The organism is Paenibacillus sp. FJAT-27812 (genome assembly GCF_001273905.1).
Taxonomy (GTDB): domain Bacteria; phylum Bacillota; class Bacilli; order Paenibacillales; family Paenibacillaceae; genus Pristimantibacillus.
Genome location: NZ_LIGH01000001.1, coordinates 4,696,908 through 4,754,578, shown reverse-complemented (window position 1 = coordinate 4,754,578; position 57,671 = coordinate 4,696,908). Strand labels below are relative to the sequence as shown.

Sequence of the window (57,671 nt, the reverse complement as noted above, 5' to 3'; positions counted from 1 at the left end):
AATGTAATTTTGAAGACCAACAAATCCTTCCTTGCCTATCAATGTCCAGTCGTGAAAGCTGACGAACAATCCGTAAAAAATCGGAACGATGGAGAAGAGAATAAAGAAAAAGAAATAGGGAGCAAGAAAACCGGTTGCCAGCAATTCGTTGTGCAGCTTTCTTTTTCGCTTGCCGATAGCCATATCCGCCACATTCGGTTCCGTTATCGTTGCCGGATTCATGATTCACCTCCAATCGTGCATCGGCATTACGTCACCGCAATGCCGATGCACGTGCATTTTTTATCGATTCAGAAGCTTTTCCATGCTTTGTACGGCTGAATCCAAACCTTTATCGACCGGTGCTTTGCCGGACCAAATCGTATCGAGCGCTTGGACGAGCTGGTCTTTCGCCGGCCACATCTTCGGAGATCTCGGCAAGTACACGCCATCGTTGGCTGCTTGCAAATAATCTTGGCGATACGGCAAGCTTTTGAACGCTTCCGACTCTATAGCCGTCGTCGAAGGCGGAATATGTCCAGCCTTGGACCACTCGGCCGCATTGTCCGTCACCCATTTGGCAAACGTCATGGATGCCCGCACCTTGTTCTCGTCTTGCCCTTTCTTCTGAATCGGCAGAATAAAGTTATGGGAATCGATCCATGTTGCAGGCTTGTCGTAGATTTGCGGGAATGGAACGGCTCCGAACTCAAGCCCCTCTGTCGCCTCCAGCGTGCTGGTAAACCATACGCCAGTCGGCAAAATGGCACCTTTGCCAGCTTGGAACGTTTCGCCGATTTTTGGAAGGTTGCGCTGGATCAAGCCGCTCTCGAACATGCTGCTGATATATTCTGCAGCCTGCTTGCCCTGCGCGTTGTTAAACGTCACCTTTTGTCCGGCTTCATCGAACATGCCTTCGCCGCCAAGCTGGTTATAAAGCGCCCACCATATCCGGTATGGATCTTCACCCGCGGAGCCGAGAAGCATATTCACGATGCCTTTTGGAGCGCCGTCTTTAATTTTTTGCAGGAAGTTTTTAAATCCATCGGGACCAGGCTCAATCATTGGCTTCTCATTCTCGTCGAGCAAATTCAGCTCGCGCAGAATTTTTTTGTTGTAATACAGGATGAGCGGATGTGCATCAAGCGGCAATGCATACTGCTGTCCGTCGAACACCGTCGCATTCAGCATGTTCTCATTGAATCCGCTTATATCAATCCCCATCGATTCGATATAAGGATTCATAGGCTCAATAATTTTCAGATCCACTAGCTCGCTTAATTTGGACGTGTGGGATATGGCAAGATCAGGCGCATTTCCGCCGGCAACTGCCGTTTGCAGCTTCGTATAAAATTGGCCCCAATCCTGTGTTAATGCCTTCACCTCGATCTTGTCCTTATGTTCATCGTTAAACTTTTTCACGAGGCTGTTCATGATCACGCCGTCTCCGCCGCCGAACATGTTCCAATAGGTGATGGTTACTTTCTCAGCAGGAGCGGTTTCCGGTGCGTTTGAAGCGCTTTCATTTGTTGCCTCCGTAGTTCCTCCATTGCCTCCGTTACCTCCGTTGCCGCCATTTCCTGACGAACAAGCGCTTAGCATCAATGACAAAACAAGCAGCATTCCCAGTACAACTGTATACAGTTTAGTACGTTTCATAGAAATCCCCCTCGAAAAATAATTGGAAACGAACGGTTAAGTTAACGTTAACCCTAACGTTGATTTACACTCTATAAGAGAAAAATTGATTCGTCAACAGTTTTTTCTCGTTTTTTTGATTATTACCGATTTGTTGTAATGAATGAAAAAACCAGTCCATTGCGCTTAAAAAAGAAAGCAAAAAAATAGGCCATCCTATCCAGGACAGCCCATTAAGTTGCAGACAAAATATTCGATTATTCTACATGTTTTGCAATGTTCTTTATGTCGATCTAATCATAGATTCGCTCAGTAGATGATCCGCATAATCAGATCTTGGTTATAATCGCCGAACTGCTTGCCGAATAAATTGATTCCGCCGATATGCTTCGCATCCTGCTTGATTCCGATCCGTAAGCTGATGAACCTATTTTGGCTCAACTGGAGCTCGTCCAGCTTCACTTTGGAAATTTCCACGTCGTCGAGGAAGCTTCCGCCATTATCAACCTTCCACGTTTTTAGCAGCCCGTATTGCGTATGGTTATCGGGTATCCAGTGCGGGTTCAGCTTGCCTCTTCTATCGCCAAAATCACCGGGACAAGTCCATGTTCCGATTTCGATATTATTGATCCATATCGTAATATCCGATGGCCAATTGTGATCGTAATCAGGCGCTTCGGAGCATATCTCCATCGAAAATTGAATGGATTTAATGTCTGCGTCCGTCTCGGGCAGCGGCGGGAATTTATAATCCACGTTTCCCCTGCTAAACCAGAGCAATTGCGCCGAGATTCTGCTCGGATGATAGAAATGTGAAGGCTCGTCCACGGGCTGGATGATTCCCGTTTCTGTGATCAAGCCGCAGGTCGAGTAGATTTCACAGTCCGTGTAACAGCCAACCGGCATCTCAATTTGGTAGACGCTCGATTTGGGACTGTATTCATCGTTTACATTCAATTGCATATGAATGTCGTCAAACGTCCGTGTGCAAACCTTCATCGTGCCGCGGGAAGCAGGCAGCACCTCCGTTGCAATAATGCCCGCGTTCTCAAGCACGCGGATATTCGAAGCGACCGTGGATACGGGCAGGTCCAGTTTATCAGCAAGATCGATAATATTTTCCTGCTTGTAATTCAGCAGCTTTAAAATGTTTATGCGGACATCCGATGCGAGTGCATGTGCAACTTTTCTTAACCGCTCCGGCTCATCGATCGACAACTCCAACATACCGCTATGCACTCCTCTTGGTCAGTTCAATTTACATCATAAATTATCATTAGTATACGCTACTCACCCAGCATTTTGCAGCAGCAGATTTCTTTGCGGAAATCGGGGCTTTTGTCATAACATTATTCGACAATGTCGATTTTTGCGATGCGCGATTTCAATGATTACGAGAGCCTTTCAAAACAAAAAAGCCGATCGAATAGAAGACCAACGGTCTTACATTCGATCGGCTTGCTAATAAATCGATTACGCTTCGTTACTCTGCCAAAGCCGCATCAGTCGGTGCAGGAACATGGCTGTCTCGGCACGCGTGGAAGGATTAAGCGGTTTGATCATTCCTCCGTCACCTTGAATCAATCCCTGTTCGATTAAGCCTGCCATGCTGTATGCCGCATAACCGGACACCTTGTCTGCATCCTTGAAGCGGTCAAGCGTCGCCAAATCCCCCTTAATCTCTTTCCCTTGCGCGGCCTTCAGCGCCCGCGCAGCCATTACAATCATATCCTGGCGAGTAATCTTTGCTTTTGGTGCAAATCGCTCTCCATCGGTGCCGGTAACGATGCCGAATTGTTTAGCTGTCGCTGCAGCCTCGTAATAATAATCTTGCGGCTTTACATCTGCCCATGCCTCGGCAGCCTCTCCTTTCAGATCAAGCGCTCTGACAAGCATTAACACAAAGTCAGCTCTGCTTACTTGCGCGGCTGGACTAAAGGTTGTGGCCGATGTACCTTTCACGATCCCTAAAGCAGCCAGCTGTTCGACCGCTTCTCTTGCCCATCCATACTTGACGAGATCTGCAAATGGTGATGAAGGCTGCTCCGCATATGCCGCATAGGTTCCTGTTCGGTCCGTTTGGAACTTGATTTGCTGCGCGGAATGGGAATATTCCGCGTTCGCAATCGCTGATGCTGCCCCTTGGTCGTTAATGGACAGCATACCGATTTTTGTCGCGGTCTCATTGTCCGAACGCAAATACGGAACAGTGACGGTAATCGGCGCCTTTTCATTCATCCAGCTATAAGCCTTGCCATCCATTTCCGCAGACAGGTCAATGGCCGGTCCCAATAGTGTCCGTCCGTCCTGCTTCAATAATTTCCCGTCCCGCTCGCCTATGATTAAGCGCAGCATTTTGCCTAGATCTGCTGATTTAGGCAGCATCTGACCAGATAACAAGATCGTTGCTTTTGGCAAGCTCACTTCAAGAAGAAGTTTAGGATACTCGGACAACAAAGCTGCGGGAAGATCCAAAGCATATTTCACGGCCTCGCCGTTTTTCTTAACGCTCATGCTTACCTTCTTCATGCCGTTTTGATCTGCCTTCGCTTTCGCAATTGCTTTCAGCAAGTCTTGCTCACTAACGGCACTAATCGCCGTCGTTCCGCTCGAATCGAGCTTTGAGCTGATTTCTGCTTTAACTGAGCCGTCCGATTGGATCTGGAATAAGTCAGGCACGGTGACAACGGAGTTGCCGCCTCCAACGCCGGTTGACGCTCTCTTATACTCAAAAGTCATTTTTTCAGGCTTGCCCATACCGTCTGTCGTTACATATGCCTCATAGACGCCCTCTTTCTCACCCGTAAGCGTAAAGGCGAATTGAAAGCTGCCATCCTTTGTGCTAGTCGTCCGTGCTTCAAAATGATCCTTGCCCTGCGGATCAACCACTCTCAAACTTACCTTTGCAAGGTCACCGTTCATGGCAAGCCCATCGATCGTTACTTTTTTTGTTGCGGCGTCTACGACAGCTTTCATTCCGTCAAGCGCTGGTCCACTCTCGGCTCCCGTAATGCTGTACACCTCAAAGGCATAGAGGGAATAGCCGTAAAAGGTAGCTCTCTCAATCCCTTGAAACTTTATATATCTAGCCTTGATCGGATCAAAATGTACCGTTTCTCTTCCTTCCTTCGCCGTAATGATTCCGTCGTTTTCCTTGCTCACATTTGTCCAATTTTGCTTATCGTCCGAAACGGTTAATCGGTAAGTCTTTGCCCGGGCATATTCCCAGTCGAATCTGACCGTATCTAGCTCCCTCACTTCGCCAAGATCGATCTGGAACGATACATCGTTAATCGTTTCGCTTGACCATCTTGTAGCCGGGAATCCGTCTACCGCTTTTTCGGCTGCATAATTCAGATTGGCAGATTCCACCGAGGATGCTGACACGGCTTTATTCAGCGCCAAATTCCCGATTAAGGAATAGATGCCTTCTTTTAACGTGTTATACGCCCCATCTGCGATCAGTTGATCTTTTTTGAAAAGCTCCAGCTTGGCGTTAAAACCTTTCAAATAACTGGCAGCCTTTGCCTCATCCGATCCTTTGAAGCGAGCCGCCATTTCCAAATAATTGTTCAACGAACGAGCCGCATCCTCATTCTTGAATTGCTTATCTTCGTCAAAACGTTTTACTAACACTTTCATATCGGAAATGCTGGTAGCTGCCTCAATCACATAGCTAGTTTTCTGAGACTTGCCCGCTGCTACCGTAACAGTCAGCTCATGTTTTCCCGGCTTTCCTGCCAGATCAATAACGGTCCCTTGCGTATAAGTCTTGCCGTCGAAGGCAGCGGATACTTTCGTCAATCCGCTCCCATCATCATTTTTGACCTCCCATCCAAACTGAACGGATTCCGTAAACGGAACGACTGCTCCGCTTTGAAGCAATTGTCCGTTCATTTGCACAACTGCCTCTGGCGGGGCAGCGTTGTTCACTTGATAGGTGCCATTCACAAACTGGTACAGCCAATCGTACAAGATGCGCGTTGCAGGATCCGTGCTCACCGCAGTGTCTGTCACCGCATTATTGCCTTGATAGTAGGCTTTAAAGCCTGATTTCATAAGGCCGGTTTCAACGCCGCTGTTCAAATAATCCACAAACCGCTCGCGGAACACGGCATCGTTCACCATCCTGTCGTCAAATTCAAGCTCAAGGCCCATGCCATACCGCTTGGCTATATTGGAAGCGTCTTCAAGACGCTCCATGCCCAATTCCTCGAAGAAATAGTTTGGTTGGAAGGCTACGGCATCTATCCCGACTTCCTTCCACATATGGCTCTTGTACGCCAGAAAATGCGGGATCCAGAACAACTTCAAGCTGCTGTCATGCACTTTCTTGCTAGCCGAACGAAGCAGATCCGGACCAGTCGCGCTCGTACTGATTTGCTCCTCGAGCCAGTACATGCCAGCAAGCTCAAGATTAGTGTAGCTTTCCGCTGCCCATCTTTGTTTCGTTTCATTCAACCACCATTGAACCGCTTTTTCTCGATTGGCAAACGCTGCCTCTTCGCCGATTTGGGAAGCATTGAAGCTTTCCGATATGCCGTCACCGTCTACATCTCCAAAATCATTCAAATATTCCCCCGGGTCTGGAATCATCAAAACAACCTTTACCTTATGGTCCGGCTGGTTCAGCTTGGCGCCCACTTCCATGGCCGCTTCGTTTAGCTGCTGCATATCGCCCGTTTCCGCAAAGGTTTTATCCAAATACCATTTCCAATCCTCCAGGTTGGCGCCTCCGTTATACCCATTTCCCGCCGGTGAGGTTAGCCCCAAGTATAGAACCCCGTCAAACAGCCAGTCTACTGGTTCACCTGTCCGATCTACGTAGCTAATATTAGGAATAATCCTTTCCTTCGACCAATCCCCCTTGCCATTCGCGTATTGCCCGTTATAGAGCAGCCCTAGGTTGCGAATGCCGGCTGTCGCTTCTCCCGGCTCAAGTAACGCAGGCTGTTCAGCGGCAACTTGCTCCGCTCCCCCAACCTTTCCATCTGCGCCCCAGATTTCAACTTCATCAATAAGCGACCAAGCTCGCGTATGCATCGAAAAGGTTACTTTCACATAACGGGCATACGCCATCTCTGCGCCGGAATTGCCGCTTTTGATTCCGTCTCTGCTCCCAACCCAGTCAAAGACCTCTTCCCTTGGCGGTCCATCACCCCAAAGAAGCTTCGTAGATTGATGGGATAACGTTCCCCAATTTACCTTGTCATCTGAGGCATACATCGAGACCGTTAAAGGCACAAGCGAGGAGCCCGTAGGCCAGTCCTGCAGAAAGCGTGCTTTAATGCTCGAGATTGACTTTTTTTCGCCTAGATCAAACACGATCTCGCGTGTCTTCTTATTCACATGCCCTACCCACGCTGGATCCGACATATCCAATTGGCCATATTGTCCGTCCGTTAGCTTATGGTTATCATCTGGGTACTTTGCATCCGGCTCTTCCGACCATTCATAGCTCAGTCCAGCGGCAAGATTGCGCTGCGCTGACTGTCCCTGTCCCTCTTCCGCTTGCGCTAACGGAACCAGTGCGAACATCATGGCCGTAATCAAGGCGATTGCTACCCATCTTTTATTCGAAGTCATAAATGACAGCTCCCTTTCTATTTCTGAGTAAAAATAATTGTAAGCCTCTTGATAGCAAGTTTTCGTTTCAAACACAATTCTCCGCTCATTCCTCCTTCCCATGATTGTACACAGATCGATTTAAAAGCGAATAACGATGTCTGTACTGTAACCATATGAAAAATAGCCGTTGTTTCAAAGAGATAAGTTATTACTTTCATATACATTTATTTACCTGCTCCCGGGAATGATAGATTTCCGCATAAAAAAGCCGCTGCCCTAGGAAAAACCTAACGGCAGCGGTCTATTTTTTTGCGTATAGCCCGGATCTATACTGGCATTGCTTCATTCTCTTGCATATCCGAAAGGTTGACAGCTAGCCCCTCATGCAATCTCGAATGCTCGGCTGCAAATGCCATCAGATGGCTTTGAAGAGATGCCGTTGCGGACGTCAGTCCGTGCGAGGGGTTGCGGTCAAATTGGCAAACATCGCACAGAAACGCGCTCACCATACGCTCATCGCCGCCGCCGTGGCCGTCTCCTTCGACATTGCAGCGAATCTCCAGCTGTTCTCCTGAAGCATAGCGATATAACGTAAAAGCTCCTTTATCCATATCTCCGATAATTTCGCCATGCGTACCCATAATTTGAACCCGGCGGGCACCGCTTTGCGTCAGTCCCGACATGATAAATGATGCGTTCGCTCCATTTGCAAACAACATATTCACTACCTGGTGGTCAACGACATTGTTATCGCAGCGGTACACGCAGCGCCCAAACGGCCCTTCCTTAAGCGCCTTTAAAATTCCCTCTTGCGATAAATCGTTTGTCATATAACGTGCCCAAGGGTGATGCGGCGGCTGCATGTACATTTTCAGTGCCGAGAATGCACAATCCTTCTCGACCGCGCAGCCGTCGATGCAGCGATCCGCCGACCCTTCGGGCGCATGCTCCGCTTTGAAATGAAGCAAGGAGCCGTATGAGCTTACGCTCGTACAAGGCTGATTCATCAGCCAGGAGATGATGTCGAGATCATGGCAGGATTTTGCCAAAATCATCGGGCTCGTCTCCTCCGCATTGCGCCAATTGCCGCGTACGTAGCTATGCGTCATGTGGCGATAACCTACGTTCTCGGTTAATTGAATCGTCCCCACCGTCCCGAGCTCTCCATCCTCCATACATTTTTTGATTCCCGACCAGAAAGGAGAATATCGAAGAACATGCGTAACGGCAAGCAGCCGCTTATAGCGAAGTGACGCCTGCTCCAGCTGGATGCATTCCTCCATCGAAGGGGACATTGGCTTTTCAAGCATGACGTGGTAACCCAGCTCCATCGCTTTCATCGCAGGCATATAATGCATCCGATCGAGCGTGCAGATGATCATGACATCTGCCATTCGGCCTTGCTCAAATGCTTTTTCCCAAGTATCGTATACAAACTCCGGCTTAATTTGATGAATTTCTGCGAACCGGCTTCTGCGCTCATCGTCTGGCTCGGCTACTGCAATGATTTTAAGCTCATTCGGAAATTTTTCTGCATAGGGTCCATAAATGTATCGCCCTCTGCTGCCAGCGCCTAATAGCACAGCTGTTAATGTTTTCAACCCTTTTCCTCCTCTAGTACGCCTTCTATACTTCAATTGTATAGGGACCTTACGAGAGGCAAAAGAGATCGTTTCTTACCTTTCATATACATTTATTGACCTTCGTTTTGTCTTTGGTAGCGCGCCATGCGGAAATCCTGCGGCGTCGTTTCGTTCTGCTTCTTAAAAAAGCGAATAAAGGCGAGCGCCGAATTATACCCCAGCGCAGCCGCGATCTCATTTACTTTCATTGAAGTTTTCAGAAGCATGTCTTTGGCCATCACATTTCTGTAATCATTCATATATTTCGATAATCCGATACCTGTAATTTGCTTATAGAGTCTGGATAAATATGATGGATTGAGGCTCACGTAATCCGCTAGTGCCGTCAAAGAAATATCGGTTGCGACATGCTCCTCGATATAGCGATGCACTTTGTTAACTACTTCCGTCGGCAATTGGGTGCCCTGCAATGTTTTCCATTCAAAAAAACAGTCCGCCAAATGCCTGTAATAGGGAATCAGCTCCGGCCAAGGCGTCGAATCGCCGTGACGAAATAGGCGGTCGAGGTCTAATTGGGTGTTTACGTAATCGCAAACCTCCCGGTTTTTATGAATGTAGAATAGAAAAACCGCCGATAACGAGTGGTACAATTCGATCTTCCGTACATGAGGGGTATAGGGATCATTCCATGCTGCCGTAAGCTCTCCATACAGCTTGTTGAATTGCTCCCGATGATTATTCTCAAGGCAGCTCATGAGCAATTGAACCCGGGCATGATAAAAGCCGTCGTGACAGCTTCCAGATTTATCGTGAGCCTCATCCTTCTGAATGTCTTTATCGGTCATAATGACCTCATTGAATAAACCGTTGCCTTGCACCAAGCCATATTTGATGGTATGAAAACGGTCCGATAAATGGTTCCAGCCGGTCGTCTCGCTGCCTAGAAGAAACAACACCGACAATCCAAGCAGCTTTTTGCATGTCCCTTGAACGTTTTCCAAAATGCCGCTAGCATAACGATGGGCTCTGACCCACTCCACGCCGCTGGAGTCGGCGGTAAGCTCATCCGACGCTTTGGGCTGGATCATCCAAACGATTTTGGACAGCTCGAAAACGACCGAATAGCTTCTTACTTGCGCCGACAAAAACTCTTCGCAAATGTTTTGCAGCGCGTAGGCAAGCAGTGCTTTGTCCGGCGCAGTAAAGGTCTCTCTCCACGCGTCTATCCTGCCAATGAGCAAGTAAACGGGCATGGAAGCATCGAGCGGAATATCAATTTCGCTGAAAATTTGACCAAGCTGCTCCTCCGTCGCTTGTTTCCCTTGAATAAGACCCCACATATACTCTTTTTGCAGCGAGGGCAATGCCAATCTCATTTTGGACTGCGTTCTTGCAATTATCTGCGCCTGATCCTGCTCTTCTTCTATTTTCTCGATGGCTCGTTCCACCGACTGAACGATTTTCTCGTCGCTTTCCACCTTCAAAATATAATCGAAACCGCCGTAAGTAATCGCGTTTCTAGCATATTGGAAATCATTATAGCCGGTTAGAAAAATAACTTTGCAGGCTGGCCACTGAGATTTGATTTCCTGCAGCAGCTCGATTCCTTCAATGCCAGGCATCTTAATGTCGGAAAGCACAATATCGATACGATGATGATACAAAACCTCCAAAGCTTGTTCGCCAGAATAAGCTTTCATCACCTCGAGCTGCAAATGCTCCGTCTGCTCAAATAACTCAAGGAGACCATCGACGATAATGGGCAAATCATCCACGACAAGCAGTCTGTACATGCTGTTTCCCCCTCTAGCTAGCGTTCAAATTCATTCTGACCTGCAACCCGCCTAATTCGGACCGTGACAGCACAATGCCATATTTCTCTCCGTAACGCAGCTGAATTCTGCGATGCACATTCATCATTCCCGTCGTTGCCTCGAGCCAGTTCGCAGAATGGCGCAGCTTCTTTCGAAGAAGCTCGATTTGTTCATCCGTCACGCTTTGGCCGTTATCCTCAACAATAATGGAAAATACATCACCCTTTTGCTCCGTATGAACCCATAGCTCGCCAGGCTGAAGCATATTTCCTAAAGCATGCTTATAAGCATTTTCTATAATGGGCTGCAGAATCAACCTCGGCACACGAATGGCAGGAAAGTCACCTTCGAACAATGCTTGTATGCGTTCCCCGTAACAGATCGATTGCATTTCTACATAAGTGCGGGAATGCTCTGCTTCAAGCTCTAGCGGAATGTCATCCTCATCGTTGCGGGTTATGAATTGAAAGTATTGTCCAATATACAAACAAAATTGATAAGCCTTTTCCTTCTGGCTCTCTGATTTAATTAATCGGCACAGCACAAAAAAACAATTATATAAAAAATGAGGATTAATCTGCGATTGCAGCCGTTTAAGCTCCGAACGCTGATTCCGAATTTGCTGCTCGTAATTTTCCTCAATTAATTTTTTCAGAGATCGCACCGTTTCATTAAAGGCTTGATACAAATAACCGAACTCATCGGCCCCTCGGTCGATGACGATCGGCTCCAGCCTGTTCTGCTGTACCCGGCGGAATGAATAGACCAGCTTCATAAGCGGCCTATAAATAAAACGCAATAAAAAATAAGTAAAGAACAGCACGATGCATACCGAGAGTCCGCAAGCCCACCAGAATAAGGACTGGTACATCTGCAAGGAACCAAGCACCTTCTCTTCGGGTATGCAGGTAATGGAATGGGAGTTCCATAGACTAGAATACTTGTAGACGGTAAGTAAACGCTTACCATTATAAATAATCGTTTCGTAGCCTTCATCTGATTTTGCTTCCCGCTTCTCTAACGCGAAAGCTTTCATTTGATCCAGCAATGCTGGGTCCGTGCCGCTTTCAATGACCCAGCCGCGTTCCAAATTAAGCAGCACGCTCTGTCCGCCCCGCGCACCGCCAATTTGAGACAGCGTTTCTTTAATCTTAGAGGTAGACAACTCCACGCCTACAATATACAACGGCTTTTTAACGGTCGTTAGCGGATATTGCATCGTAATAAATAACCGGTCCTGCCAGTACAGGAATGGCTCTTCATACAACTTCGCATTATGCTGCATCGCAATAAATTCAGGCTCATCCAAGTAGGTTTCATAATTATTGCTCAAAATTGTACGTTCGATTAGCGGGATATAGGCTTTTGCTTCCTTTATAAACGGGCTTGAATTTTTCATAAGCTCCAGCCGCCTCTGAATATCCAAAATTTTGCGCGACCGCTCATACGAACTTATATCCTGGCCTGTTGTTGCAATTTCCATCAAATCTTTGTCCATCACATAGTTGGGCAAATAACGGCTGATCCGGTCCGCTTCCTTGTCCAGCGAATCCATATAATACTTCGTCGTATTGAGGACAGACTCCGAGATTTCGCTGCGAATGTGGTCCGAGCCTTGCTCAATGATCATCCAGGTAATCGCCATCAGCGGCAGCAAGGCAGCCAGAAAAGCTCCCATCATTTTTTTGAATATGGAGGAATCATGCAAATAGAATAAGCTTTTCATCGTCTATTCTCCTATATCCAGCACACCGAAACTATTCTTTTACGCTTCCCACTACTATTCCTTTTATGAAAAATCTCTGCAAGAAAGGATAAACAATAAGAATCGGAAATGCTGCTACGAAAATTTGTGCCGCTCTGCTAGTTCGATCGGAAAGCTTCAGTATCAATTCGGCATTCTCCGCTTTAATAAAGCGGAAATCCATCTTAATAATGACCGTCTGTAAAAACGTTTGCAGCGGATAATTCTCAGTATGATTCATATACAGCATACCGTCAAACCAACTATTCCAATGCCCCACTATCGTAAAAAGTCCCGTCGTTGCCAAAGCCGGCAGCGATAGCGGCACATATATTTTCCATAATGTAGTGAAGTAGCCTGCCCCGTCCATACGGGAGGATTCCTCAAGCTCTTTAGGCAAATTCCGGTAGAAATTAAGCAATAGGATGACATTGAATACCGGAATGGCGGTTGGCAATACCAAGGCCCACAGCGTGTCTATTAAGCCAAGCGATTTGACGGTCAGATAATTCGGAATCAGGCCGCCGCTGAATAAAATCGTAAATACGAATAACCACGCATAGAACGTTCTCAACCGAAATTGACGAGAATCTTTGGATAACGGAAATGCCGTTATGATCATCAGCGCCATACTAAGCGTTGTTCCGAGCACAACACGCTGTATCGATACCCAGAACGCACGTAAATATTCTTGTTTTCCGAACACATTATCATAAGCAGCCGTTGTGAAATCAATCGGCCACAGCCCTACCTTGCCTGCTGCCGCCGCTGCGCCGGAGCTGAATGAGATCGCCAAAATATGAATAATAGGCATTAGGCATAAGAAGGATATAAGCAGCAGGAAAATATAATTGCCGCCTATAAATATGTTTCTGCCAAGTGATCTGGTTGTAATCACGGTATGTCTCCCTTCTGAATGACGAATTGGATCTTTAGAAAATGCGGTAATTAGCAAGACGGTAAGCCAAGACATAAGAAAGAGAAATGAATATAAACGATACGATCGATTTTAGTAGGCCAACTGCCGTGGCGAAGCCGAACTGCGCCTGCTGCACACCCATTCGATAAACAAAGGTGTCGATAATATCCGCGCTTTCATAGACCGGAGGGCTGTACAGGTTAAAGATTTGGTCAAATCCTGCGTTGAGCACATTCCCGATGTTCAGCGTAAGCATTAGCACGATGATCGGCATCATGCCGGGCAGCGTTACGTGAAAGGTTTGTTTGAGCCGCCCTGCGCCATCTATTTCCGCTGCTTCATAAAGCGACGGATTGATGCCGGTTAACGCAGCCAAATAAACAATCGTCCCAAATCCAAACTCCTTCCATACGTCCGAAGCGACCATCACATAAGGAAACCATTCATTGCTTCCCAAGAAAAAAACAGGTTTAATTCCGAATAAACCTAGCAGTTGATTGACGACGCCGGAGGACGGTGACAATACATCAACTAAAATCCCGCTCAGCAGCACCCAAGACATAAAGTGCGGCAAGTAAACGAGCGTCTGGAACATCCGCTTGATCCATTCCCTCCGCAGCTCATTCAGCAGTATCGCAATCGTGATCGGTATCAGCAGGCCCGCTGCGATTTTCATCACGGCAATATAAACCGTATTGAAGAAAATGCGTCCGTTATCGGGATAATCCATTAATAATTGAAAGTTTTTCAGCCCGATAAAGGGTGAGCCGAACAGCCCTTTGTTCGGTATATATTTCTGGAAAGCCATGATGATGCCGGCCATCGGGACGTAGCTGAAAATCAATACCAGCAGTATTCCCGGAAGCAGCATCAGATGAAGCGGCCATTCTCTTTTCCACATCCGTGTTAGCACATTCATACCATTCACCTCGCTGTTTAACTAAAGAGCTGCACCAAAATGGTTAATAAAAAAGAGGGATTGTTTCATCCAATCCCTCTTCTTATCCGCGCCGCAATTATTTGTGCGTTGCGTACCACTCGTTCACTTCTTTTGTAATTTCATCGCCGCCGAGCTTTTTCCATTCTTCTACGAATTTATCGAATTCATCAACGGATACCTGATTCATAATGATTTTGAAATAGACTTCATCCCGCTTCTTGAGCAAAATTTCCTGTCTTTCCACCATCGTTGGCGTAGGTGCGCCGTAAAATTTATTTTGCAAATACTGTTCGTTCTTCTGGATGTCTGGAACTAGGGAATACACGCCCTTCGGACCTGAAATCAGATATTCCCACCACATGCTCGTATCGCCGTCTACGTATTTCATGGCACGCTCATAGCGCGTCCGATGGTCCTTTGTCTGCAAAATGCTGGTGTCCTTATTTTCAATCGCTTTTGGCAGCACTTCGCCGTTGTTATCCAATTGCTTGCCTACGCGAAGCGGGCTAAGCAGCCAGTAATTGTTGCCTTTCTCTACGCGGTCTTTACCGAATTCATATACCTTTTGCTCATCTGTCGGGTGATTGTCGACAGCTATCCATTGGTTCAGCAATTTAATGACCCCTTCTGGATGCTTCGCTTTCTTGGAGATGACATAATACTCGTCAACGCCGAGTCCGATCTGTGACAAAGCCGGCTTGCTATCCACTGTCGGAATCGGGAATGCTCCCCACTCCTGTACCACTTTCCCGTCCTTCACAGCGCCTTTCACGAGCTGAGCAGGTGTCCAGGATGCTCCATAGACCATGCCAATGCTATTGTCATAGATAAGCTCAGCAGCTTTCTCTACGTCTTTTACCGCGAATTCAGGATCAAGCAGCCCTTTTTTGAACATTTCCTGCAAGGACGCAAGCGCATCCTTAACTTGCGGCTGTATATCGCTATTCATCAAGCCGCCCTTGCCGTCATCGATCCAAATATTTTCATACGCATGATAGCCATTGAGGAATGGGCGCAGTCCCGTTACTCCCGTCTCCAAGCTGAATGGATTTTTGCTTACGGCAAGACCATACGATGTGCCTGTGCCGCCAAGGCTTTTCGTTTTAAAAGCCTCGGCAATCGCCATGAAATCTGCCATCGTTTTCGGTTCCGGTAAATTCAGCTCCTTCAGCCAGTCCGTGCGCACATATAAAAATTGATAGCTGTACGGATTGTATGAGCTGGGAATGCCCATCAGCTTATTGCCGAACATCGCTGTTTTCATTTGCATGCCGCCATCCATCGTCAAAAACTTTTTCGTTTCCTCTGTGGCATTCTGTTCATACACATCCGTCAGATCCATGATCATATCCGCTTCGGTCAGCTCTTTCAATTGCGTCGCGTTAACCAAGAGGAAGTCCGGAAGATCATCCGATGCGATCGTGATTTTTACCTTTTCCTTGAATTGGCTCGTATCGGCTACCCATTTGTTCGTAATCTTAACGCCGATATCTTTCTCGTAGGCATCATAAACTGCGTTTTTCTCGAAGCTTTCGCCTTCATCGAACTTCAGGTACTGGTCGCTTGGGGAAACCGTCGATACCTCGATCACTTCGTTTGCTTTTTCGCTTGGTTGCTCGTTCGTTTGTTCTTTTGGCGTGTTCGTCTGTTTTTCAGGCGCTTCGTTTTTGCTGTTGCTGCATGCGGTAATAGCCAAGCACACAATCAATGCGACAATCCAGAGTGCCTTCCTTTTCTTCTTCATGCTACCCCTCCATATGTTCTTTATTGTGCTGCTCCATTGGTGCAGCTTCCCTTCATAGCTCTAGTATAGAAAGGAGAATGATCTGGATCTATATACTTGTATTTACTTTCGTATACACCTCTTGACTAAAGGGGCTTAGCCCTATTTATCGGGCGAAAATGAGCTTGACGATAACAAATCGAATGGTTACCATGGGCATTGGACAGAGGCTTATATGGAAAATTTGTAGCGATAGGAGCAACCATTTCTATTAAAATGGCAGGATGTCCTTTTTGCAATGGGTTGATTTTATTTTCCAATTATAGCAAGGAGGATGAGTATGGCTAGGCAAAATGACATTTTCCCCAAAAGAGGCTTAATCGTGTCGTGCCAGGCGCTTGAGCATGAGCCTCTTCACGGAGGCGACACGATGGCCAAGATGGCAAAAGCAGCCGTTATGACCGGTGCAATCGGCATCCGTACGAACGGCGCGTTCGATATTGCTGCTATTAAACTAGCTGTTCATGTACCGGTTATTGGGTTGATCAAACGGGATATTCCAGGCTCGGACATTTTTATTACACCGACGCTGGAAGAGGTGAAGGCGATCATCTCCGCAGGGGCAGACATCGTCGCGCTTGATGTGACGGATCGCGAGGGGCGGCTGGAAGCGGTCAAGCCGCTCATCGACTATGCGCATCAGAATGGCGCTGCCGTCATGGCTGATATTTCTACATTCGAGGAAGGGCTTGCGGCGGCTCGGCTTGGCGTAGATTTCATCGGAACGACCCTCTCCGGCTACACGCCATACAGCCCGCAGCAGGAGAAGCCTGATTTTGAATTGATCGAACGTCTATCGGAAGCGGTGCAGGTACCCGTTATTGCGGAGGGCCGTATCTGGACACCTGAGGAAGCTGTAAGGGCGATGAACGCGGGCGCTGCCCACGTCGTCGTAGGCAGCGCCATTACGCGACCGCAGCTTATAACCGCCCGTTATATTCAAGCTCTGAGCAAGATGAACGAATAAAGAACGGAGTGCCAACCATGACAAAAGAGCGATTTGATCCTTCGTCATCATTTGCGATTGGCGTGGATATCGGAGGAACAAAAATCAATTCGGGCATCGTCACAAAGGAAGGGGAAGTGCTGCTGTCCTTTAGCCTCAGCACATTGGCTGGGCAAGCGAACACGGTCGATCGCGTGCAGGAAGCGGTCGAAGGGCTTCTAGCTAAAGCACGGCTACAGCAGCCGGGCATCCGATTTAAAGGGATCGGTGTCGGGAGCGCAGGTCAGGTGGATTGGAAAGAAGGCAGCATTCGGCATGCCTCGGAGCTCATTGCCGGATACACCGGAACGAAGCTAAAGCGTATATTGCAAAATCGTTTCCTGCTCCCGGTCTGGGTGGACAATGACGTCAACGTGCTTGCGCTGACGGAAATGCGGCTCGGAGCCGGTCAAGGCGTGAGCAATCTGATCTGCCTCGCGCTCGGAACCGGAGTTGGCGGAGCCATTGTCGTCGACGGCCGTCTGATGCACGGCAATTGGGGCGGGGCTGGAGAGCTCGGTCACCTGTCCGTTGACTTCAAAGGCATACCCTGCGTTTGCGGTGCACGGGGATGCTTGGAGCAGTATGCGTCTGGAACGAGCATTGCGCGGCGAATGCGTGAGAAGCTGGCAGCGAGCAGCATGCTGGATGAGCAGTTGGACACGCGCGAGGTGATATACCGCTGGCAGGCCGGAGATCCGATAGCAGTGGACGTGATGGACGAAACGATCGCTGCGCTTGGCACGGCTATTGCATCGCTGATCCATACGTTTAACCCAGAGCTGATCATCGTTGGCGGCGGCGTAGCGGAAACCGGCAAGCCGCTGCTGGAGCGGCTTCGCGCAGAGGTACGGCTCCGTTCCATGCCGTCGCTCGCGGCTGGCGTCCGGATAGAAGCGGCATACCGCGGCAATTGGAGCGGCATGATCGGTGCTGCGCTGCAAGTATGGGAGTATGAGGATTTATAGTAAAGAGGTTTGCATATAGGGTCGCTTTCTTATGCGGCCTTCCTGTTTGCTTCCTGATTGTTCAATTTATAGAATCGGCCATTGATAGGTTTGAGAGACCGTTCGTATAATTTCTCCGATTAAGGCTTCCTCTTGCGGCTTACCCGGTTCAGCATTGGTCATGACGACTATTCCGGATTTAAGACGCGGGTAGGCGGCAAGCATGCACTGATAGCCTATCCCCCAACCTTTGGAGAGCATGCATGATTCTCCGCTCGCTTCAGATAAAAAGACCCCTAATCCGGCAAAGGGCGCACACCCGTATCCCGTGAGCATCTTCTGAGCCGAATGCTGTGTTAGGAACGATGTAACGCCGCCACTCCAAGCTTTAAAGACTTCGATCGCGATTAAAGCCATCTCGGATGATGTTGTCCACAAGCCTGCGCCAGACAAATTCGGGTAATGTGCTCTCGTTCCGATCACCACATTCCCGTGCTTATCATGCCCTGCCGTTAGGCTGGCTTCCTCAGAACCGTCCGGTTTCGTGAGGCCATTCCAAAAAAATGTCGACTTTAAACCCAATGGCGCAAATACAAGATTGTCCATGGCCGAGCTGAAAGACTCTCCCCTCACCTCCTCGATAATAAGCTCCAAAATCGTGTAGCCCGTATCCGAGTAGTGAAACTCACTGCCAGGTTCATATTTGACCTCCGCAGCCTCTGAATTGTATTTTGTTGTCCCCAATAGCAGTTCCTTAGGCGTGGGAAACGGAGAATGCTGCCCGCATATGTCATAGCTGCCCTCTACGTCTATGAACCCTGACTGATGGGCTAACAAGCTGCTAATCGTTACTTTGTTTGCATTCGTGTATTGGTTTTCTGGAACACGCCAACTTTTCAAATAAGCGTTCGCCTCTTCTTGCAAATCTATCTTGCCTTCTTGAACTAGCTTAAGTATGCCGATAGCAGTGACCATTTTACTCATGGAGCACGCGTGAAAGAGACTTTCTGAAGTTACTTTCCTAGGTTTGCCCGCCTCTTCAACCCCAAGGCTAATCGTGCTTGCGAGCTGGTTCTCCTGGAAGATCGTTATGCCCGCTCCTGGAACGCCAAATAGGCTCATACGCTCTTGCAGCTTCTCTTTTAAGTGACAATTATCTATTTCCATATACAGCCTCCCTATAAATAACAGAACATTTGTTCCTGCTTGTATTACACCATAATTATCCATAGGCAGCAAGCGTTTGTTAGGATTGCGATGTTCAACGCACAAAAAAGGCAGCGGCCGCTTGGACGGTAAAAATAAAGTCCCAAACGGCCGCTGCCTTTTTTTTAAACTTACGATTCTTATTCTATTTCTTATTCCTTTGCTAATTCCGCTATCCGCCCTTGCATCCCAGGCATATCAGGGAATACGTTGCCTTTAAGGTTTAAACTTATTTTATCCCCTTCAAATTGAAGCAGCATTGTAAACGCAAACGGCGTTTCGATATACCTCATCGTCAGTTGGAGCGTATCCTTCTCCCACGTAAAGCTGGAAGCAACACGTTTATCCTCATCCTGAAGCAGACGTGTGGTAGCTTCCTCCCAATCCCCCCGGCCAAAGATAATCCGATTTTCTTGATCCATCTTGCTCAGGACGGCTACTGCTTGATTGTCCTCAAAGGTCAGGGAAATGCTTTGCCATTGCTGCTCATTGTCCTCAAGCATATATTTGTTGCCGGAGATCCCTGCTTCCAAGGGTGAGTCCGGCTGCAGGCGCGGTATTTGAAGCGCCAGACCCTTCAGCCGATCCGCAAGCTGCGCTTCCGCATCCAGATCCGCGGCAAGCGGTGACGATTCCATTGCCGGGAGCAAGTGATCCCATACGGCATTCATGATCCCCTGCATATCGTTCGAGCCGCTTGTTATAGCCAGCACCGCATCCTGCTCCGGCATCACGATACAAAATTGACCGAACGCGCCGTCTCCCCGGTACAAGCCGTGCCTGCACCGCCAGAACTGGTAGCCATACCCTTGAGCCCAATCGTTTTCTCCGCCGTCTCCATTGGAGATTTGTTTGGACGTAGCTTCCTCTACCCACCCCTCCGGCAAGAGACGCCGGTCATGCCACACGCCTTTCTGCAGATAAAGCTGCCCGAACTTAGCGATATCCTCCGTCGTGACGTTCAAACCCCAGCCGCCGACGTTTATCCCCTTGGGACAGCTCTCCCAAATCGCTCCTTTTATGCCAAGCGGCTCAAACAAACGGGGCTGCAAATAGTCAAGCAGCGTTTGGCCGGTTACTTTCTGAAGAATGGCTGACAGCATATATGTAGCACCGCTGTTGTAGACAAAATGAGTACCAGGTTCGTGCAAGACAGATAGATGGAGAAATGCTTTTGCCCAATTTCCATCTTCGCTTTGGGTCATCTTATTCGTTGTATCTTCGTCATGGCCCGTTCCCATCATCAGCAAATGACGAATGCGCATAGCCGATAAATGGGGTTCTATTTCCTCCGGGGCATCCTCCGGGAAAAACGATACGACCGTATCGTCCAACGACAGCTTCCCTTCCGAAGCTGCTAGACCGATGGCGGTTGAGGTAAAGCTTTTGCTAAGCGAGAACAGCATATGAGTGATGTCGGAAGCATAAGGAGCCCACCAGCCCTCCGCTACTACATGGCCGTGCCTGAGCAGCATAACGCTATGCAGCTCCAATTGACGTTCTTGTACAGCGTTTAAAAAAGCATTTACAGCTGAAGAGGGAATTCCTTGTAATTCTGGCTGACTTCTGGACAAATGCAGATTAGTCTGTTCCATCATTTCATTCCTCCTTTATACTACTAACTTACTGCAACCGCAGAGGGCTGGCAAGCGTTTTTGTGAGCGCTATCATATGCGAATAAATAATCGAACGAAGAGTAGCATTACCAGCCTTTATTCACCCAGTCCCGCTGCCGTTCCTCCCGAAATCTTTGCACCCACTGCTCCGCAGCAGCATCCGCTAGCCGATCCAGAGACGGCGGGGCGATGATCACATTTTCCGAAGAAATATTTAAGTACGCCAGCACGTTCAGGACGGTTCCCTCGTAGTCCAGAATAAAATCCTCATAGACGATCGTCAGCGGCACGATCTTCTCCTCTGAGAAAAATTGCTCCATGGCCGCTTCACGCATCGAGCATTCTATATACAAATGATTAATCGCATCGAAATTATATTTATCTTCTATATCATGCTCCTGCGGCTTTTCGCCATGCTTTCTATGCCACTCTCCAGATACGATTGCGCGCCACCATGAAACAGCCAGCCGCACTTTGTTTCTGCGCGTCATCCAAATATGCTTGTTGCAATTAGGAAAAGCGGCGCGCCATACCTCAGCCTGAGTCGCGGTTTCAGGCAATTCAAAAAGCTTTCTAAATCCGTTAATCCACTCCCGATTGAGCGAGGTTTTTACCCCAAACACCCCGTTTGAAGTGGTGCCACCCTTCCACATGGCTTCAACTTCCTCTTTGCTAATGGTATGCGGGTCTCTAGCGTGCATCCATTCACAAGGATTCCCGGCTACTCCCGTCGAAGAAAGCGCATCGTTTAAGAGAGTGCTTCCCGTACGCTGTGAAAACCAAGTCGTATAGCTTTGCTTAGGTTCTATCATCCAGCTTCCTCCTTTTGCGCCCTCTCGGCGTAACATTCCGCTTCTAACAATTAGTTTATTCGCTTACCCCGCGATATTCGAGGTAATATTTACTTATAATGAAAGATTACCCAGCAACAAAAAAAAACGCCGCGGCTGGAATAGCCGGGCGATCTTTCATTTAGCCTACTGCGGATCAGCTTGTTTAATCCCGCCTGCTGCACCGCCATAGGGCAAATAATAAGCGCTTGCTTGATATTGGCCGTCAGGCGATTTGATCGGATTCACAAATATGGTTGCATGATTAGGATCTTTGAATTGATAAAAGTACCTATTATAGCCGATTAACAACAAAAGGCTGATTAGCAAAAGCAATAACAAGATGTACCTTTTTTTCATCCAAGCTTCCTGTATGTCTTTTTTTTATCGCAAAGAGCGCAGCCCGTCCTTGTTTGTCTTACAAAAAAAAGCTGATCGGCAAACGATCACCAACCAGCCTTTTTCCTGATGCTTATTTTTCCCGAATGACTAATAACACGCCGATAAAGATGAATAGCGTTCCTAACCAAAAAGAAAGACCAATTTGTTCACCTAGCAATAACCAGCCTAAAAAAGTACCAACTATAGGCTGAAAGAAGAAAAACAACCCTCCGCTTGACGCATTGAGCATATGAAGTCCGCGGTTCCATAACAAGAAAGCACATGCTGTCGATACGACGCCCAAGTATAAAAGACCGCTCCACACAGATGGCTGCAGCATCGCTTGAAAATCGAACTCAGCTAATCGGCCAACTGTAAAAGGTGTCAGCAACACGATCGCCACTAGAATAGCATAGCTAGTTACGACTATCTGTGAATATTGCCCCGGTACACGCTTAACTAGAACAGACATGAGCGACCATGTCAGCGCTGCAAGAAGGAGCGATGCGCCGCCAAGCTGATTCGTTGAATCAATATGGGCATTTCCAACAATTATGCAGACACCCGCAGTTGCCAAAAGAATAGAAATGGCTTTCTTTAACGTCAATTTTTCTTTTAAGAGGATACGGGCAAACACGACCATGAATGCAGGCGTCGTTGAAGTGATAATGGCACCCATCTGCGCACTGGAAAGCATCGTCCCCACTTCTTGGGATACAATGGAAATCGTATTTCCAATAAGGCCAATCAACGATATGAGTAGCCAGTCACGTTTTGCAACGCGCCAAGATTGTTTTGTGGCAACGCCTATAATGAGCAATGCAACAAGTGCAATGACATAGCGAAACCATACCAATTCAAGCGGCGGCACAACATCGACCACCACTTTTACGACAACATACATCCCGCCCCAAATACTGGCAGCGATTGATAAATATAAAGAACCTAATAAGGTGTTTTTCATTTTGTACCCTCCGTTTTTTTAGACAATTCCTGTCCTTAACGGAGTTGTAGTTATTCCACCGTTAAGGGAGAATAATTACAGGTACATCATTTTCAAATAGCGGTGAATACATCATCGACTTTCAGCTCACTCTCAAGAGAATTATTTTATTATACATTAGTTCTGTTGTATAAGCATAAACATTGCAACAAAATTTCCCTTCTCCATCTCGTTCTTGCGGTTAAAACAGAGAATAGAATAGGGTGAAAACAGCTTCATCAAGGGAGGAATCTGATGTCACTTTTGCCATACCGTCCATACAAAATGGTTACTCGTTCATCGATTATTCGCGAAGATATCCCTTCGGGTCTTAGTTATGAAGCTCTTGTGGCGGCATTCGAGCATGAACTGGGGCGGTGGGATCCAGCAGTCGAAACAGCGCTCAGGAGACCAACGAATGATGGGGAATGGTTGATCACGTTTTGCAGTGCAAATGAAATAAATCAGGGAGAAGCAACGCTGATCAACGATCTGAAGCCGGTATTTAATTATTTCGAGGAAAATATTTTGTTCTTCTCTGCTATGCTCTCCAATAAAAGGACATCCGTATTCCGGGAGCGCCTGTTGACATTCGTGTCTGCTAACGTGAAAGAGAAGCTCGATAGGCAGGAGAGCAAGCCTTCCATAGACAATGAACTGAACGCCCAATTTATGGCATCGGCTTTCGTCGGCATCTTGGAATGGTGGATTCAGCATAAAATGCCTCATCCCCCAGCGTATATGGCGGACCAACTATCGAGATTATTTGAGAGGAATGAAATTAATTCCGCTTAGAAAAAGTAATCCTGCAAAAGGAATTTCATTAGAAGATGTAAGTCACATTTCAGCGGATCTTGTACTCCTTTAAAGCAGCAACTTTTTAACCATCTTGAAATTCACTAATTCCACGCCACTGCGTTCCACAACCTGCCTCTGAATGACTTCGTAACCTTGACGTTCAAAAAAAGGTTTCGCCGTAATGCTTGCTTCTGTATCAACTTCAACAAGACCTAGCTTACTCGCCTCAAATTCAAGCGTGCCTACCAATGCCGAAGCGATTCCTTGTCCTTGAAAATCCTTATGAACGTAAAGCCTGTCTAAGTGACCCTTCGTAGTCATGTCAGCAAAACCGACTATACTACGGCTGATTTCAGCAACATATGTGATGTTCTGGCTCATCGATTCTTTCCAAGCTTTCACCCTGAGCATTTTTTCGTCTTTGGGAGCCCATGCCGCAAGCTGCTCTTCGGAATAATCCCGTTTGTTTACAGATTGTACGGTTTCATAGAACAAGGAGACAATCTGATTAATATCGATCGCTATGAATTTTCTTATCTCCATTGCTTGTTCCTCCTTACGTGCATTGCATGAAGCGAGCTTGCTCAAATAAATTTATTTCGGGACGCTGTTCATAAACCGTTCCGCATCTTTTTTAAAACCATACTGTTCGTACAAGCTGTGGGCATCGAGAGTGCGCAGTATGCCGCTTATTCCTTCGTATTCTTTCGTAATTAATTCCACTAGCTTCTTCCCTAACCCTTTACCTCTAAATTCTTCATCGATAAAAACATCACACAAATAATAAATCGTTGCCCCGTCCGTTACGATTCGCGCGAATCCAACCTGTCTTCTACTTTCATAGATGCCAAAACAAATTGAATGATGGATTGATTTAATAATGGTTTCCGCTGATCTTTTATTTGCCCAGTGACTTCTAGATAAAAATTTACAAACGATGTCTACATCAATCAGTGACTTATCATCGCTAATTAGAAATTCGTTATACATGTGATTCAATATGATTCCTCGCTCCACACCGTATTTTAATAAATGATAAATTATTTAACCATTCCTATTACGAACCCATCATACCCCTTACTTCCAACGGTTTGAAGGGCAGTTGCCTTAATATTAGGTTCCTCTGCTAACAGATCATAAAATTCCCTACGAAATACAATTTCAATTAGTACTCGCAAAAACGAACCATTGTCTGCTTCCGCCCTGAACCTGATTCAAATGATTCGTTTGGAAATGGGATGATCCGCTTTCATCTCCAGCAAATCCCATAGGTTCCCGTGTAGATCCTTAAATACGGCAACCATCCCGTACGATTGAGCTTTTGGCTCCCTCACAAACTCCACTCCCCTTGAGAGCATTTCATTATAATCTCTCCAAAAATCATCCGTGTTTAAAAATAGAAATACTCTGCCGCCTGTTTGGTTGCCTACAAACGGCTCTTGTTCCGGCTTAGATGCTCTCGCAAGCAAAATTGTCGTGCCGACCGAACCAGGCGGCGCAACGACTACCCACCGTTTATCTTGCTCCGGCTGATAAATATCTTCAACTAAAGTGAAATTCAGCTTCTTCGTATAGAAGTCTATTGCCTCATCATAATCTTTTACAACAAGTGCGATATGTACGATTGATTGAACCATGTTTAACGCCTCCAGATTTTAGGCTATCCCCATACAATATTTTTATCTTGCCCGATTTAATATAGCTGTGGTCTTCGGAACGTTTGATAATTAACGCTGCGCAAGGACACATCGAATGGCAGACTCTCGTCCGTTTCTACCAGCTCATACATCGCGTATCGCTCCCTAATGGCAGTATACAATTATTTGTGAGCATAGAGTAATTTATTGCAATGCACCATTCGAATGATCGTTTTCAGGACATAGTAAAACCCAGTCCGCATCGAACCGGGTTACTCCACCACCGTAATAGTTGTATACACTTCCCCCTTGTAATGGCTATCCACCACTTCCTGCGTAAGTGAAAAATTACAGCTTGCAGCAATGAGATACGTCCCTGGTGGTAGCAGCAGGTCTTTTTCTGAATAAAACTTTTTCCAAAAATCGGCATCAGGGTCCTTAGAGCCATACCCCCCGCTCTTAGAGAAAGGGAACTCAAGTGTTTCCCCGCGAATTAACTTAGTCGACATCAACTCCATGGTGCTCGCACCGTCCATCCGTAACTTCTTGCCATCAGTCAGATAAAAGCCAATATAAGTCTCCGGTCCCCATATTGTGAAGGACTTTTGCTCTCCAATATAGGTGAGCGAAGTTGAATAAACGATTGGTTCATCGACTTTAAATGTTGTCTTGGTTATGTTTAGTTTCATTTCAAATAGATCGTCCTTCTGGACAAGCTTTGGTTCACTCATCTTCTTCGTAATCTCTGGGTCTATTGTTAAAGGCTGCTGACCAGATAATTCTCCATTTCCATGACCACAAGCACAAAGCAAAACAATCAACGCAAAACAAAGAAAGCTCAGATTCAATATTTGTTTCAAATGTTACTCCCACCTCCTCTTATATTAAAACGCAATCGTTACCCAAATTGTTCCAAGGCTAAATCAATTAATTCAGCGATTACGGTTGCTTTATCCTTACCGTTAGGTTGAGAAAAGGCTGCCGATTTTGATCGGCAGCCTTTCCTTGTCATCTACTCAACATTTACAAATCATCAATAAGTTCCCGTCTGGATCTTTAAAATTAAACCAATGGCCATTCTCTATTTCGGTAACCAGCTCAACGCCATGGTCTTTCATGAATTGATAAGCCTCATGTATGTCGTCCGTATTAAAATGGAAGGTTGGATTTCTAAAGCGGGAATCCTCGTTATAGATCTTGCTGTCTAAAACCAGATTCAAACCGTTATTGTCCAGCGGTATACAGCAGAGATGGTCTGAGATAATATCAAAAACAGGCTCTAGTTCAAGAATGGAGCAATACCATTCCCGCGCTTCTCTAATGTCGCTTACCGGAACAAAAATCGCTCCTGCTTTACTCGAAATGACATTCATCCTGTTCACTCCAATGTTTTTATAAGGTGATTGGAAAACGGATATTTTCATCCATTTATTTACTGCAATCAGGGAAATATCAACCTATCTTATCGCTATTCTCCCGTTAATATTTTGGAATTATTCTTTGTGTAAGTTGAGATCAAAGTGGATTGAATCGAAATAAGGATTGAAATTACGATTAGCCTTAGCTTCTCCTCTTCAGGAATCAATAAAGCAAATAAAAAGTACATTGTCGCTATCGTTACCAGATGATTACGAATAAAAATACCAGCACGCAGCAAGCCTTTAAAATCCCCATCGATTTTCAACACAACCCTCCCCCCAACTCCAACATCATTTTGTTCAATTTTAATATTAATTCCACATTTTCTCAAAAAATCCTGCCATGAATCAGCTACGACCAATATGGTTCATGCTTTTAATGAAAAATTATCAATTAGATTATATTCCTTCTACGATTTTTAAAGCACGGGCAGCTACTTGTTCAAACAATTCATCTTCGTCGATCGTTAGCAACTTCCGATTTTTCATCAGCACTTTGCCGTTTACAATCGTCGTATCAACGTCCGCTCCATTTACACTATATGCTAGCAGTGATTCTACATGATGGACGGGCTGTAAATGTGGTTTTTTCATGTCAATAAGAATGATATCTGCTTTTTTTCCGATTTCGAGCGTTCCTGTTTGATCCTCGATATTTAACAATTTCGCACCATTGATCGTCGCCATTTGCAGCGTTATGCGAGCGGAGAGCACAGTAGGATCGCCGTAATCTAACTTTTGGAGCCATGTTGCTGCCTTGATCTCCTCGAACATATCGACCGTTGCTGCACTTCCCGCCCCGTCCGTGCCAAGCCCTACGACAATGCCCTGGTTAATCATTTCAATTACAGGCGCAATCCCGCAGCCTAACTTCAAATTGCTTACCGGGTTATGAGATACTCCGCCACGAATCCCTCTTAAAAATCCAATATCCCGGCGAGTTAGATGTACGCTATGCGCTAACAGGACACGCGCTCTCTCAAAGAGACCCAAATGGTACAAATATTCGGTGGGGGTCTGATTGTATTTTTCTCGAATTTTTATGACCTCCTCCTTCGTTTCCGCCAAATGAATATGAACGGGAATACTCATCTGCTCCGCCATTTTTATAATATCTATTAAAGGTTCAGGGGGACATGTGTACGGAGCATGCGGTCCCAACATAGTTGTGATCCTACCATCTGCTCGTCCATTCCATCGTTCAATCAACTCCAGCGCTTCCGCTATCCGCTTGCCTCCGTCGTCCTCAAGGAATACGAGACCTCTAGTCAATGAAGCACGCATGCCAACTTCAGACACCGCTGCAGCAATTTCATTCATATGGATATACATATCGGCAAAAGCTGTAGTCCCTGATTTAATCATTTCGGCCATCGAAAGCTTAGCTCCCCAGTAGATATCCTCTGGTGTCATTTTTGCTTCGGCAGGCAGCATTTTTTGAGTGAGCCAATCCATTAACTTCAAATCATCCGAAAAACCTTTCAACAAGCTCATAGGAGTATGTTGATGCGCATTGATAAGACCAGGCATAGCAACCATGCCTTGCCCTTGAATAACCTCGTCTGCCTCATCAAAAAGCTGCTTCCCCACTTGCTTGATTTTATCGCCTTCAATAAGGATGTCTCCTTTTATCGGCTGATCATCTCCTGCCATGGACAGGATCACTACGTCTTTAATTAAAATTTTCATAAAAAATCACTCCTATATCATTTGATATGTGGAGGATAAACGATGACGTAAGGTAAAAGTCAACCTCGATAGGTAAGCGCCCATCGCAAAAAACCTCTTTACAGTAAATGCATTCACTGTAAAGAGGTTTGCTTTTTCTTTCTTGCACGTTCATTTATTTTTGCGCATTATCATTGCCTTGCTCCGGCGCTTCCTCTGCTTGCAGATCAGCGTTCACATATTCGTCCTGATCACTGCCCCAAACATAGTCGTAATTCATAATTGTTGGCTTGTCATCTGCCTTCGTGTTGTCTTTATTATTTTCCATAACCTCACTCCTTTTTGTTAGTATGTGTTGTCGTGTTGGAGAATAATCGTTTCCTTCTGAATTGCTTTTCAAGCTCTTCCAGCCTGCATAATGAAAAAAAACAGACGTACTTAGCGCCTGCTCATCCACGTGATATTCAACTATATTCACTTTCTAAAATCGAGTATTGATGGGAGTCTAGCCATTTCTCATTATGCCGTTTATGTTCCCTTATATGCCCTTCATAAGACATGCCTATTTTTTGCAGTACTTTGGCGGAACCTAAGTTATCCGGGCGGCAAGTCGCAAATATTCGATGGAGGCCGAGCTCGCGGAAACCAAATTCAAGCAAGGCTTTAGCCGCTTCGGTTGCAAAACCTTTTGACCCTATCTCCCCAAATATAATGTTCAGAGCTGTGTTTGTTCATTTTCATATCCATAAAGCTCCTTTATCCGCATATCTATAAAAAAAGCAGCCTGTTGAACTATCTCAACAGGCTGCAGCCTTTAATCATTTTTATATTTTGCTTAGGCCGCTTTCGAAGCTTGGTTTTGCTTCTCTTTACTGCCTGATAGGAACCAACCTGTTACCGCGATGAGCAGAAGCACTACGTAAAATGTTACTTTCCAGCCTGCCGATTCCGCAAAATCATGCGGGATAACGTGCAATGATGGATGTGCAAGCGTATGGACCGCTAGCTTAACGCCAACCCAGCCGACGATGCAGAATGCGGCAACTTCCAGAGCAGGTCTGCTCTCGAGCAGCTTCACGAACATATTCGCTGCAAAACGCATAATGATAAGACCGATAAATCCACCTAGGAAAATGACGATAAAGTGACCGCCATCCATGCCTCCGATTTTCGGCAAGGTCGTTGCCGGCAATGCAACGGCAAGCGCTACCGCTGCCAGAATCGAATCGATCGCAAATGCGATATCCGCCACTTCAACCTTGAGGACAGTCATCCAGAAACCGCTTTTCTTGGGTTCCTTCCCTGCACTCTTGGCTGCGGAATCCTCGCCTTTTTTTACGATGACCTTACGCAATATGTGGTTGAGCGCAATGAACAGGAGATAAAGTGCGCCGATGGCTTGCACCTGCCAGACATCCACCAAAAACGATATCGCAAACAACGAACCAAAGCGGAAAACAAACGCGCCCGCCAAACCATAGAACAAGGCCTTCTTACGTTCCGCTTCAGGCAAATGCTTGACCATAATCGCCAGTACGAGCGCGTTGTCCGCTGCGAGCAGACCCTCAAGCGCAATTAGTACAAGCAGTACCCAGCCATACTCCAATAATAATCCAAAATCCATTGTAAATCCTCCCAAGTTAGAATGATAGGCTTGCAATCTAGTTCCCCCAAAACAAAAGACCTTTGCCTTGTTAGGCAAAGGTCTCGCTAACAGTGCCTATCGGCAATGCCAATAAAGCCGGAGAACTTTCATTCTCGTACTGACGACTTTATTGTAGCAGCTACTCCCCTTTTGCGTTTGGGTAAACTATTCAATTACCGTAAAACGTTCTTGCGTAAAGCGTCTAATAAAATGTGATACGGGAAGCGGACAACATTGGTTTCATGATTCATAGATTTATTTTTTGGCATTTCAGTTTCCCAATATTTTCAATGCGTAATTCAATTCAATATCTTGCCCATCTACATACTTCTGAATAAACGTTTGTTCATCAAGCGGTATTCGTACATCCGGAGCCACTCCGCCTTTCCTTGCAGCATCGCCATCCCCTTGAATCCTTTTATTTGCATTAAGCGACCTGCCGTCGGGGAACCTAATCACATACCCTTCCGGCATCCTCATCTCTATCGGCCTGCTTACTATTCCAAACGAACCCGCCGTCGCCGTAAATCCGATGATTTTCACATTAGGCAGCCCCTTCAAAACGAGCGGCATGCCTTCGCCGGAGCTTCCCGTTCTGCTATTAATTAAGATTGCGATAGATCCGTCATAGTAAACCTTTTGAGGCTTTACGGTTAAGACTTCATTGTGATTTATTTCAAATCTCCCCGTGTTTCTATTGTAATAACTGACATATTCATAGTGCTTCTTCTCACTTACAAAAAAGCCTGCCATTGCAGCCGCAAGCGAATCTTCGCCCCCCGGATTATCCCTCAGGTCGATAACCAAACCTTTTACCTTATCCTTTTGAAACTGCTTCAACTGCTGCGCCAATGATTGGTCTGGAGCGGGGAACGTGGATTGCGCGAGAAAATGTTTGATTTTCACATAGCCGTACCCATCGCCGATTATGCTCCCTTCGACAGGAGAAGCATCTAAATCTTTTTGCGTTATTTGAACCTTCGTTTCCTTGAGCGTCTCATACTGATCGTCATAAGCCTTAAGCGTCGCCTCATTGATCGCCTTTTCTTCCAAATTCCGATAGGCCACTTTAACTTCTTGACCGATTGGCGCTCTAGCCATCAATCTTCCTTGAAAATAAGCCTTTACCTCGTCCGTAGCGTAGAAGCTCTCACTCCAGCTGGTCTCTTCGAACGCATCTTTGCCCGATTTTCCGTTCCAGCTTACAATCTCGGCACCTAGCCTTATACCGTTCTTATATGCTGGGCTCCCTTCTAAGACCAAGCTAACCCGTACCTTGCCATTGTCCAATTGAACGGTGCTGATTCCAAAACCGCCGCCAACCTCTTCTTTGAACACGTTATCGTCTTCATAGATGTTGTGGTTCATCAGCTTAATATGCCCATCACCGATGGAGCTAAGATAATCTCTTAACAATTTGTAATATAATTCCTTATCTTTATTCTTCTCCGCATGTTCGAATAGGGGACTATATTGGACTTGCAGTTCATCCCACTTCAACCCCTTCCAGCTCCCGAAAGGATACTCCCTCGACAATCTTTCGTTCATTTTCACAAAAGCGCCCTCATAGCTCATTTCGCTTAAATCGCTAGCCGGGTTATAACGGAGAACGCCGGCATTCAAGGTAGCGACTGCAATAGAAATGATTCCAATCACACAAATAGCAGGCCTGACGATCCGAATAAGCTTATTCTCCTTGCCTTTAAGTAGAGGGTTGAACCTTAATATTCTCTTTACCGTGCATAGGAATACGATAACCGTAATCGAGTAAAACAACATCGCAAGCAGCGTCCTATCTCCATACCATAAACTTGCAATGACGATAACCATACCGAGTGAGGGCAAATAGTCGAGCCATCTTGGAGAGCGATGCGCCTGCGGCAGCCCATGCCTGACTAACAAGACCAAATTCAACACGCACAATAACATTTCAAACGGCGTTAACCATTTTACCGAATCCAACAAACCATAGATACCCATACCATTATTCCTCCAATGCGCTTCATATATCTTCATAGAAAAGCGTATGGGAGAAATATGAACGGAGCGTGAACGGTCGCAAAAAAACAGGCTCCAGAATCATGAACCCGTCCTATTTCCGTTTATTCCGCAGGAAGGTTTATCGTCACGGCCGTGCCTTGCCCGATTATGCTACTGACCTCAATCGTTCCCCCGTGGAGATCTACGATTTTTTTCGCGATAGCAAGTCCAAGTCCATTCCCCTCGTTGCTGCGATTTCTAGACCGGTCAGCTTTGTAAAACCTTTCGAATATACGTGCTTGCTGCTCCTCTGAAATCCCGCATCCTGAATCGTGTACGGTTACCGTAACGAGATGATTGTTCCCAGCCATCTCAATTCGGACTTTTCCGCCTTCTGGCGTGAATTTAATGCTGTTTCCGATTAGGTTTACCCATACTTGGTGAAGTTGGTCATAATCCGCCGAAATAGGCAGTGCGGCAGACAGCGCCAAGTCCATGTCTATGCGCTTGCTTGACCACAAAGGCTCGCATGCGACGACGACTTGCCGGATCTGTTCATCAAGGTTGAACCTCGCTGCTTTAAAAGGATGATGCTCCGATTCCAGGGACGCCAGCTGAAGCAAATTATCGCTAAGCCTGGACAATCTCTTGCTCTCAGAGACGATATAACCCAAATATTTGACCCGATCATGACCGAGGATGAGCTTATCGTTCATCAACACCTTCGCGAACCCGGATATTGCGGTTAACGGCGATTGAATTTCATGCGATACATTGGATACGAAGTCCTGCCGCATCTGCTCCAGCTGCTTGAGCTCTATAGCCATTTCGTTGATGCTTTGGGCTAATATTCCGAGCTCATCCTTGCGTTTCAACGTGAGCTCCACGTCAAAATTCCCCTTTGCTAACCTCTTCGTAGCTGTTGTCATCGTTTTAAGAGGCTTGACAATATAGCGGGCAGAAATAAGAATCCCCAGACATCCCAAAACAAGAACCAATAGCAGAATAGTAAATAACAAGCGAAAAATGGTTGATTCATTTTTAGAGGATGATTGCACGAATAACGCATATCGTTTTCCTCCGCTATCAAGCGGAACGCCAATGAACGTGTCATCCTCATTTTTGGACGATCGATAGAGCTTGCCTTCGAGCACCATCCGTATCGATTCCGGCCTTATCGTGACAGCTGCCTCGCGGTTGTCGAAGCCATATAGTTCCATTACTCCGGTTTCATCCACCAATTGAAAAGGATAAGAAGTAAGCCTAGTCATGCTCTCCATAAATAGTTTGCGGTCAACTAGCTTGTCCCTTGCAATAAGGCGGGCGATTTCCTTACCCGCGGCAACCATGTCATTTTGCCCTGTTTGGTTTAAATCCTTTTGGAACAGAACTAACCCGATAAGAAGGGACGAGACTAGACCAACGATAATAATCGCCAGAAATACAAGCACGATGCGAATATATAAGCTCTTAATCATTCGTTTACCTCTAGCCGATAACCAAGGCTGCGGACGGTTTCGATACGGAAATGCTCCGCATCGCTGGCAAACCGTTCCCGAATCCGTTTAACATGAACGTCGACGGTTCGGTCATCCCCTTCGTAATCTTTTCCCCATATCTGTACAATAAGCTGTTCGCGGGTTAAAATTTGCCCTGGGTGGCTTGCCAGCATAAATAGCAGCTCGAACTCTTTGCGTGGAAGATTAAGAACCTCGTCTCTTCGATAAACCTTCAGGCTGCGTTGGTTTAGCAAAATATCGCCCATTTGTATGAGCTGCGCAGCGGCTATCCGGTAACGCTTCAAAAGCGCTTTTACTCTCATGACAAGCTCCATCGGTTCAAACGGCTTCGTCAAATAATCGTCCGTTCCGAGCAGAAAGCCCTTCACTCTCTGGCTCGGCTCCCCCTTCGCCGTGACCATCAACAGGGGTATATCCGAACTTCTGTTACGGATTTCCCTGCACAAATCCCAGCCATCCAAATGCGGCATCATAATATCGAGGATAACGAGATCGATATCCGATTCCTCTACGATTGCCAGCGCCTTTTTGCCGTCCTCCGCTTCCACCGTAACAAATCCTTCATTTTGCAAATATATGCTTATTAGCTCGCGAACGAGTGAATCGTCATCCACGATTAGTATTTTGACCATGTCGGTTATACTCTCCTTTGCATGAATGCCAGTACTCGTAATAAGCATAGTATGCCGTGCGTTTGGATTTATTGTCCAGCGGTTTGGAGCAAACGTTCAGCAAAATCTAAACAAAAAAACGGCATCTCTGCCGTTCTTATTTAGCCGCTTTATAGTCACCTGAAATGATATTAATCGTTTTATAAGCTTCTTCTGCTATCGCATGATTCGTATGTTTATGAGCATCGTAGGTAATTAAGGCCTTCCATAACGCCCATCCCCTTGCTCTGTTCCAAGTTTCTTCATTCATATTTAATACGTTTTTAAATATCCTTCTGCTATTGTCATCAAAAAAAGTCCATGCCATTGCGGCATCGCAAGATGGGTCACCTACGCCCAGTATTCCGAAATCAATGACGGCGCAAAGCTTCCCTTCATTAATTAGAATATTTCCTGGCGCTATATCGCCGTGTACCCAGACTGGCTCTAATGCCCATTTTGAATCTAATGCCAGCTCCCATATTTCTTTCAGTAGCTGTTCATTAAATGTATCCGCATGATTCGCAATCGCAATTCTAGACTCTTCGTCATATACAGCTATAGCTCCGCCTCTATAAAAATTATGCTTCCCAGCCAAAGGACCTGCGCTCGCGTCAATGGATTGCAATGCAATTAAAAATGTCCCTAATTCTTTCGCAAATTGATCTAAACCATCAATATTCCCTTTCGTTAGTGTCTCGCCCTCCAACCACTTGTTAATAGACCAAGGATACGGATATTCTTCATTTGGCTTTCCTTTTGCTAAAGGAGTAGAAATCGGAATAGAAAGTTTTTTTGATAAAATGGGCAGCCACAGTTGTTCTTTTTCCACTTGAGGGACGTAATGTGCCGCACTTGGCAGTCTCACACTCATACGTTCACCTAGATGAAAGGTGCGATTATCATGACCGCTTACTTTTACAGGTTTAATCTCCAAATCAGACCATTGTGGAAATTGTTCTTTAATTAATCGCACAACCAGATCGGCGGATATATTCATCAAGCACCCCTTCTATTAATATGGAATTTTTAAACGTAGTTCTTGTGTAAAACTTTTCAACATTCGTGTCCCATTCGTTGAGCTATGATTCATTTACTAGCATGTATCGATAACCATTGGGGAAGAGCTGCCAAAGGGTTTGATTGCCAGTTCATGTAATATTTTACCTTAATATTGTCTTTTGCGGATGTTATAAAACGACTATAGGCAATCTCCCCCCAAAAAGTTCTAGTGTATTAAAATAAGCAGGTCGCCAAAGCGCCTGCTCATCCCTGTGTGATTCAACTATCCCCGAAATATACAAAAGCGCTCACTCGAAGACTCTGTTTTACCCGTTACTCAAAAGCCGCAATGGGAAGCCAAAATAAGAAAACCATTGTTATTTAGTCCAAATGAAAGACTTGGTACAGTTTGCGGTATTCACCGGGCGTCAGCATCGTTAGCCGCTTGAACAAGCGGATGAAGTAGTTATTGTCCGAGAGACCGCACATCGCTCCAATTTCCTTTAACGGCAAATCTGAATGAACCAACAGCCGTTTGGCCTTCTCGACCTGCAAATGATGGCGGTATTGCATGGGGCTCATCCCCGTAAATTGCTTCAAGCACCGCGCCAAATAGTCGAAATGATAATGCAGCTCATGCTCCATCATCCCGGAATCGAACGGTTCCTCCAACCGCCCCTCCAAATAGGATGCGACTTTCTCGCCGAGAAAATAGGAACGGGCCTGCAGACTGTTCGAAATGATCCCGTTTTGCAAATGCACGAATAGTTCCCCAAGCAGCACATGCAGCTCAAAGGATCGCTTTCGCGTAAGCATGTTATGCAGCTCAATCATACGCTTCAGCAAAGGCACGACCGTGCGCAAATCTACGGCAGCGAATTTCGGGATATGTATCGTTGCCGGATGTGGGACGATATCTTGGTCCGTTCGCTGAAGCAGGGGCTGCTGCCAGCTGTTTTTCTCAACCAGAATAGGCTGCGATGGCAGCGGGAAATCAAAATGGATCCAATACACTTCTGTCTCCGTATCCGTAGGCCGGTATCCGCGATGGTTTTTCCCGGGCTCAAGCACTAGCATCATCCCTTGCGAAACCTCGTAGCTTATACCATCCTCCTCCATATATAACGCTCCCCTGGCGCAAACGACAAGATCAAACACTTTGAATTGACGCTGCGCGTGTACCACTCCCGGCTGCCAAAAAGCATAACCGACCGCCGCTAGCAAAGGAAATGGGGGAACCTGAAATTCAAGCACAAGCATCTGCAAGACCTCCGATTATAAAATGTAGAAATCGTACTATAGAAAGTCGTAATTGTTAGCTGTATACATACATCATATCCATTAGAGTGGTAGATATAATCTTATCACATTAGCTAAATAATAGGAGGACAACATTATGAATTTCCGTCAGGTTCATCTCGATTTCCATACTTCCGAAGCGATCGATGGCATTGGCAACGCTTTTTCCAAACGTCAATTCCAAGACATGCTCAAAACCGGACATGTAGACTCCATCACCGTTTTCTCCAAATGCCATCATGGCTGGGCATATCACCCTAGCGATGTCAATGAAATGCATCCCCATCTCTCCTTCGATTTGCTGGGAGCACAAATAGAAGCCGCTCACGAAATAGGCGTCAAAACGCCCGTTTATTTATCGGCTGGGCTGGATGAGAAGATTGCCCGCCGCCACCCCAATTGGCTGATTCGCACCAAGCAAGAAGCGACCGATTGGACAGATGATTTCCTGACACCCGGCTATCATCAATTTTGCATGAATACGCCTTACGTTGACGTACTCGCCGATCAAGTTCGTGAGGTAGTGGAACGCTATGACGCGGATGGCATCTTCCTCGATATCGTTGGCGTTCGCGAGTGCTATTGCCAGTATTGCATCGCTTCGATCCGCGAACGCGGCTTCGACCCGCGGAATCAGGAAGCCATGATGCAAATGTGGGAGGAAACGTACTTCAACTATGCGACAAAAATGAACGAGGCCGTTCACGCCGTTAAGCCCGGTCTTCCGGTATTTCACAACAGCAGCCATGTCGCTCGGGGACGCCGCGATCTCGTGCATTTAAACACGCATTTGGAGCTTGAATCGCTTCCGACGGGCGGCTGGGGCTACGACCATTTCCCGCTCTCGGCGCGTTATGCGCAAACACTAGGCGTGGACTACCTTGGCATGACCGGAAAATTCCACACCTCATGGGGCGAGTTCGGCGGCTATAAGCATCCTAACGCCCTAAGGTATGAAGCAGCTTTAAGTCTAGCGAACGGCGCTCGCTGCTCGATTGGCGACCAGCTCCATCCATCCGGGTTTATGGACCCTGCAACCTACGCGCTGATCGGCGAAGCGTACCGGGAGGTGGAAGCCAAGGAGGAGTGGTGCAAGGGAGCGACAGCCGTTGCCGACATCGCGCTGTTATCCGTCGAAGCCGCGTCCGCTGAAGTCGGAGGAAGCCCCATCAACGACCAAAACAAACATGCCGATACCGGCGCGGTAAGAATTTTGCTGGAAGGGCATTATTTGTTCGACGTCATTGATACCCAAGCTGATTTGTCGGGCTATAAGGTAGTCATTTTGCCTGACGACATCTTGATGACCGAGCAAATCAAAAGCAAACTGGCGGCCTTCCTAGCGCTTGGCGGCAAAGTGCTGGCAACCGGACGCTCGGGATTGTCGCCCGACGGGACGAAATTCGAATTGAACTTAGGGGTGCAGTGGTTAGGAATTGCTGCCACGAAGCCTTCCTATTTCAAGCCATCCTTCGAGCTGCCGTCGCTCCAAAACGCTTCGTACGTTGTTTATGCCGAAGGTCAGGAGGTTGCTCTGACCCAGGACGGCGAGTCGCTTGGAAGCAGGGAAAATGCTTATTTCAATCGGGATATATTCACCTTCTGTTCCCACCAGCATACTCCGTCTGACCAGCAAGGCGCAGGTCCCGGCATGGCGGAAGGGCCAGACGGCATTTATGTGGCGTGGAATATGTTCGAGGATTACGCGGTCAAAGGCAGCCTGCCTGTCAAAGAAATCATCGTTTACGCGCTTGATCGACTGCTGGCAAGCAAACGCCTGCGCACAAACCTTCCGGCGCAAGGCGTGACAACACTGCAGGCCCAGACAGCATCCAATCGCTGGATCCATCATTTATTGTACGCTTCTCCGGTCCGCAGAGGACAAAACGTTGAGGTGATCGAGGATTTGCTCCCGCTTCTTGACACGGAAGTTGCGGTAGCCGTATCCGAGCCGGTTCGGGAAGTCTATTTAGCGCCGCAAAAAAGCCCGCTTCCTTTCACGCAGGAGAACGGAGTCGTCCGCTACACGATCCCTAAATGGTCATGCCATCAAATGGTCGTCATGCAGTTTTAAAATCAGCAAGCCGTTTCCCGTGCTTCGCTCATCGGATAATCCAACTTTCGCTGAATAATCACACGAGGAGCAGCTGCAATTGCAGCTGCTCCTCTTTGTTAACCGAAAGCCTTCCGTTAGCTTAAGCAAAACTCGACCTATTCCTGGCAGCAGCCGCTCTCATGTAGACATGAATCTGCACTCGGGCAGTTTGTTTTTATTAGAATAGCAAAGCGCATGCCAATGCTGGCATGCGCTTCAAAGGCTGCGGAAGTTCTTTTATTCTACTTTAGCTGTTTCCGCATATTTTTTGAAATTATTTAAGATGGCCTGCCATCCGGCTTGCTGCATCTCGATGGCATTGGTCTCCTCCGCGTCGAACGATTCGATGATTTGCGTGTCGTTGTCTTGACGGATAAAAGCAATCTTCACTTTTCTGCCGTCAGCCATCGTATAGGAGATGCTCTCATTAATGCTCACCTCGTCGTATACGCCTCCGAAATCAAATCCGAAGCTGCCGTCTTTGGCTTCCATTCTCGACAGGAATTTACCGCCGACCGTCAAATCATTCTCGGCAAACGGCGTGTGCCAGTCATCGGAAGCCTTGCTCCATTGCGTGATATGCTTCGGATCGTTCCAAAATTTCCATACGTTTTCGACGGGAGAATGAACGATCGTTTCTACTGTAATCGTTACCGGATTACCTGTTCCCATATCAAAACCTCCTTATGAATCTATTATTCTCAAATCATACCATGACCATTCGCTGTTAGTCGATATATCTCCATTATCCACGTTATCCCCCTTATAACCATCCCTGCCTCCGCCATACGTATGCCTTTTAATGTCGCAGCAGAGCCCCAGCCAATTTTATTTTTGAAATGGGATTTTATTCAAGGTATAATGGAATGGATCGACAGTTCTGAATTTATCTGCCTATAAAAACAATGGCTGGTGCATGCCATTTCGAGATAGATTTAACGTACGGACATTCTATATGAAATGGTTAAGAGGTGTTTAAGCATGCATGACGATCAGCAAAAGCGGGAGATTATTAATAGGCGTCATTTTTCGTTTCGGTTGAATTTATTTTTCTTTATTACCTTTGCATTGTTTAGCGTTTTGATCGTGCGACTTGCTATCCTTCAGTTCGTCGAGGGGCCAACGCTTAGCGCGGTAGGTCTGGACAAAGGCACTCGCAGCGTTAAGCTTCCGCCGATACGAGGCAATATTTACGATTCTACGAATTACCCAATCGCATATTCTACTTCAACCCAATCCTTGTATTTCAGTATCCAGCCTGAGCCTAAGCTGGCGGTTGCCAAGGAAAACGCGAGGAAAATGGCTGCAAAATTGTTAGAGGTGTTTAATGATTTCGGAGACCCTGCTAAGAAAATGACTGTGGATGATATTATTCGTCAAATGGATCTTGATTTCAGTCGGAATATTATATCAACCCCAAGGCGGATTAAATCCGGTCTAACCAATAATGAGATCGCCTACTTCATGGAAAATCGGTCGTCCTTCAAAGGGATCGATATTATGGAGGAGAGCGTTCGTAACTATGATACAAATTCGATTGCCGTACAGCTCGTCGGATATTTAAAAAAATATAAAGGCGTTCGCGAAACGGTTGATTTTTACAAGGAAAAAACGAAGGAAGAAGATGCTACCCTTCAATATTTAGCGGAAGAAGATGTGGGCATGGACGGTCTTGAGTTCATGTACCAGGACATTTTGCGCGGCAAAAACGGCTTAAAAACTTACCCGGTCAACAATGCAGAGCGCATTATTGGTCCCATGCAAATTACGACTCCCGAGAAGGGATCTGACATTTATCTAAGCATTAATAAAAACGTGCAATTATCCACAGAAACTGCCATTATGGATCAGTTGAAAAAAATAACGAAATCTACGAACAAATATGAACGTGCCGTCTATGCGCAAACAGGATTTGCGGTTGCGATGGAAGTCGATACGGGCAAAGTCGTGGCGATGGCAAGCATGCCGGATTATGATCCTAATATTTGGTCAGGCGGAAGCATAAGCCAAGAGGATTATGAGAACTTTTCAAACATTTTGTCTAACGGGACGATCCGAACGGTTTACGGAAAGTACTCGGAGAAGGAACGAAGCGAGCACCCTTCTTCCATTGTGCCGCTCGGCTCTACGATGAAGCCCCTCTCCGTACTCATCGGACTGAATGAGAAGCTGTTTACCACTACAGAAGTGTACCCGGATACAGGGGTGTTCACATTCGGTAAAGCAGGCTACGAACGCAAAATTAAAAACTCGCAAAATAAAATATATGGAAACATAGACGGCGCACAAGCGATTGAACATTCTTCAAACCCATTTATGGCTGCTATGGTGGGCAATAGGCTTGTTTCTCGCGGAAGCGTGAAAGGCAAGAGCAGCGTTGAAATTTGGGACGATTACATGAAGCAGTTCGGACTAGGCGTTCTAACCGGAAGCGGCCTTCCAAATGAATTAAAAGGCGTTATCGATTACTTCGATTCCGCTAAACGGTTTAGTTCGCAATCTGCGCTTATATTTGCCTCATTTGGACAACAAGGACGTTATACGACACTGCAGCTTGCCCAGTACACGGCAATGCTTGCCAATCACGGCAAACGGATGAAGCCGCAATTTGTTAATCAAATCAAAGACTCAGACGGAAATGTCGTTCAAGCCTATACGCCAGTTGTTTTGAATGAGGTGAAATTCAAGGACGAATATTGGAAGGAAATCGAAACGGGCATGTCCAAAGTAAGCTCGCAAGGCTTTGAAGGCGTTGATTACAGCTATCGACGGAAGACAGGGACATCAGAGCAAGATGTAGCTAAGCGTACCGCAGAGAATGCGGTGTTTATCGCTTATGCCCCTGCGGATAAACCTAAGCTTGCAGTAGCGGTCGTTGTTCCCGATGGCGGCTTCGGCAGTTATGGCGCCTCACCAATCGCTCGCAAGATTTTTGACGCCTATGATCAAGAAATTGGTTTATATGGCGTCCCTAAGAAGAAGACCACGGACAATGCGAATGCGAATGGAGCAAAGTAAACAGACTCTGACGAAATCGATAAACGAATGAGTGGCCAAACACAGGCGGGAGCTTAGCTCCCGCCTGTGTCATGTCGTTAGAGCGAAGTTACGTTTAAAAAAACGAGTAAAGCCCATTTTCAAAGTATGTAAATTCATTCTCCGTTATCATCCGATTTCCGTATCCTTCAAAAAAAACATCCACCTCCGCTTCGATTTCAAACGCGCTGGGCTTCGGGCGAATGGCTAAAGAAACATCGTATCTCGGATCGCCAAATGCACCGCCACTCCAATCAATGATACTTGTTATTTTCCCATCACGAACTAACACATTATCGATTGTGAAATCACCATGAATTAACGTATTTTTTATTTCTTGAGGTTTGTTGCTCATCAATGATTCTAGCAATTCCGCCGTTCCATCGACCGAGTAATGTTTAAGGTTAAATTCCGCATGTCGCAACATTTCATCCAACCAAATGGATTCTCCTATTAATTCTTGGGGACATGGAGTGGAGTGAATTTGTGATAAGGCGGCACCAAAATGATGGATCATCTCATGTTTCTTATCGCTATTTTTCTCATTCAATAAGGCTTGCCTTAACGTTTCCCCTTCAAAAAAAGACAGCAACGCCCAAGACTGATTCTCCTTTTGTTGCTCCACTAACCGATAAACCTTAGGAATAGGTAACATGGTGTTCTGCAAACGATTCAAAACATACACCTCTTTGGATAACCAGGAACAATATTGCTCGCCTTTTGTTCTTTTGACAACATAGCAGCCTCGTGTGCTATCTATTATGGCTACATCGGACGTATGACCCTGCCTTGGGAATTTGATTTCTTTAATCGTACCTAAAAAATCAATCAGTTCATGTGGCACTTCATGTACGTTTATTGGAGTCAAAGAAAAACACCTCTCTATTTTCGCCTTATTATGATATCGTCTTGCTCCTTCTTATGTATAACAAAAAAAGAGCCACCCAAAAAAGGCAGCTCCAACGAAGCCAGATAAGCTGGCTCACAAGTAAATCAAGAGATAATTGCAGCAGCGCTTAAATCAGCTTATGCTTATACCATTTGTCCCCTCTGAAGCGCCACAGGAATACTGCGCCGCGCACGCCCCATTCACAGTTCATAGCTAGCCATACGCCGAATATGCCCATGCCCAGCGTAACGCCAAGGACATAACCGAGGATGACCCGGAACAGCCACATGCTGAGCATCGAGGAAATCGACGTAAAGCGGGCATCCCCCGCAGCCCTAAGCGCAGAAGGCAAAATAAAACTGATCGACCAGAGCGGAATCTGTACAATTACGGTCATTAAGAGCACCCAAAATATATCGTCGACAATTTCGGCCGGCGGGGAGAATAAACCAACCAGCAAGCTGAAAAACGGCATCAGAATTAAACCGATAGCAGTCAAAAACAAGGCGCCGAGCCAAAGAAATGATTTCATGAACTTCCGCGCATCCGCGACATTTCCACGTCCGATGCATTGGCCGACTACCGTAACCACCATTATGGATAAAGCAGCTGCAGGAATTTGGAACACACCGGCGAGCGAAGATGCGATGGCGTTGGTTGCGATCGCGTACGTGCCCATGCTGACGATAAACACTTGCGTTAACAGCTTGCCCCCGTTGAAAAACATCTGCTCCGCCGCAAATGGCAGCCCGATGAACAAAATTTTCTTCAGCATGGAAATAGGAATATGGAACAGATCATGGATGCGGATATGCAGCGTCGCATCCATTTTGAACAGGTAGTACAGCGCGCAGGCTGCTCCCGCAAACCGGGCGATATTAATCGCAATCGTCATTCCCAGCACACCCATGTGCAGGTAGTTGATGAACAAGATATTCAGAAGTACGTACAAAACATTCATGATTAGCGATAGGAACAGCGATGCTCTGCTCTTTCCGATACCCCTCAGCGCACCGCAAACCGCTTGGACGATCGCAATGCCGAGGAAAGAGATGCTGCTGCCGATCAAATAAGTTCTGGCGCTATCCAGCACCTCCGGCGTGGCGGAGCCGAACAACAGCTGAAGCAACGGATTGTGGAACGCTATAATCAGCAGTCCGATGCCGAGGGCAATCATCGACACAGAAGTAATGCTGCCGGCCGTAGCGCGGGACACCATCTGGTTGTTCCCGTTTCCTTTGTATTGCGCAACGACTACTGTTCCCCCCGTAGCAACGGCGACAAACACGTTGATCAGAAAAATATTTAAGGAATCAACCATGTTTACCGCACTGACCGCCCCCACACCCGAAGAGCTGATCATCGCCGTATTGACCAGATTAAGCCCGACAATGAAAGCCTGGTCGATCAGGATCGGGAAGAACAGGGCAAGTATTTGCCGGTAGTCCATTGATTCTCCGGAAAAATATTTGTCCAGGTAAAACTGCGTTTTTGTTCGTATTCGAGACTGCCTCAATACCATCACATTCTTTTCATTGAAATGGAAAAAACCCTTCTTGCGAAGAGCTTTTACACTAGCTTTCTCTGTTAAAGATCAAACTTTCCCGAACCATCGTTAGGCTTAAATCTGCGAAAGCGCTTAATTGGACATTATCACTGGAACCGGATTCTGTCAATCAAGCTTGCACCGAAATATGCGAGAACGAATCAAACGCGAACAGACCGGCGTCCGTGAGTTTGAGATGGGGAATGACCGGCAGCGTCAAAAACGATAAAGTTAAAAACGGATCAAAATGGGCCGGCGCTCCGATTTGAGCTAAAGCCGCGTCCAAGCTTTTGAGATTGTCATAAACCTCGCCGTAGCTCCGATCCGACATTAAACCCGCGATCGGCAGCGGCAAGGCGGCCAGCACCTTTTGTCCCGAAACGACGACCATGCCTCCTTGATGCTGAACCAGATGCTGCAGCGCAATCCGCATATCCTCATCGGACGTGCCCGCGATCACAATATTATGCGAATCATGGGAGACGGTGGTGGCGATTGCCCCTTTCTTCAGCTTTAAGCCCTTCACAATGCCTAACCCTACATTCCCAGTCGCGTGATGCCGTTCGACAACCGCCAGCTTCAATTGATCCTTATCCGTCGAGGGGCAAAACTCACCTTCCTTCACCGTAACCTCTTCGATGATGCCGTTTGTAACAAGCTGATTCGGAATAATCTCAATCATGCGGCATTGATCGTTACTTAACGGAAGCGCAAACGACGTCAAAGCCGCGTCCTTCACATTTATCTTCGTCAAGGAAGTCGGCAGTACATCGGCTGCTTCGCCTTCGTTTGAAAAATAACGCTCCTGCAGCACGCCCTGCTTTACGATGCATACGCCTTTTTTGTAAACCTCGTGAATCGCGAAGCTTTCCAAGTCGTCCAGCAATACAAAGTCGGCTGCGTAACCCGGAGCTAGTGCTCCTCGGTTCTTAAGACCAAAGCATTCCGCCGTATTGATCGTTGCCATCTGGATCGCGGTGATCGGGTCAAGTCCTTTCTCCACGGCTCGCCTTACGATATGGTCGACGCTTCCTTCCTCGATCAAATCGTCCAACAATTTGTCATCGGTCACGAATAGGCATCTTTTTGCGTTTTTTGGCGTAACGACAGGCAGCAGCGCATCCAGGTTTTTGGCGACCGTCCCTTCCCGAATCATCAAATACATGCCCAAATCCAGACGGTCTTTGGCTTCCTGCTCATTCACGCATTCGTGATCCGTACGAATGCCGGCGGCCATGTAGACGTTCAGACCCTCCCGTTCGACCCCCGCCGCATGTCCGTCTATATGGAAGTTTTGGGCGTCAGCCAGCTTATTCACCATAGGCGCTTCCGCATGGAATACGGATGGATAATCCATCACTTCCGCAAGCCCCAGCACGTTAGGATGCGAATAATAGGGAAGCAGATGCTCTGCTTCCAGTCTTGCCCCGCTATTCTCGAAGGACGTCACCGGTACGCAGGATGGAAGATTGACGAATATATCGAGCGGGAGCTCCTCGGCGCTTTTGAGCATATAATCCAGTCCTTCCGTGCCCGCCACGTTTGCAATTTCATGCGGATCGGTCACGACGGCAGTAACTCCGTGCTGAAGCAGCACTTTTGCAAACTCGCGGGGAACCAGCATGCTGCTCTCGATATGCACATGTCCGTCGATAAGGCCAGGCGCCATATATCGGCCTCCCGCATCGATCGTTTCCTTCCCTTCATAAGAGCCGATCCCGACAATGATCCCATCGGCAATCGCCACATCACCATCCATAAGCTCACCTGTAAACACATTGACGATTCTCACATTTTTCACGACTAGGTCTGCCGGCATTTGCTTTGCCGCTGCCTTGATCCTTCTTATTAGCGACTTGTTATCATTTCCCATTTCCATTTTCGCCCTTCCTCCTTTTACATTTAACATCCATGCCAACGCAAAAAAATCCCGATTACAAAAAAAGCGCGGCATGCACTTTTTAAGTAATCAGGATTTTACGGATTCCTGGTAGAGACCCTCAAACCATATTATTGAGGTTATACTTTATGAAGTTGGTACTTATCATAATAGGTTCATCCGTAGATGTCAAACGAGGCAGAGATCCTCCTCATGCTGACAAGTCGATATCGTCTTTGGCATCCTTGGCATGAAGCCTGTCATGCTCCTTCTTCTCGATCCAGCCGCCAACCCGGATAAAGAAAAAGGCGGTAACGATCGTGAATATGACGATGCCATAGAAGCCTGCCCCGATGCCAATCCCGACCCCACCGGCGAATAAAATCATCGCTGCAGACGTCAGCCCCTTCACCTCGAAACCGGTTTTCATAATGAGTCCCGCCCCGAGAAAACCGAGACCGGATACAATTTGAGCGGTCAAGCGCATAGGGTCCATCATCGTCCGTTCATTCATATGGCCGTATCTCGCCACGCTTTCAATCGACACGATTGTGATAAGCGCGGATGCAACCGTCACGAACGTGTACGTCTTCACGCCCGCGGGTTTGTTCTTGTGCGTTCGATCGAATCCGATCAACAGCCCTAGGAACGCGCTAATAAAAATTCGAAAATACATTTCAAACTGGGTGAAAAAATCTCCGATAAATGAAATAAAATGTGTCATCCTACCGCCTCATTTACTTAGGTACACTCTCGTTTCAACCGATGACCGGCGAACAAGAGCTTCGTTCAATAATTTTACTGCTTACAATACAGTTGTCCGGGTAATCGCCTTCAAGCACGCCGAGCTTATGCATAAGCTGTTTGACTGCTTGCGCCCCTAGCTCCGAAGGCTGCAGGTCCATGCCCGTGAGGGATGGCGTTACTTGATGCATCATCGACAAATCGCCGCAAATCACGAATAATGAAATATTTTCCGGCACACTGAGGCCTAGCTCATTAATGGCATTCATCGCGCTGAAAGCCGTTCGGTCATCGTCAGCGATGATGGCGGTTACCGTCTCTTTGCGCTCTCCCAAAATGCGAATGGTCTCGTCGTAGCCATACGTCATATACTTCTCGGAGTGAATGCCCGGTTTATAATGTACCATATGCGGCTGAAGCTCGATCTGATGCTCCTGAAGCGCTTGCACGAAAGCTTTCGTTCTTTCGATGGATACCGTCATATGCCTCCCGGCGTTTAGGAACATGATATTGCGATGCCCAAACCCGATCAGGTAGCTGCAAATATCCAGGATAATCTGGATGTTATCGTTATTTACCGTTGTCGCGTCAGACAAGCCTTCATTCATAATTTTGCCAACGGTGACGAACGGAACCTGATTTTGATGCAGCAGATTGATCCGCTTATCCTCCTCCGTCGGGCCGAGGACGATGGCGCCATCGATTGGATAGCTAGCCAGCGACGGGGTTTTGACCTCTTCGACGGGAATCGTGTCCAGCAGCACGCGATAGCCGTAGATGGAAGCCTCCAGCACAACGCCATTAATAAATTGATTATGAAATGCGCTGAAAAAGAAGTTCCCATGCGGTATCGTAAGCCCGATCGCCATCGTTTTTTTGGTGACCAAGCTGCGTGCAATATGGTTCGGAACGTAATTCAATTCCCGGGATACCCGCAGCACCTTTTCAGTTACGGTTTTACTGGTGGGCCTTTTCTGGCTGAATACATTGGAAACCGTACCTTTTGAGACGCCCGCAAGACGAGCGACATCATCGATTTTTGCCATCTTTGCATAAACATCCTCTCACAGCATGCTAAACCTGGTCCCCTTAGGCCGATAGCATCAAGCTTCGTTTGCGAGCTCGTTGTGAACGCCTTTCAGCTTTAATTCCTCCGCGTAATGACAGGCTGTGAAATGATTATAGCCTACTTCGCGCAGCTCGGGAACTTCTTTCACGCATTTTTCAGTGCGATATGCGCATCTTGGATGAAAATGGCAGCCGCTAGGCGGATTAGCCGGATTCGGAACCTCGCCCTCCAATAAAATCCGATCCTTCTTCATCTCCGGATCGGGCTGGGGCACGGCGGACATCAGAGCTTCCGTATAAGGATGCTTCGGCTGGCCGAACAGCGACTCGCTCGTAGCCAGCTCCACGATTCTGCCTAAATGCATAACCGCTACCCGGTCCGATATGTTCTGCACGATGGATAGATCATGCGAGATAAAAATGTACGTAATGCGGAATTGCTCCTGCAAATCCTTGAGCAGATTAATGATTTGCGCCTGAATCGATACGTCGAGAGCGGATACCGCCTCATCGCATACGATAAGTCTCGGCTGGGTTATAAGCGCCCTGGCGATAGCAATCCGCTGCCTTTGCCCGCCGGAGAACGCATGCGGATAACGTCTTAAGTAGCTCACGTTCAAGCCCGTTTTCTCTGCAATTTGCGTAACCTTCTCTTCAACCTCCGCTTTGCTTAGCTTAAAGTTGGCGATAAGCGGCTCGGAAATGATGTCAAAGACGCTCATTCGCGGGCTTAGCGAGGAATACGGATCTTGGAAAATCATTTGAATTTCTCTTCTGTATGTTTTGGAGCCTTTTCCCTTCAGCTTCAAAAAATCGATTTGCTGCCCGTCTTCGGTATGATAGATGACTTGGCCGGAGGAGGCTTCCATCCCCCTCACGATGCAGCGGCCGAGCGTCGTCTTTCCGCAGCCGGATTCGCCGACGATGCTGAGCGTCTCTCCCTCTACGAGCTCAAAGGAGATATGATTAAGCACCCGCACAGGCGCAGGCTTTCGAAATAACGTTGTTTTGGATTTCACTTGGAAATCCTTGTTCATATCGACGATATCCAGAATAGGCTTAGGCTTGGTCATTGCGATTCTCCTTCACGCTGGTCCGAGTACAGGAAGCACCTGACGGAATGCTGGTCCGAAATCCGTGTCTTCGGTACAGCATTCATATTGCAAACGCCTTCAATTCGATCCTTGCAGCGGTCATAAAATCCGCACATCGGCGGCATGTTGATCGGAATCGGAACCGAGCCCTCGATGGAATCCAGCCGCTTCGTCTTGTCGCCGCCGAGTCGCGGCATCGATTTCAGCAGCCCCTTCGTATACGGATGCTTCGGATTCGCGAAAATCTCCTTTACAGGCGCCTGCTCAACGATTTTGCCCAAATACATGACGGCAACCTCGTCGCACATTTGAGCGATGATGCCCAAATCATGCGTGACGAGCAGAATCGCCATGCCAAACTCGGACTGCAGCTTCTTCATCAGCTCCAGCACTTGCGCCTGGATGGTTACGTCAAGCGCAGTCGTCGGCTCGTCGGCAATCAGAATTTCAGGATTGCAGGATAAGGCCATCGAGATCATCGCCCGCTGCCGCATCCCGCCGGAAAACTCATGCGGATATTGATCGAAGCGCTTCTCTTGATCGGAAATGCCGACTTTCGCGAGCATTTCCAGCGCAATTTTTTTCGCTTCTTTTTTGTTTTTCGTGCGATGGATTCGGATCGCTTCCATCAGTTGGTTCCCGATTGTGTACATCGGCGAGAACGCGGTCATCGGCTCTTGGAAGATCATTGCGATTTTCCGTCCGCGAATCGAACGGATTTGCTTGCCGTTTGGATTAAGCGACAGCAGATTCAACCGATTGAGCGAAGCTTCCGACTCGGAGTGATATACGATGTTCCCGGTCGTTTCGCATTCTTTCGGATTGATGCTTATAATCGCCCGGCTCGTAAGGCTTTTGCCGCAGCCCGATTCTCCTACCAAGCCTAACGTTTTTCCTTTATGAATCTCGAAGTCGACCCCGTCTACCGCGTTCATGATCCCATTGTCCATCTTAATCTGAATATTAAGGTTTTGTACGGACAATAAAGGTTGCTCGGTCTGAGCAGCTTGAGCCGTCATGCTATCCCCTCGCTTGCCATTTATTTAATCGATTATTTCTTGTAGGGATCGGCGGCATCGCGCAATCCGTCGCCAAGGAAATTGTAGGTTAGTACCGTTAAAATGACGATTCCCAGCGGGAACAGCTTCCATGGGTACAATGCGACATTTTCGATCTTCTGGGCTTCCTGCAGCAGTACGCCCCAGCTCGTTGCCGGAGAGCGGATACCGAGTCCAAGGAAGCTCATTGCCGTCTCGGCAAGGATCATGCCGGGAATGGCAAGCGTCGTCGCCACTACGAGATAGCTGATAAAGCCGGGCAGCAAATGCTTAATGATAATTTTTGTACTGCCGACGCCTGCAATTTTTGCCGCGACAACATAGTCTTCATTTTTAAGCGAGATGAATTTGCCCCTGACTACCCTCGCCAGATCGGTCCAGCCAATAAAGGCGAAGATGATGACAATATACAAATACATCGTTACGACGGGTATTCGCGGCGGTATGGCGGCAGATAAAGCCATCCATAGCGGAAGCGTCGGAAAGGAGCGGATAATTTCGATAATCCGCTGGATAAGCGAATCAAGCCAACCGCCGAAATAGCCGGAAATGCCTCCGATGATCAGGCCGATTACCAAGCTGATGCCTACGCCGACGAGCGGGATGCTAAGCGAGATTTGGCTGCCTAATATAATGCGGGAAAACAAATCCCTTCCCATGCCGTCCGTGCCTAGCAGGAATACGCGCCCCGGCTCCTTCACGCCAAGCAAATGGGTTGATGTCTTGATCAAGCCAAGAAACTTATATTCCTCACCCTTGACAAAAAACTGCAGCGAATGCCGCTTTTCCGTATCCGGTACGAATACTTTCCGCATCGTTTCCGGGTCGCGCGTCGATTTCAACTCATAGACGAATGGCTTAATATGAAACTTGCCGTCCGCATCAACGAATCTAAAGCCCATTGGAGGCACGTTCACATATTTGCTGTCGTAGCTTTGCAGCCCATAAGGGGCGATGAACTGCGCAAACAGCGCTATCGTATAAAGAAAGGCTAATATAAATAAACTGATTCGCGCCAATTTATGCTTTTTGAATCTGAGATACATGAGCAGCCACTGCGAGCTGTAATTCGTATCTTTGGTTTTAACGGGACGAATGGTTTCCGACTTTTGTCTTCTGAATGCAGGTATTGTTCTCATCGTATTAATTTCCCCTGAATTCTGTACGAATTTTTGGATCCAGCCAAGCGAGTAAAATATCAGAGATTAACGTTCCGAGTACGGTAAGCAGCGCCATGAACAGCAGCCAAGAGCCTGCAAGATACATATCCTGACCGAGCAAAGCGTTGTACATGACCGGCCCTTGAATCGGCAGGTTCAGCACGATTGCCGTAATGGTAGAGCCTGTAAAGATCGAGGACAACGACCAGCCGAACGTACTGACAATCGGGTTCAATGCGGCGCGCGTCGGGTACTTGAGCAAAATCCGGGTTTCGGACATCCCTTTCGCTCTGGCTGTCACCACGTTCGGCTTGTTCAGTTCATCCAGCATTTGGCCCCTCATGACCCGGATCAGGTCGGCGGTGCTCGCAAGGCCGATTACGATGACAGGAATGACCAAATGCTTCATCAAATCAATCGCCTTGTCCATCGACCACGGCGCGTTCACGTACTCATTGGAGAATAGGCCAAGCAGCGGGTCTCCAAACCAGGTGTAGGATAAAAACATTAAAATGATGGCCAACAGGAAGTTAGGCGTTGCCATACCGATAAAGCTGATGCCGGAGAAAAAATAATCTCCTGCCGTATATTGCTTGACCGCCGTATAAATCCCGATTGGAATCGCGACCACGTAATGAAAAACCATCGTGACCATTGAAACGACTAAGGTTAGACCCATGTATTGCTTCACGACTGCCAGCACCGGCTTATTGTAGTTAAACGAGAAGCCGAAGTCTCCGTGCAGTACGATTTTTTTCACCCATACAAAATACTGTTCGTACACCGGACGGTCCAAACCTAAATTCGATCTCATTTCATCCATTTCCGCCTGCGTCATCACGTCGCCGGCAGCCGACATTTTTGCGGAATAACTGGAAACATAATCGCCGGGCGGAAGCTGAATGATGTAAAATACGACAAAGGAAATAAACATAACAACGGGTATGACCAACAGAATTCGCCTTATTATATATTGAAGCATCTCATATCCGTTCCTCTCCGCTACAAGCTGAATCTTAGTGCGGCAAGGGCAGAGAAGCAGCTTCTCCGCCATTGCCGCCGTCATGGCTGCAACTTATTGTTTAATGAAAAATTGCGATGGATGACCTTGACCCAAAGAACGATACTCATCTGCCCAAATCATGTCGCTAGGAATGTTGTGGATGTTGTTTGATGCGGTAATCAGCATTGGCGTAGGGCCGGCATAGCCGATAACCCATTGGTTTTTCATGTGCAGCTTGATGATTTCATTGCTGTATTTCTCGATTTCCTCTTGTGTTTTGCTCGCTTTGATTTTATCCCAATACTCAAGAATCAAGGCTACGTCGCCTTCCGGCTTCACGCCTTCTTTGCCGCCCGATTGAGTATACAGTCCGTAATGGCCGAACCATGGTGTAATGACACGAAGAGGTACAAGCGCATCCGGACGGAATGCCACGTTCGCCACCGAAATATTTTCTGTCGTTATCGGAATTTGGTTCGCGTATTTCATATCGAAATGCGTACCGCCGTCTACGACCTTCAAATTCGTTTTCAAGCCCATGTCTTCAAAGTACTTTTTCAATAGCTCCAAAAATGCAGCGGTATCTGTGCTTGATTCAATGATCGTCAACGTTAGTTCAGAGCCATCCGCATTCATGCGGAAGTTGTCCTTGTCGCGTTTCGTCAGGCCAAGCTCATCCAAAATTTGATTCGCACGCTCCTGATTAAATTCGGTCCATTGATCTTTCCAGCCTTCTTGATAGCCCATTACGCCTTCCGGTACGGACGCTTGAATAGGCTCGCCCAATCCATTGGTTACGATTTCGGAGATTTCAACGCGGTTAACGCCAATGGACAACGCTTCTCTGAAGCGGATATCCTGGAACAGCTTCCGCAGGTTCGGATCCGGCGTCGTTTGGTTCAATTGAATGCCTGCGCTGCTCCAAGCCGGCTGCGTCCAAGGAATAATGCGGTAGTCGCCTTTTTTCTCGTTTTCCTTCAAAACAGTGAAGTCATTGGCGCCAAAGACAACCAGATTATAGTCGCCTGCCAACGTGCCGAGCACTTTTTGGCTTGGATCTTGAATTTTCGTCGCTACGATGCGGTCGATGTAAGGAAGCTGCTTGCCATCGGCATCCGTCTTCCAGAAGTAAGGGTTGCGCTCCATGACGAACTGATCGCTGTTCGGATCGGTTGTTGGCATCCATGCTCTGAGCGTCGGTACTTCCTTGTGCAGCCAATCATAGTAGCCTGTTTCGACCAGGAATACTTTCGGATCCTCGTAGCCCCAAGCTTTCGTAATTTCCAGCGTTTTTGCATCGCCTACGAGCTCTGGAAGAATCGTTTCGTGGAAATGCTTAGGCGCGAAAAACCATTTATTATCGATGGCCACACGCTCTAGGAACTGTACGCTTGGATATTTGTGCGTAACGGTGAAGGTGTAGTCATCAACCTTTTTCACTTCGGCCAATGCTCTGTCGCCAGTTACCGGATCGACCGAGTAATAAGCGTCATAAACTTTTTTGCCGAACGTTTCTTTCTTCAGCATGTGCTCCCAATAGAAGATAACGTCCTCCGTTGTGAATGGCACGCCGTCCGACCATTTCATGCCTTCCCTTAGGTGAATTGTGAATACGGTCGAGTCTGCGTTCACTTCATAACCTTTGGCTACGTTTGGCTCCACTTTATTGCCCTCTTTGTTGAAACGGAAGAGGGCTTCCTCCGTCGGTTGACCTATGCCCCATTTGTCGGAGGGGCCGTTCCAAGGCATTTTCCATTCGCCGCCGTATTGGCCGATTTCATCCACGACCTCTTCGATCTTAATGTCAGCGGCTACCGGCATACGTTCTTCCAATTTCGGCAATTTGCCATCTTTCACGAGTGCGGCGAGTGCTGGGGCTTCTTTAGCTCCTGCCTGCGCATTGTCTACCGGCACTACCGTTTCCGTCGGCTTTTCCTTCGTTTCGTTCGTTGCTTTCGGACCTGAATTGTTGTTTGTGCATCCTGCGGCAATAATGGCGATCATAACGAGTAATACCAACATCATCTTGCTTCGCTTCAAATTAACCCCTCCATAAATTGATTAGTCATTTTTGAATCTTGCAAAGCCTCTGTCTCTAGTGCATGAGTTAAACCGGTTTAAAAAGGGGATTCGCTGAATCCTTGTTATGTAAGGTTTTTCGTTTCGTGTTGGTTAAACCGGTTTAATATACCCGTAAAAATGTAAGCGCTTAATGAAAACGCTTTATTTGTATAATACATTGGATAATTTATGTAAGCAAGAGGTAATGTTAAGATTTTGTAAATTTTTTTATTTCGCCGGCTCTCCGCAGCTGACTGTCTGCTGCCCTACCGAGGCAGCAGAGGATCCAGCAGCTTCGTATGCATGATGAAGGGCAAGCTTTGCTAAACGCTAATCAAGAACAACATCATTCGTTAAAGCGCCTTTCTCTTGGGGACCCGTAGGTCCTCCTGCCAGCAGCGGCTGACCGAAATATGAGCCTTGTGCAGGGTTTTCGAAGCGGTATACCGCATTGCTATTTGGATTCGTATAATCTTTGTCCAGCCATGTCGGCCAAGGATTTCCAAGCCCATTGCCTGTCGACAAATGCGGGTAATATTGGAATGCTTGAACATTGTTCCATGTATCCCATGCCGTTCCTTGGTTCGTAACGTCCGTCAACTGAGTGACGACCAGCTCCTGATACACATGAGTGCCCGGGTCTTTCCACATGCCGTGCGAGCCAAACGCCGTATAGCCGACCGGATGGGTCTGATTCACTTTCGTCACCTCATCCCAGCTGTAAGCCGTTCCGAAAGAATGTGCCCCATAAAATACTTGAACCGGCTTCAGGTAGTTCGTGTTGTTGTCGACAAATTTGGCGAAACGAACCGTAATCCGTTCCCAGTCGCCGACATGGTCGCCTACCTCGTTGCCGAATACCGTTTTTCCGAGATCATAAGGACTGAACTGGAAGAACACCATGTCCACGTTGTTGTAATCCTTCTCTACCCAGAAAGCGTAGATCGGCGCATTAGCCAAATCTCCCGAGAAATAAGGAAGCTTGAGCGTGTACGGATCCAGCGTCGTCTTCGTCTTGATCTCATATTTGCCGGAGCTGGAATTCAAGTAGCGGTCTACATGCGGGAATGTAAATTCAACGGATGACGGGAAATAGGCTTCGCCCTGCGCCATCCAAATTCTCGGAGCGAACGTTTCGAGCAATTGGCGCTTAGAAGCATCGCTATAGGCGTTGTTAGGGACGGCAACGCTTGTTGCATCCAGCGGTGAGATCGCTTCCACTTTCAGGCTCGATACATCATCGTTAAAGTCGCCGACGTAGATCGCATCCGCCGTCAATACTTTGGTGCCGCCGGAGAAATTCGCATTCTGATACAGCGTAACCTTGTAGCCCGGAGCAATCCGAATGGAGGAGATCGAATCGTTGCCTACTCCGCCTTGAAGCTCCGCCCAATCATGATCGCCCACTCCGAAGGCTTGCTCTAAACCGCCGTAAGGCGAATTCGAGTACGCCGTTACCGGCATGCGGACCGCCCCGATCCATTCGACCTTCATACTTGATGTTTCATCGTTGAGATCATCCACCCATGCGGTGTCCGCATAAAGCACTTTATAGGAGCCGGAGAAATTGGAGTCCTTATACAGCGTTACCCGGTAGCCCGGCGCGATTTTTATCGAGGAAATTTTGTCATTGCCGACGGTGCTTAGCTGAGCCACGTTGAAGAGGCCAGCTTCGAAATCTTGGGTCACGCCCGTAAAATTGCCGTCTCGATAAGCCGTTACAGGCGCCTGTCCCGCCGCGTTCACAGGCTCCGTCTTCATGAAAGTAAATGCAGGTGCAGTTAAGGCCAGTAGTGAAACTAATGCAATCAACTTGAATATTTTCATAATCGAGCTCCTCTTTTCGTTTTTTGCGTTCACTTTTTAACAGCATCCGTGCAAAACGTTGGCCCTGCGTCATGTTAGCGTTTTCAAAATAATCACTCCTTTCGCCCAAAAAATGCTGCCGGCTGCACAAAACAAATCTTAGGTTATGTCATTGACATATTCAACCAATTGTTTTGACGGAGCTTCGTTCAATAATCAACGTCTTCACTTTAACCGTGACGGCCCCTTCTCTCGATTTGTCCATCCGCTTGTACAGGAGATTGACTGCGGCTTGTCCGATCTGCTCGGTCGTCTGCCTAGCGGTTGTGAGCGGAATGGGGAGCAAACCCGATAATTGAATATCGGAGAAGCCGATAATCGACAGCTGCCCAGGGACCGGTATTCGCATATGCAGCGCCGTGTACAGGCATGAGGTGGCCAAATAATCGTCCGCGCATACGACTGCCGTAAGTAAAGGGTTATTGCCTATAAAAGCTTCCAGCTGCGGGTTTACCGCATTTAGCCGGCCCATATAATCCTCCGAGCTATGCAAAAAAGCATAGCCTTCGTTTGCCGCAAGCTTGTGATCCGACATAGCCCGTAAATAACCTTCATACCGGTCTTCCCGGCTCGTCACGCCGTCAAACGGCATCGAAATATACCCAATTTCCTTATGCCCCCTGCCTATTAAGTATTGCGCTAGATTGTATGCGCCCTGATAATGATCGTGATAGACGCAATCGATTTGAACCTCGCGGAAGATGCGGTCAATGATATCCAAAGGATAACGGAGCTGATTCAGCTCCAGCACCTTCTCACTGCAGGTGCTGCGGCCCCGAGGATACAAAATAACGCCGTCCACCCGATCCTCGTACATCTCCTGCAAGCATACGCTCTCATCGTCCTTGTCGAGTGAAATCCGAATGAGCAGCTGGCAATTCAGCTTGCGGGCTTCCTGCTCCGCCGAAGCGATAATCCGGGCCGTATAATCATCCATATTCGGAAATACCATCGCAATTTTTCTTTTTGCCGGTTTCTCGGCATGCGCTGGCATACGCGGCCGCTCCTCCTCATCGGTTCCATGCGCATAACCGGCCGCTAAGAACGTCCCCCTTCGTGCCGGCCTGTAAACGACGCCCTGCTGGACCAAAATATCAAGTGCAAGCTTGGCCGTCATCCGGCTCACTACAGCTTCGCTAGCTCCCCTTCCGACGGCACCGGATCATGCGGCCGCAGCTTTCGGTATCGGATCAGCTCCAGCACCTTATCGACCATTTGCCTGTAAAGCAAAGGCTTTTTCTCTGCTTCTTCCTCCTGCAGCCTCATTCGATCATCGCCTCCCATGTTTCAACATAAAGCGACATGCTATCTGCAATACTTTTCTGGCTGCTTTTTTCAAAATCCGTTCTGCTTGCCATCCAAAAAAAGGAACCTCATATCAGATGAAGTTCCCATGGAAGTAAGTATAAGAAAAGCCCCTCAGGCAGTGGTCAAGACCCCATATAGCGGACACTGAATAAAAGACCCTACCTAACAAGCTGGAGCCGGTACTGAATCGGAGCCAGCTTGTTTAGTTTTCTTTGCGGACGCTTGTTGTTGTAAAAGTGTATATATTCTTCAATTCGGCTTTGTGCTTCTTCTACAGATCGAATATCATAAGGGTAGAGTGCTTCTGTCTTCAAATGCGAGAAGAAGCTCTC

General features: G+C 47.2%; 50 protein-coding genes, 1 pseudogene and 1 riboswitch (1 of these 52 only partly in view). Of the genes and pseudogenes, 5 read left to right on the top strand and 46 right to left on the bottom strand.

Features of this window, described 5'->3' with window-relative positions; all coding sequences use genetic code 11:
• From ADU23_RS19695 to ADU23_RS19650, 10 genes are all read right to left on the bottom strand, one after another.
• Positions 1–222 carry the 5' end (the start) of a carbohydrate ABC transporter permease gene (locus ADU23_RS19695; protein WP_231637496.1) on the bottom strand. Its footprint begins 714 nt before the window's first position, so the window shows 222 of its 936 coding nt (coding positions 1–222); it begins with the start codon at positions 220–222; its stop codon lies beyond the left edge, outside the window.
• Positions 223–282: 60 nt separating this feature from the next.
• Positions 283–1,638 carry an ABC transporter substrate-binding protein gene (locus tag ADU23_RS19690; protein WP_053375291.1) on the bottom strand — a complete coding sequence of 452 codons (1,356 nt, stop codon included), beginning with the start codon at positions 1,636–1,638 and terminating at the stop codon, positions 283–285.
• Between the two features lie 288 nt (positions 1,639–1,926).
• On the bottom strand, positions 1,927–2,844 hold the full coding sequence (locus ADU23_RS19685) for an ArsR/SmtB family transcription factor (RefSeq protein ID WP_053375290.1): 918 nt from the start codon (positions 2,842–2,844) through the stop codon (positions 1,927–1,929).
• A gap of 246 nt (positions 2,845–3,090) precedes the next feature.
• A complete protein-coding gene (locus ADU23_RS19680) occupies positions 3,091–7,203 on the bottom strand; it encodes a DUF4855 domain-containing protein (RefSeq protein WP_063846223.1) in 4,113 nt (1,370 codons plus the stop codon).
• Positions 7,204–7,511: 308 nt separating this feature from the next.
• The gene (locus tag ADU23_RS19675; protein ID WP_053375288.1) at positions 7,512–8,786 is read right to left on the bottom strand and encodes a Gfo/Idh/MocA family protein; all 1,275 of its coding nucleotides are present in this window, start codon (positions 8,784–8,786) and stop codon (positions 7,512–7,514) included.
• Between the two features lie 92 nt (positions 8,787–8,878).
• Positions 8,879–10,561: a response regulator gene (locus ADU23_RS19670; RefSeq protein ID WP_053375287.1), complete on the bottom strand. Its 1,683-nt coding sequence runs from the start codon at positions 10,559–10,561 to the stop codon at positions 8,879–8,881.
• Between the two features lie 13 nt (positions 10,562–10,574).
• A complete protein-coding gene (locus ADU23_RS19665) occupies positions 10,575–12,308 on the bottom strand; it encodes a sensor histidine kinase (protein ID WP_053375286.1) in 1,734 nt (577 codons plus the stop codon).
• A gap of 31 nt (positions 12,309–12,339) precedes the next feature.
• Positions 12,340–13,224: a carbohydrate ABC transporter permease gene (locus tag ADU23_RS19660; protein ID WP_053375285.1), complete on the bottom strand. Its 885-nt coding sequence runs from the start codon at positions 13,222–13,224 to the stop codon at positions 12,340–12,342.
• 34 nt (positions 13,225–13,258) lie between these two features.
• Complete coding sequence (locus ADU23_RS19655; protein WP_197286090.1) at positions 13,259–14,164, bottom strand: ABC transporter permease; 906 nt, start codon at positions 14,162–14,164, stop codon at positions 13,259–13,261.
• A 97-nt stretch (positions 14,165–14,261) separates the two neighbouring features.
• Positions 14,262–15,929 (bottom strand): extracellular solute-binding protein, encoded by a 1,668-nt coding sequence (locus tag ADU23_RS19650; protein WP_053375284.1) that lies wholly within the window; start codon positions 15,927–15,929, stop codon positions 14,262–14,264.
• Positions 15,930–16,248: 319 nt separating this feature from the next.
• Between ADU23_RS19650 and ADU23_RS19645 the strand changes: the two genes are divergently transcribed.
• Together ADU23_RS19645 and ADU23_RS19640 are read left to right on the top strand one after the other, a co-directional pair.
• The gene (locus tag ADU23_RS19645; RefSeq protein ID WP_053375283.1) at positions 16,249–16,935 is read left to right on the top strand and encodes an N-acetylmannosamine-6-phosphate 2-epimerase; all 687 of its coding nucleotides are present in this window, start codon (positions 16,249–16,251) and stop codon (positions 16,933–16,935) included.
• A 17-nt stretch (positions 16,936–16,952) separates the two neighbouring features.
• The gene (locus ADU23_RS19640; protein ID WP_053375282.1) at positions 16,953–17,921 is read left to right on the top strand and encodes an ROK family protein; all 969 of its coding nucleotides are present in this window, start codon (positions 16,953–16,955) and stop codon (positions 17,919–17,921) included.
• 66 nt (positions 17,922–17,987) lie between these two features.
• Here ADU23_RS19640 and ADU23_RS19635 read toward each other — a convergent pair whose 3' ends face one another.
• From ADU23_RS19635 to ADU23_RS19615, 5 genes are all read right to left on the bottom strand, one after another.
• Entirely contained in the window at positions 17,988–19,067 is a 1,080-nt protein-coding gene (locus ADU23_RS19635) for a serine hydrolase domain-containing protein (protein WP_053375281.1), read from the bottom strand.
• 191 nt (positions 19,068–19,258) lie between these two features.
• Positions 19,259–20,704 carry a serine hydrolase domain-containing protein gene (locus ADU23_RS19630; protein ID WP_082311152.1) on the bottom strand — a complete coding sequence of 482 codons (1,446 nt, stop codon included), beginning with the start codon at positions 20,702–20,704 and terminating at the stop codon, positions 19,259–19,261.
• 104 nt (positions 20,705–20,808) lie between these two features.
• On the bottom strand, positions 20,809–21,534 hold the full coding sequence (locus ADU23_RS19625; protein ID WP_053375279.1) for a Stf0 family sulfotransferase: 726 nt from the start codon (positions 21,532–21,534) through the stop codon (positions 20,809–20,811).
• Positions 21,535–21,699: 165 nt separating this feature from the next.
• Positions 21,700–21,912, bottom strand: coding sequence for a hypothetical protein (locus tag ADU23_RS19620; protein WP_053375278.1), 213 nt, complete (start codon positions 21,910–21,912; stop codon positions 21,700–21,702).
• A gap of 112 nt (positions 21,913–22,024) precedes the next feature.
• On the bottom strand, positions 22,025–22,897 hold the full coding sequence (locus tag ADU23_RS19615) for a DMT family transporter (protein ID WP_053375277.1): 873 nt from the start codon (positions 22,895–22,897) through the stop codon (positions 22,025–22,027).
• Between the two features lie 273 nt (positions 22,898–23,170).
• Between ADU23_RS19615 and ADU23_RS19610 the strand changes: the two genes are divergently transcribed.
• Positions 23,171–23,710 carry a TetR-like C-terminal domain-containing protein gene (locus ADU23_RS19610; protein ID WP_053375276.1) on the top strand — a complete coding sequence of 180 codons (540 nt, stop codon included), beginning with the start codon at positions 23,171–23,173 and terminating at the stop codon, positions 23,708–23,710.
• A gap of 69 nt (positions 23,711–23,779) precedes the next feature.
• On the opposite strand, the gene ADU23_RS19605 is transcribed toward ADU23_RS19610, so the two are convergent.
• The 16 genes and pseudogenes from ADU23_RS19605 to ADU23_RS19545 form a co-directional block, all read right to left on the bottom strand.
• The gene (locus ADU23_RS19605) at positions 23,780–24,256 is read right to left on the bottom strand and encodes a GNAT family N-acetyltransferase (protein ID WP_053375275.1); all 477 of its coding nucleotides are present in this window, start codon (positions 24,254–24,256) and stop codon (positions 23,780–23,782) included.
• Between the two features lie 51 nt (positions 24,257–24,307).
• Positions 24,308–24,703, bottom strand: coding sequence for a GNAT family N-acetyltransferase (locus tag ADU23_RS19600; protein ID WP_053377728.1), 396 nt, complete (start codon positions 24,701–24,703; stop codon positions 24,308–24,310).
• Positions 24,704–24,753: 50 nt separating this feature from the next.
• Positions 24,754–24,861: pseudogene (locus ADU23_RS32250) on the bottom strand (methyltransferase); the annotation flags it as partial.
• Positions 24,862–24,927: 66 nt separating this feature from the next.
• Positions 24,928–25,350 carry a VOC family protein gene (locus tag ADU23_RS19595; protein WP_053375274.1) on the bottom strand — a complete coding sequence of 141 codons (423 nt, stop codon included), beginning with the start codon at positions 25,348–25,350 and terminating at the stop codon, positions 24,928–24,930.
• 272 nt (positions 25,351–25,622) lie between these two features.
• On the bottom strand, positions 25,623–26,210 hold the full coding sequence (locus tag ADU23_RS19590) for a hypothetical protein (protein ID WP_053375273.1): 588 nt from the start codon (positions 26,208–26,210) through the stop codon (positions 25,623–25,625).
• Positions 26,211–26,366: 156 nt separating this feature from the next.
• Positions 26,367–26,723 carry a VOC family protein gene (locus tag ADU23_RS19585; protein WP_053375272.1) on the bottom strand — a complete coding sequence of 119 codons (357 nt, stop codon included), beginning with the start codon at positions 26,721–26,723 and terminating at the stop codon, positions 26,367–26,369.
• Positions 26,724–26,818: 95 nt separating this feature from the next.
• A complete protein-coding gene (locus tag ADU23_RS19580; protein ID WP_157265875.1) occupies positions 26,819–27,130 on the bottom strand; it encodes a hypothetical protein in 312 nt (103 codons plus the stop codon).
• Between the two features lie 37 nt (positions 27,131–27,167).
• Positions 27,168–28,457: an amidohydrolase gene (locus ADU23_RS19575; protein ID WP_053375270.1), complete on the bottom strand. Its 1,290-nt coding sequence runs from the start codon at positions 28,455–28,457 to the stop codon at positions 27,168–27,170.
• A gap of 154 nt (positions 28,458–28,611) precedes the next feature.
• Positions 28,612–28,764 carry a hypothetical protein gene (locus ADU23_RS32870; RefSeq protein ID WP_157265872.1) on the bottom strand — a complete coding sequence of 51 codons (153 nt, stop codon included), beginning with the start codon at positions 28,762–28,764 and terminating at the stop codon, positions 28,612–28,614.
• A 136-nt stretch (positions 28,765–28,900) separates the two neighbouring features.
• Positions 28,901–29,134, bottom strand: a complete 234-nt coding sequence (locus tag ADU23_RS32245; protein ID WP_269433171.1) for a GNAT family N-acetyltransferase — start codon at positions 29,132–29,134, stop codon at positions 28,901–28,903.
• A gap of 137 nt (positions 29,135–29,271) precedes the next feature.
• Complete coding sequence (locus tag ADU23_RS19570; protein ID WP_053375269.1) at positions 29,272–30,060, bottom strand: TerC family protein; 789 nt, start codon at positions 30,058–30,060, stop codon at positions 29,272–29,274.
• A 291-nt stretch (positions 30,061–30,351) separates the two neighbouring features.
• Entirely contained in the window at positions 30,352–32,061 is a 1,710-nt protein-coding gene (locus ADU23_RS19565; RefSeq protein WP_053375268.1) for a S41 family peptidase, read from the bottom strand.
• 122 nt (positions 32,062–32,183) lie between these two features.
• Positions 32,184–33,539, bottom strand: a complete 1,356-nt coding sequence (locus ADU23_RS19560) for a HAMP domain-containing sensor histidine kinase (protein ID WP_053375267.1) — start codon at positions 33,537–33,539, stop codon at positions 32,184–32,186.
• A complete protein-coding gene (locus ADU23_RS19555) occupies positions 33,536–34,213 on the bottom strand; it encodes a response regulator transcription factor (RefSeq protein ID WP_053375266.1) in 678 nt (225 codons plus the stop codon). Before ADU23_RS19555 ends, ADU23_RS19560 begins: the two co-directional genes overlap by 4 nt.
• Positions 34,214–34,349: 136 nt before the next feature.
• Positions 34,350–35,231, bottom strand: coding sequence for an aminoglycoside phosphotransferase family protein (locus ADU23_RS19550; protein WP_053375265.1), 882 nt, complete (start codon positions 35,229–35,231; stop codon positions 34,350–34,352).
• Between the two features lie 383 nt (positions 35,232–35,614).
• Positions 35,615–36,493, bottom strand: coding sequence for a helix-turn-helix transcriptional regulator (locus ADU23_RS19545; RefSeq protein ID WP_053375264.1), 879 nt, complete (start codon positions 36,491–36,493; stop codon positions 35,615–35,617).
• A gap of 136 nt (positions 36,494–36,629) precedes the next feature.
• On the opposite strand from ADU23_RS19545, the gene ADU23_RS19540 reads away from it, so the two are divergent.
• Positions 36,630–38,606 carry a beta-galactosidase trimerization domain-containing protein gene (locus ADU23_RS19540; RefSeq protein WP_053375263.1) on the top strand — a complete coding sequence of 659 codons (1,977 nt, stop codon included), beginning with the start codon at positions 36,630–36,632 and terminating at the stop codon, positions 38,604–38,606.
• A gap of 258 nt (positions 38,607–38,864) precedes the next feature.
• Here the strand turns inward: ADU23_RS19540 and ADU23_RS19535 are convergent, their stop codons facing one another.
• Entirely contained in the window at positions 38,865–39,299 is a 435-nt protein-coding gene (locus ADU23_RS19535) for an SRPBCC family protein (RefSeq protein WP_053375262.1), read from the bottom strand.
• A 309-nt stretch (positions 39,300–39,608) separates the two neighbouring features.
• Between ADU23_RS19535 and ADU23_RS19530 the strand changes: the two genes are divergently transcribed.
• Positions 39,609–41,645 carry a peptidoglycan D,D-transpeptidase FtsI family protein gene (locus ADU23_RS19530; RefSeq protein ID WP_053375261.1) on the top strand — a complete coding sequence of 679 codons (2,037 nt, stop codon included), beginning with the start codon at positions 39,609–39,611 and terminating at the stop codon, positions 41,643–41,645.
• A 94-nt stretch (positions 41,646–41,739) separates the two neighbouring features.
• Here the strand turns inward: ADU23_RS19530 and ADU23_RS19525 are convergent, their stop codons facing one another.
• The 14 genes from ADU23_RS19525 to ADU23_RS32240 all read right to left on the bottom strand — a co-directional run.
• Positions 41,740–42,531 carry a phosphotransferase family protein gene (locus ADU23_RS19525; protein ID WP_053375260.1) on the bottom strand — a complete coding sequence of 264 codons (792 nt, stop codon included), beginning with the start codon at positions 42,529–42,531 and terminating at the stop codon, positions 41,740–41,742.
• 148 nt (positions 42,532–42,679) lie between these two features.
• Complete coding sequence (locus tag ADU23_RS19520; protein ID WP_442950615.1) at positions 42,680–44,068, bottom strand: MATE family efflux transporter; 1,389 nt, start codon at positions 44,066–44,068, stop codon at positions 42,680–42,682.
• Positions 44,069–44,228: 160 nt separating this feature from the next.
• The gene (gene ade, locus ADU23_RS19515; protein ID WP_053377727.1) at positions 44,229–45,971 is read right to left on the bottom strand and encodes an adenine deaminase; all 1,743 of its coding nucleotides are present in this window, start codon (positions 45,969–45,971) and stop codon (positions 44,229–44,231) included.
• Positions 45,972–46,044: 73 nt separating this feature from the next.
• Positions 46,045–46,145: riboswitch (purine riboswitch) on the bottom strand.
• A gap of 43 nt (positions 46,146–46,188) precedes the next feature.
• Positions 46,189–46,701 (bottom strand): MgtC/SapB family protein, encoded by a 513-nt coding sequence (locus ADU23_RS19510; RefSeq protein WP_053375258.1) that lies wholly within the window; start codon positions 46,699–46,701, stop codon positions 46,189–46,191.
• 34 nt (positions 46,702–46,735) lie between these two features.
• Complete coding sequence (locus tag ADU23_RS19505) at positions 46,736–47,767, bottom strand: LacI family DNA-binding transcriptional regulator (protein WP_053375257.1); 1,032 nt, start codon at positions 47,765–47,767, stop codon at positions 46,736–46,738.
• Between the two features lie 57 nt (positions 47,768–47,824).
• On the bottom strand, positions 47,825–48,862 hold the full coding sequence (locus tag ADU23_RS19500) for an ABC transporter ATP-binding protein (RefSeq protein WP_053375256.1): 1,038 nt from the start codon (positions 48,860–48,862) through the stop codon (positions 47,825–47,827).
• Positions 48,859–49,902 (bottom strand): ABC transporter ATP-binding protein, encoded by a 1,044-nt coding sequence (locus ADU23_RS19495; protein ID WP_053375255.1) that lies wholly within the window; start codon positions 49,900–49,902, stop codon positions 48,859–48,861. Before ADU23_RS19495 ends, ADU23_RS19500 begins: the two co-directional genes overlap by 4 nt.
• A 32-nt stretch (positions 49,903–49,934) precedes the next feature.
• A complete protein-coding gene (locus tag ADU23_RS19490; protein WP_053375254.1) occupies positions 49,935–51,080 on the bottom strand; it encodes an ABC transporter permease in 1,146 nt (381 codons plus the stop codon).
• 4 nt (positions 51,081–51,084) lie between these two features.
• Positions 51,085–52,167: an ABC transporter permease gene (locus tag ADU23_RS19485; RefSeq protein WP_231637494.1), complete on the bottom strand. Its 1,083-nt coding sequence runs from the start codon at positions 52,165–52,167 to the stop codon at positions 51,085–51,087.
• Between the two features lie 9 nt (positions 52,168–52,176).
• The gene (locus tag ADU23_RS19480; protein ID WP_231637493.1) at positions 52,177–54,144 is read right to left on the bottom strand and encodes an ABC transporter substrate-binding protein; all 1,968 of its coding nucleotides are present in this window, start codon (positions 54,142–54,144) and stop codon (positions 52,177–52,179) included.
• A 351-nt stretch (positions 54,145–54,495) separates the two neighbouring features.
• Positions 54,496–55,992, bottom strand: a complete 1,497-nt coding sequence (locus tag ADU23_RS19475) for a Vps62-related protein (RefSeq protein ID WP_053375253.1) — start codon at positions 55,990–55,992, stop codon at positions 54,496–54,498.
• Between the two features lie 160 nt (positions 55,993–56,152).
• Positions 56,153–57,148 carry a substrate-binding domain-containing protein gene (locus ADU23_RS19470; RefSeq protein WP_231637621.1) on the bottom strand — a complete coding sequence of 332 codons (996 nt, stop codon included), beginning with the start codon at positions 57,146–57,148 and terminating at the stop codon, positions 56,153–56,155.
• Between the two features lie 8 nt (positions 57,149–57,156).
• The gene (locus ADU23_RS33685) at positions 57,157–57,297 is read right to left on the bottom strand and encodes a hypothetical protein (RefSeq protein WP_231637492.1); all 141 of its coding nucleotides are present in this window, start codon (positions 57,295–57,297) and stop codon (positions 57,157–57,159) included.
• A 200-nt stretch (positions 57,298–57,497) separates the two neighbouring features.
• A partial coding sequence (locus ADU23_RS32240; protein ID WP_157266115.1) for an IS3 family transposase occupies positions 57,498–57,671 on the bottom strand: 174 nt, incomplete at its 5' end.

Coding starts and splice junctions, on each gene's coding strand:
- ADU23_RS19690 (WP_053375291.1), bottom strand. CDS start 1,638: ATGAAACGTACTAAACTGTATACAGTTGTACTGGGAATGCTGCTTGTT.
- ADU23_RS19685 (WP_053375290.1), bottom strand. CDS start 2,844: ATGTTGGAGTTGTCGATCGATGAGCCGGAGCGGTTAAGAAAAGTTGCA.
- ADU23_RS19680 (WP_063846223.1), bottom strand. CDS start 7,203: ATGACTTCGAATAAAAGATGGGTAGCAATCGCCTTGATTACGGCCATG.
- ADU23_RS19670 (WP_053375287.1), bottom strand. CDS start 10,561: ATGTACAGACTGCTTGTCGTGGATGATTTGCCCATTATCGTCGATGGT.
- ADU23_RS19665 (WP_053375286.1), bottom strand. CDS start 12,308: ATGAAAAGCTTATTCTATTTGCATGATTCCTCCATATTCAAAAAAATG.
- ADU23_RS19655 (WP_197286090.1), bottom strand. CDS start 14,164: ATGAATGTGCTAACACGGATGTGGAAAAGAGAATGGCCGCTTCATCTG.
- ADU23_RS19650 (WP_053375284.1), bottom strand. CDS start 15,929: ATGAAGAAGAAAAGGAAGGCACTCTGGATTGTCGCATTGATTGTGTGC.
- ADU23_RS19645 (WP_053375283.1), top strand. CDS start 16,249: ATGGCTAGGCAAAATGACATTTTCCCCAAAAGAGGCTTAATCGTGTCG.
- ADU23_RS19640 (WP_053375282.1), top strand. CDS start 16,953: ATGACAAAAGAGCGATTTGATCCTTCGTCATCATTTGCGATTGGCGTG.
- ADU23_RS19635 (WP_053375281.1), bottom strand. CDS start 19,067: ATGGAAATAGATAATTGTCACTTAAAAGAGAAGCTGCAAGAGCGTATG.
- ADU23_RS19630 (WP_082311152.1), bottom strand. CDS start 20,704: ATGATGGAACAGACTAATCTGCATTTGTCCAGAAGTCAGCCAGAATTA.
- ADU23_RS19625 (WP_053375279.1), bottom strand. CDS start 21,534: ATGATAGAACCTAAGCAAAGCTATACGACTTGGTTTTCACAGCGTACG.
- ADU23_RS19620 (WP_053375278.1), bottom strand. CDS start 21,912: ATGAAAAAAAGGTACATCTTGTTATTGCTTTTGCTAATCAGCCTTTTG.
- ADU23_RS19615 (WP_053375277.1), bottom strand. CDS start 22,897: ATGAAAAACACCTTATTAGGTTCTTTATATTTATCAATCGCTGCCAGT.
- ADU23_RS19610 (WP_053375276.1), top strand. CDS start 23,171: ATGTCACTTTTGCCATACCGTCCATACAAAATGGTTACTCGTTCATCG.
- ADU23_RS19605 (WP_053375275.1), bottom strand. CDS start 24,256: ATGGAGATAAGAAAATTCATAGCGATCGATATTAATCAGATTGTCTCC.
- ADU23_RS19600 (WP_053377728.1), bottom strand. CDS start 24,703: ATGTATAACGAATTTCTAATTAGCGATGATAAGTCACTGATTGATGTA.
- ADU23_RS19595 (WP_053375274.1), bottom strand. CDS start 25,350: ATGGTTCAATCAATCGTACATATCGCACTTGTTGTAAAAGATTATGAT.
- ADU23_RS19585 (WP_053375272.1), bottom strand. CDS start 26,723: ATGAATGTCATTTCGAGTAAAGCAGGAGCGATTTTTGTTCCGGTAAGC.
- ADU23_RS19575 (WP_053375270.1), bottom strand. CDS start 28,457: ATGAAAATTTTAATTAAAGACGTAGTGATCCTGTCCATGGCAGGAGAT.
- ADU23_RS32870 (WP_157265872.1), bottom strand. CDS start 28,764: ATGGAAAATAATAAAGACAACACGAAGGCAGATGACAAGCCAACAATT.
- ADU23_RS19570 (WP_053375269.1), bottom strand. CDS start 30,060: ATGGATTTTGGATTATTATTGGAGTATGGCTGGGTACTGCTTGTACTA.
- ADU23_RS19565 (WP_053375268.1), bottom strand. CDS start 32,061: ATGGGTATCTATGGTTTGTTGGATTCGGTAAAATGGTTAACGCCGTTT.
- ADU23_RS19560 (WP_053375267.1), bottom strand. CDS start 33,539: ATGATTAAGAGCTTATATATTCGCATCGTGCTTGTATTTCTGGCGATT.
- ADU23_RS19555 (WP_053375266.1), bottom strand. CDS start 34,213: ATGGTCAAAATACTAATCGTGGATGACGATTCACTCGTTCGCGAGCTA.
- ADU23_RS19550 (WP_053375265.1), bottom strand. CDS start 35,231: ATGAATATATCCGCCGATCTGGTTGTGCGATTAATTAAAGAACAATTT.
- ADU23_RS19545 (WP_053375264.1), bottom strand. CDS start 36,493: ATGCTTGTGCTTGAATTTCAGGTTCCCCCATTTCCTTTGCTAGCGGCG.
- ADU23_RS19540 (WP_053375263.1), top strand. CDS start 36,630: ATGAATTTCCGTCAGGTTCATCTCGATTTCCATACTTCCGAAGCGATC.
- ADU23_RS19535 (WP_053375262.1), bottom strand. CDS start 39,299: ATGGGAACAGGTAATCCGGTAACGATTACAGTAGAAACGATCGTTCAT.
- ADU23_RS19530 (WP_053375261.1), top strand. CDS start 39,609: ATGCATGACGATCAGCAAAAGCGGGAGATTATTAATAGGCGTCATTTT.
- ade (WP_053377727.1), bottom strand. CDS start 45,971: ATGGGAAATGATAACAAGTCGCTAATAAGAAGGATCAAGGCAGCGGCA.
- ADU23_RS19510 (WP_053375258.1), bottom strand. CDS start 46,701: ATGACACATTTTATTTCATTTATCGGAGATTTTTTCACCCAGTTTGAA.
- ADU23_RS19505 (WP_053375257.1), bottom strand. CDS start 47,767: ATGGCAAAAATCGATGATGTCGCTCGTCTTGCGGGCGTCTCAAAAGGT.
- ADU23_RS19500 (WP_053375256.1), bottom strand. CDS start 48,862: ATGACCAAGCCTAAGCCTATTCTGGATATCGTCGATATGAACAAGGAT.
- ADU23_RS19495 (WP_053375255.1), bottom strand. CDS start 49,902: ATGACGGCTCAAGCTGCTCAGACCGAGCAACCTTTATTGTCCGTACAA.
- ADU23_RS19490 (WP_053375254.1), bottom strand. CDS start 51,080: ATGAGAACAATACCTGCATTCAGAAGACAAAAGTCGGAAACCATTCGT.
- ADU23_RS19485 (WP_231637494.1), bottom strand. CDS start 52,167: ATGACGGCGGCAATGGCGGAGAAGCTGCTTCTCTGCCCTTGCCGCACT.
- ADU23_RS19475 (WP_053375253.1), bottom strand. CDS start 55,992: ATGAAAATATTCAAGTTGATTGCATTAGTTTCACTACTGGCCTTAACT.
- ADU23_RS19470 (WP_231637621.1), bottom strand. CDS start 57,148: ATGACGGCCAAGCTTGCACTTGATATTTTGGTCCAGCAGGGCGTCGTT.
- ADU23_RS33685 (WP_231637492.1), bottom strand. CDS start 57,297: ATGAGGCTGCAGGAGGAAGAAGCAGAGAAAAAGCCTTTGCTTTACAGG.